Here is a 56,782-nt window from a genome sequence, read left to right as displayed (position 1 = left end):
CGAGCAGACCCTGCCCTCCCGGCGCATCCAGCAGTGCGAGTCTGGCCTGATGCGCGCCGGCAATTTCATGGACGATGGCAAGCCCCAGCCCGCTGCCCGTGCCGACCGTTCCCGGCAACCGCACAAAGCGCTCCAGCGCCGCGGCACGCAATGACGGCGGAATTCCCGGGCCATTGTCTTCGACCTCGATGAAAGCCTCCCCTGCCAGACACCCGCTGCGCAGGGTGACGTGTCCGCCCGCCTGCGTGTACTCGAGCGCGTTGTGGAGCAGATTCACCATCAGCTCCCGCAACAGCAGCGGCGAGCCCCTGACCGGAGCGGCCTCAAGCTCGAAGCCCAGATCGATGTTGCGCGCAATGGCTCGCGGCACCCACTCGTCGACGAGTTCGGTCGCCAGGCGCGCGAGATCGAGCTCGACACGCTCATCCGCCATGCTGGCACCGGGTTCGACGCGGGCCAGCGAAAGCAGTTGCACCGCCAGACGAGCCGCGCGTACCGCGGATTCATGAATGCCCCCCAGCCGCGCGCGCGCCTCCGGATCCGCCGTTTCGAGCTGTGCCAGTTCGATGCGGGACTGCAGCCCCGCCAGCGGCGTGCGCAGCTGATGGGCCGCCGTGGCGAGGAACTTCTGCTGGGCAGCCCCGGATTCGGCCAGCTGTTCCATGAGCCGGTTCACCGCCTCGACCAGCGGCTGGACTTCGCCCGGCACATCATCGACGCGCACCGGCGAGAGCTCGCGCGGCGAGCGGCGGCTCACCTCGTCCGACAGTCTGACCAGGGGCTTGAGGCCGGAGCCCAGCCCCGTCCAGACCAGCGCCATCGAAACGATGCCGGCCAGCACGACCGGAATCAGCGCGGAGAGCTGAACCGCTTCGACCAGCTCGGTCCGCTTGTTGAGTGTGCTGGCGTTGATGACCCCGCACTCGAGCACGCCACAGCGCGTCTTCACCGCCACCGCTCGCACCGGCACGCCATCGACGATCGTGTTGAAAAAGAAGGGCTCGCCGCGCGGAATATTCGCTGCCGGCCAGTGCAGATCGGGCTCGCCGGCGATCGGCTGGAACTGTTCGTTGAAGGCGGTAAACCAGTTGTCATCGAGCGCATCCGCGTCGAGCAGCTCGGCCGCTTCGTCAGACAGATTGAAGCTGACGTCTCCCGCCTCGCTCACGCCCATCCTGTCGGCCAGGGCGATCGCCACGTCGGCCAGCGAGCGGTCAAGCTGGCGCTCGAGCGGGCGGACCGCCAGCAAGTACTGCGCGGCCGCGGCGGCCAGCAGCAGCAGGATCATGCAGGGCGCCAGAATCAGCGCCAGGCGGGCGCGCAAACCGAGATCAGGCCGGATCGGCATCAGACTCCTCGAGCAGATAGCCGAATCCGCGCACGGTGCGGATGCGCAAGCCGGAGCCCGTCAGCTTGCCGCGCAGCCGGGAGACGTACACCTCCACGGCGTTTTCGCTGACGTCGCCCTCCCAGCCGGACAGCGAGCTGACCAGATGCTCCTTGCTGACCACCTTGCCCAGATGCCGCAGCAGATATTCGAGCAGCTGCCACTCGCGCGCGGGCAGTTCGATCTCCTGCCCGGCCACCCAGGCCCGGCGCGCCGAGGCATCCATCACCAGTCGGCCTACGGCCGTCCGGGTCCCGGCTGACTGACCCCGCGCACGGCGCACCAGCGCCTTGGCACGCGCCACCATCTCGGGCAGGGCAAAAGGCTTGACCATGTAATCGTCCGCCCCAAGTTCGAGACCATGAACCCGGTCATCGATCGCTTCGCGCCCGGTAAGTACCAGCACCGGCAGCCGCAAGCCGGCAGCGCGCACCCGGCGCAGCACCTCGAAACCATCGATGCCGGGCAGCCCGATGTCGAGCACCAGCAGGTCATAGTCATCACTCTGCAGGGAAACGGTGACCGGCTCGCCGCGAGCCGTCCAGTCGACCTGAGCGTCGACCTGGCTTTTCAACGCCCGGCTGATCGTGTCGGCCAGAGCGGGGTCATCTTCAACAAGCATCACGCGCATGTCTGCAATCCGGAATCAGGCGGTCTCATCTTGCCAGAAAACGGGCCGCCCCTCGTGCGGCCTCGGCGCAAGCAAGGCCCGCTTCAGATGTACAAACGCCCGCTCGGGGCGGGCGTCGGTGCGTGCCCCGGCAGGGCCGGAGCATGGATCGGCAACGATCAGTTTGCCGGGGCTGCGTCAGCCGGGGCGGCAGCCTTGGCCTTGGCCTTCTTGGCAGCCTTGTGAGCCACCGGCTTGACATGCTTCTTGTGCACCACGGCCTTGGCGGTCTTGGCCGGGGCGGCAGCCGGAGCAGCTTCGGGGGCGGCGGGCAGGTCAGCAGCAAAAACGGAACCCATGGCAACGGTAGCGATCAGGGCGGCAAGCATCTTGGTCATGTTCATTCTCCGGTAACTGGTTGGATCGGACGAGGTCTTGATTGCCTTGCCGATGGAGACAGTGTGCTGACCGAAGCTGACCGGAGTCTGAGTGGAAGCTGACGGCAATCTGACAGCGGCGCGTGCCGCAGCTCAACCCCGCTGGACCGAGATCACGCCCTGCACTTCCGCGACCTGCTGCACCACGCGCTGCACCGGCTCGGAGCCCGACACCTCGATGGTGAAACGCATGTGCGCCCGGCTCGATTTCGAGACCGTGTTTACGCCAATCACGTTGAGCCGCTCGCGCGTGAAAATGTCGGAGACATCCCGCAGGAGGCCGGAGCGGTCGTGTGCCTCGACAACGATATCGACCGGAAAAACCTCGTGCCGGGCCTTGGCCTGCATGGCATGCACGCCCCACTCGGCGGGCACGATGCGTTCCGGATGCTGCTGGGCGATGTTCTGGAAACTGCTGCAGTCGGAGCGGTGAATCGATACACCGCGGCCGCGCGTCACGAAGCCCTGGATCTCGTCCGGCGGTACCGGCTTGCAGCAGCGCGCGAGCTGGGTGAGCAGACGCCCCACCCCGACGACGAGCACGCGGTCGTCGCCTGAGTGCTTCTTCTCTTCATGAATGATCAGCTCGGGCTCGGGTACGGCAGGCGCCTCGGGCAAGACCGCATGATGGATCTGGCGGGCGCTGATATCTCCCCGCCCCACGGCCAGATACAGGCTCTGCGTGTCACGAAACCCCAGCTTCACAGCCAGCGCTTCCTGGTTCGCTTGCGTCATGCCGCCGCGCTGCAGCTCCCGGGAGACGATGGCCTTGCCATGCGCGGCCGTCTCTTCCTCCTCCTGCTGCACGAACCAGCGCCGCACCTTGGCACGCGCATTCGAGGTAACGAGGTAGTTGAGCTGCGGATTGAGCCAGTCACGCGAAGGGCCGCCCTGCTTGGCCGCCACGATCTCGACCTTCTGCCCGCTCTTGAGCTGCGTGTCGAGCGGCACCATCTGGCCGTCCACCTTGGCGCCGCGGCAGCGATGCCCGAGATCGGTATGCAGGCGGTAGGCGAAGTCGATCGGCGTGGCGCCGGCCGCGAGATCGATCACCCGGCCCTGCGGCGTGACCACATATACGGTGTCGTCCAGCGCAGCGGCCTTGGTGTGTTCTTCCCACACCGCGCCGTCCGTGACCTCGTCTCGCCAGGAGAGCAGGTTGCGCAGCAGCGCGATCTTTTCGTCATACACCGAGCCGCCCGGCTCGGTCGCGCCTTCCTTGTAGCGCCAGTGCGCGGCCACGCCGAGCTCGGCATGCCGGTGCATGTCGTAGGTACGGATCTGCACTTCCATCGAGCGGCCATCCGCCGCACGCACGGCCGTGTGAAGCGACTGGTAGTTGTTGCCCTTGGGCTTGAGAATGTAATCGTCGAACTCCCGCGGGATCGGCTCCCAGAGTTCGTGGACCAGGCTCAATACCGCGTAGCAGTCACGCACTTCCTCGACCAGCACGCGCAAGGCGCGTACGTCATAGACCTGGTCGAAGCCGACGTTCTTGTTCCGCATCTTGTTCCAGATGCTGTAGATGTGCTTGGGCCGGCCATAGACTTCGGCCTTCACGCCGATCACGCCCAGATCGTGCTTGAGCCGCGCAATCGACTCGGCAATGAAGGCTTCGCGCTCTACACGGCGCTCGTCGAGCTGCTTCGCGATCGTCTTGTAGGTATCCGGCTCGAGAAAGCGGAACGAGAGATCCTCGAGCTCCCACTTGAGCTGCCACACACCCAGCCGGTTGGCGAGCGGCGCATAGAGGTCCATGCTCTCGCGGGCGATGTCGAGATTCGTGCACTCCTTGTTCGCGGCGAAATGGCGCAGCGTCTGCACGCGGGAGGACAGGCGCAGGAGCACGACGCGAATGTCTTCTGCGAGCGCCAGCACCATCTTGCGCAGGATCTCCGTCTGCGCGCGCAGATCCGCCGGAGTGCCGCCGTCGGTGCGCGAGGTGATACGCAAGCGATTGAGCCGGCGCAGACCTTCGACCAGTTTGGCAGTCAGGGGGCCGAAACGCTCCTCGATGCCCTCACTCGCCTTGTCGTCGAATTCATGCACGGCGAACAGGAGCGCCGCCACGCGGGCGTCCAGATCCAGACGCAGGGACACTGCGATCAGCGCCATGCCCAGCGCGTGTTCGAAAGTCCCCTCGCCGCTGGTCAGGCGGCGATCGCCATAACAATCCTGGGCCCACTCGATCGCCTGGGCGAGCACCGGACGCGCGTCGGCCGGCAGGCCATCAGCCAGGACTTCTTCGTAGGGAGTGACGCCGTCGGTATTGGCGACTGAGTGCTGAACGGAAACCATGCGGCGATTATCCCACAGGCGCCCTCCACATCCGGCTACCCTCCCGGGGGAAAGCATCAAGCCGACACCGAAATGTTCAGATTCCTGCAAAAAATCTTCAGGACCGGGCCCGACCCGGCACGCATTGCCGCGCCGCTCTGGCAAGCGGTGGAGGCCTGTCAGCCCTGGCTGGAGCGCCTCGCCCCGGCCGACCGCACGGCCCTGCGCTCGCTGGCACTCGAATTCCTGGAAACCAAGGTCTTCTCCGGTGCGCAAGACTTCGAGCCGGACAACTTCGTGCGCCTGTCGATCGCCCTTCAGGCCTGCCTGCCGGTACTGCGGCTCGGGCTTGCCGCCTATTCCGGCTGGCAGGGCGTCATCGTCTATCCGGACGATTTCGTAATCCCCCGACGGATCGTAGACGCCGACGGGGTGCTGCATGAATACGAGGAGGACGCACTGGGCGAGGCCTGGGACGGCGGGCCGGTGATCCTCGCCTGGTCAGCCAGTCGCGAGATGCAGGAGGGAATCAACGTCGTGATCCATGAATTCGCGCACAAGCTCGACATGCTGGGCGGAGAAGCCGATGGCGAGCCGCCCCTGCACGCCGGCATGAGCGTGGAGGCCTGGCAGCATGCACTGGACGACGCCTTCGACGATTTCCGCGACCGCGTCGACCAGGGCGAAGCCACAACGCTCGACCCTTACGCGGCTGAGCACCCGGCCGAGTTCTTTGCGGTGTGCTCGGAAACCTTCTTCACCGAGCCCGAAATCCTGATGACGAGCTATCCGGAGTTTTACCGACAGCTCAGCCTTTTCTATCGCATCGACCTTCTGGAACCGCCTGGCACAAGGGAAACAGGCGCCCATTCCAAAATTTGATTGGCACAGCGCCAAGCCGGCTTCCTAGTCTGACTGACCGGCCCCGGCAGCCTGCCGGCCGGATTTATCCCTCACGCCGCGTATCAAGGAGTCTCCGATGTCGATGACCTGGATTGTTGTTGCCAATGCCCGTCACGCCCGCATCTTTTCGCACAGCGGGCCCAACAAATCACTGGAACTGATCCAGGAAAGCGCACTGAACGAAAGTGACATGAACGTGGCGGAATCCAGCGGCCGGGCCTCTCCGAAATGCAAGGCACCCGACAAACTCAATGCCCAGGGCTTCGCCCATCGGCTTGCCAATGATCTCTACAAGGCGCGAAGTCGGGGCGCCTTCCAGCGAGCCATCCTGGTGGCGCCGCCCGCCTTCATGGGCCTGCTCAACGCCGAACTCGACGCGCCGACCGCATCGCTGGTCAGCAGCCGGCTCGACAAGGACTACACCCGCTCCGAATCCGGGGCCCTGAGCGCACACCTCGGGCACTGCCTCTGCGTCTGAACCGCCCGCCCCGGCACCGCCATGCGGAGCATGAATCACCGGTAGAATCGAGCTTTACGCTTACGCTACCTGCCCATGCTCCGCTGGCTGCCCGCTCCCCTGAAGGCCGTTTTTTCGGGCCTCTGCATTGCGATCAACACCCTGCTGATCTGCATTTTCTTCATCCCCTTCTCGCTGTTGAAGCTCTGCATCCCGCTCAAGCCGGTGCGTACCTTTGCGGACCTGTGCCTCAACGCACTGGCCGATACCTGGATCCGTGGCAACAACTTCTGGATGCTCGCCATTGAAGCGCGGCGCTGGCAGGTCTCCGGCGTAGAGGGACTCAATCCCCGTGGCTGGTACCTGGTCAGCAGCAATCACCAGAGCTGGGCCGACATCGTCATCCTGCAGAAGGTTTTCCAGGGCAAGATCCCCTTCCTCAAGTTCTTTCTCAAGAAAGAGCTGATCTATGTCCCGGTGATCGGGCTCGCCTGGTGGGCGCTGGACTTCCCGTTCATGCGGCGGGGTGGCCGCAATCTGGCCTCCGCTGCGGCAGACATGGCCACGGCGAGAAAGTCCTGCGAGAAATTCCGGAACATCCCCACCTCGGTCATCAACTTCCTTGAAGGCACGCGTTTCACGCCCGCCAAGCACGCTCAGCAGAAGTCTCCCTATCAGAACCTGCTCAAGCCCAAGAGCGGCGGCGCCTCGATCGCGCTGGGCACGATGGGCGAGCTCTATGAGTGCATGCTGGATGTCACCATCGTCTATCCCGATGGCGTACCCAACTTCATCAACGTCATGTGCGGCCGCATGGGGCGGGTCGTGGTCGAGTGCCGCAAGCTGCAGATCCCTTCCGAATTCATCGGTGAGGCGGCCAGCAGCGAGCCGCACTACCGTGCCCACATCCAGACCTGGCTCAACGGCGTCTGGCAGGAAAAGGATCAAAGGATCGGCGAACTCCTGGCGGAGCATCGCGGCTGAGTCATTGCACGGCGGGCCAGCGCTCCAGGATGGTGTAGCGCCCGGCCAGCCGCTCGCCTGCCGGCAGGGAGGCCGCCAGGCAGAACGAATCCAGCGGCCAGAGCGGCAGTCCGGCCACTTCACGGGCACTGAAGGTGCCGTCACCTGAGGGTCGAGCCGCCTGCTTCAGCAAGGTCAGATGCGGCACGAAGGGCCGCTTCTCCAGTGAAAAGCCAGCAGCCATCAGGCTCCTGAGCAACTCCGAATGAAACCGGGCCAAGGGCTCCGGCCACGCTTTCAGGCCGGCCCAGAGAATCCTGTTGTGTGGCCACCAAGCCAGGCGATCAGGCTGCAAGTCGAGCGCAGGCAGGACGAGCCTGGCGGCGATCCGTGAAACGGCATCGCGACCCGCATCATCAAGATCCCCAAGGTAAGCCAGCGTGAGGTGAAGATCCTGAGCCGGCACCGGCCTGCCGGCGAGACCGGCACAACGCTCGAGCAAGGTGCTCGCCAGTGCGGCCGGCGGCCACAACGCAAGAAACGCGCGCCGTACCTCAGCCTCCATGCCTTGCGATCAAGGCAATGGCCTGGGTCGCAATACCTTCACCGCGACCGAGATGGCCCAGCTTCTCGTTGGTTTTGCCCTTGACGTTCACGCACCCCGTCTCCACCTGCAGGTCCGCCGCAATATTGGCAACCATCGCGGCCGCATGCGGTGCGATCCTGGGCGCCTGGGCAATGATCGTGGCGTCCACATTGACCACGCGCCAGCCCGCCTCGTGAACTTTGCGGACCGCCTCGCGCAGCAGGACGCGACTATCCGCCCCCTCATTCGCGGGATCGGTGTCGGGAAACAGCCGCCCGATATCCCCCAGCCCGGCCGCCCCGAGCACGGCATCAGTGATGGCATGCAGAAGCGCATCGGCATCCGAATGCCCCAGCAAACCCCGCTCATGGGGAATCTCGACGCCGCCGAGAATCAGCTTCCGCCCTTCGACCAGACGGTGCACATCGAGCCCCTGACCGATCCTGAATGCAAATGTCATCAAAAACTCCTGGAATGAAGGATCAGTTCCGCCAGCGCGAGGTCCTGCGGATAAGTCACCTTGAAATTCGTGGCATCCGCCGGCACGAGCTTAGGCGCGAGGCCACAGGCTTCGACCGCGCCCGCCTCATCCGTCACGCCGGGTTTCTCGTCCAGAGCCCGGATGAGCAAGCCGGCACGAAACATCTGCGGTGTCTGGGCCTGCCACATCGACTCGCGCGAGACCGTCTGCTGCACGCGTCCCGTCTCGTCGCTGCGCTTGAGCGTATCCGCCACCGGCTGGGCAAGCAGCCCACCGACCGGATCGTCGGCGAGCGTCTCCAGCAGCACTTCGACATGATGCCGTGCAAGACAGGCGCGCGCAGCATCGTGCACCAGCACCCAGTCTTCCGGCGCCAGATCATCGCCCAACTCCCGCAAGGCATTCCTGACCGTTTCGGCACGCGTCGCCCCACCCGCCCGCAGGACCTGCAGACGTCCGTCAAAACAGGACCAGTCGTGGGCGACCCACCATTCATCCTCCGCCGAGATCACGACAACAACCCGTTCGACTTCAGGCACCGCGCACAGGGTCGCCAGCGCATGCCAGATCAAGGGACGTCCTGCCAGGGGCAGATACTGCTTCGGGCGCTCGGCCCCCATTCTGCTGCCGCTGCCTGCGGCCGGTACTATCGCAAAATATCGGTTCATGCCGGGATTTTACGCGAAGCGCCCCCGCCAGCCCGTCCGAGGCAGGCGTAAAAAAACCGGGCCTGAAGCCCGGTTTTCATTGCGTCAGACCTGCAACTCAGTCTGCCTGCTTGCGCAGAAAGGCCGGGATGTCGTATGTGCCGAAGCCGTTGTCGCTCATGGCCTGCGCCGTGCTGCGCGTGCCACGACGGATCACCGCCGGCATCGCCAGGTCGTCGTAATTCACTTCCATGGCGACGTTGTCGGTACCGGTCTTGACCATCTGGATCACCGGCTGGCGCACGGCTGCGCGGCTCGAGCCCAGACCGGTAGCCAGCACGGTCACCCGCATGCGGTCTTCCATCGAGTCATCAAACACGGTGCCGTAGAACACGGTGGCATCTGCGGTGGCAAACGCGCGCACCGTCTGCACCGCCTCGCGCACTTCCGACATCTTCAGCGAGCGGCTGGCAGTGATATTGATCAGCACGCCACGTGCGCCGGAGAGCTCCACGCCTTCAAGCAGCGGACTGGCCGCAGCCTGCTCGGCAGCAATGCGCGCACGGTCCATGCCGGCTGCTTCAGCCGAACCCATCATGGCCCGCCCCATCTCGGCCATCAGTGTGCGGACGTCCTGGAAGTCGACGTTGACCAGGCCAGGCACATTGATGATTTCGGCGATGCCACCGACGGCCTTGCGGAGCACGTCGTCAGCATTGCGGAAGCACTCTTCCATGCTGGCATCATCACCATAGACTTCCATCAGCTTGTCGTTGAGCACCACGATCAGCGAATCGACATGCTTGGAAAGCTCTTCCACGCCGCTGTCCGCCACGCGGAAGCGGTTCTCGAAATCGAAGGGTTTGGTGACCACGGCCACGGTCAGGATGCCGAGTTCCTTGGCCACCTCTGCCACGACGGGTGCTGCACCAGTACCGGTACCGCCACCCATGCCGGCGGTAATGAAGGCCATGTGCGCCCCTTGCAGCGCCGCCATGATGGCTTCGCGCGCCTCGAGCGCTTCGGCACGGCCGGCTTCGGGCTTGGCACCCGCGCCGAGTCCGGAGTCCCCGAGCTGGATCTTGCGCGTGGCCAGCGAGCGCTTGAGGGCCTGGGCATCGGTATTGGCGCAGATGAATTCAACGCCCTGCACGCCTTCCCGAATCATGTGATCCACTGCATTGCCACCGGCACCGCCGACACCAATTACCTTGATGACGGTACCACTCGGTTCCTTGTCGACAACTTCGATCAGATCCATGTTTTCCCCTTTGAAACTGGCTTAATGGTGTTTTGCGTTGAATCAAAACAGCCTAAATATAGTAGATCGATGCGGAGTTTACTACTAAATAACCGCACCGCACACAAGCAATTCCCCTTAGACCATGAACGCTTGCAAGTTCATGACTAATCAGAAGTTTTTCTCGAACCAGGCTTTTATCCTGTCAAATGAATGACGCAGGTTCCGTGTTTCCCGCGCCTGCAATCCGCGTCGGCGTTGTGCGGCACCTTCCAGCACCAGCCCCATTACGTTCGCGTATTGCGGCTGGCATACCACGTCAGCAAGCGATCCCTGATAGGCCGGAATACCGATCCGCACCGGTAGATGAAACACTTCGTCCCCCAGATCGCAGATACCGCCAAGCTGCGCGGTACCGCCGGAAAGGACGAGCCCGGAGGACAGCAGTTCCTCGTAACCGCTGCGTCGCAACTCTGCCTGCACCAGTTCAAACAGTTCCTGCACGCGCGGCTGGATCACCGCAGCGAGGCTCTCGCGCGAGAGGCGGCGCGAAGCGCGCTCGCCAACGCTCGGCACCTCGATCGTTTCCTCGGGATCCACCAGACTCTGCATGGCCACTCCGAAATCGATCTTGATGCCTTCAGCCTCGGCAGTGGGCGTGCGCAGCGCCATGGCGATGTCGTTGGTGATCTGGTCGCCCGCAATCGGAATCACCGCGGTATGACGGATGGCTCCCTGTGTGAACACGGCAAGGTCGGTCGTGCCGCCGCCAACGTCAACCAGGCATACGCCCAGTTCCTTTTCGTCCTCGGAGAGTGTCGCGAAGCTCGAGGCCAGCGGCTGCAGGACGAGGTCCACGACTTCGAGACCGCAGCGCCGCACGCACTTGATCAGGTTCTGCGCGGCAGACACGGCGCCAGTCACGATGTGCACCTTCACCTCAAGCCGTGCACCACTCATGCCGATGGGTTCGCGCACGCCATCCTGGCCGTCGACGATGAACTCCTGGGTCAGGATGTGCAGGATCTGCTGATCCGCGGGAATGGGCATGGCTCGCGCCACTTCAATCACCCGTTCGACGTCAAGCGGCGTGACTTCCTTGTCCTTGATCGCCACCATTCCGTTCGAGTTGAAACTGCGGATGTGGCTGCCGGCGATGCCGGTGTAGACGTCGCGGATCTTGCAGTCCGCCATCACCTCGACTTCCTGCACCACGCGCGAGATGGCGTCCACCGTTGCCTCGATGTTCACCACGACGCCCTTCTTGAGGCCGGAACAGGGCTGGGTCGCCACGCCGACGACCTCCAGCCGGCCATCCGGCCTGAGTTCGGCAACCATGGCGGTGACCTTGGAAGTGCCAAGATCGAGTCCGACGATGAGATCCTTGCTGTCCTTGCTCATTGCTTGCCTTTTCTCTGTTCGCTGCCTGCCATCCGGATCGCGAAGCCCGTCGTGTAGCGCAGGTCGGCAACCTGCACCGGACGGGGAAGCGATGCCGACAGCTGGGGCCACAACTTCACAAAACGCTTGAGCCGCTCATTGAGCGGCGCTCTGCCCTGATCCTTGCCGAGTTCGACGACCATGCCGTTGTCAAGTTTCACCTGCCATGCCTGACGCCCTGACAGCGACAGCGTGACCACCTTGCGATCCATGGGCTTGAACATCTCGTTGAGGACGTGCAACTGTCCGAGGATGGCAGCACTGGCGTCCGGCGGTCCGCTGAACACCGGAAGGTTTCCGTTGCTGGCGCCGTCGAACAGCTCACCGAAGGTATTCACGAGACGCGTGTCCCCCGAATCGATGCTTCGCCAGTAAGCGGCAGCCACATGCTCCTCGAGCTGCACGACAATCTCTCCGGGCCAGACCCGGCGCAAGGTTGCACTACGCACCCAGGGCAGGTTCTCGAAGGCCTTGCGACCGCCTTCGAGATCGACGGTGAAAAAATTTCCATTCAATGCTGACGAGGCGACGTACTCCAACTGTGCCCGGGTGACGTGTGACAGCGGCGAAACCACGGTGACCTGCCGCAAGCCGAATAACGGCAGATTGGCGGCAAACTTCACGACGGCCACGCCAAAAAGAACGGATGCAAACAGCATCAGGACATCGGAAACGAGTCCCATCCAGTCCGGCCTGTGCCAGAAGCCGCGTGCCACGGCACGCGCACCGGTTTCCGGCTTTGCGGCCGGACCGGTTTTTCCGAAGGCGGGCTGCTGTGCTCCCATGTTCAGTCGAGGCTGGCCTGCTCGAGAATGTCCAGACACAGTTGCTCGAAACCAAGACCAGCCGTGCGGGCGGCCATCGGGACCAGCGAGTGTCCGGTCATGCCCGGTGCGGTGTTCATCTCGAGGAAACTGTAGCTGCCGTCCTCGCGCAGGATCAGGTCTGCCCTGCCCCAGCCACGACATCCGAGCACCTGGAAAGCCTTCAGGGCATCGGACTGGATCGCTTCCTCGATTTCGGGTGCGATGCCGGCGGGGCAGTGATAGCGCACATCGTCGGTGAAGTACTTGTTCTGGTAATCGTACTCACCCTTGAGCGGCTCGATGCGCACGAGCGGCAGCGCCTTGTCGCCCAGCACGGCCGCCGTCATTTCCTGGCCGCTGACGAACTGCTCCGCGATCACGAGCGGGTCCAGGCGATGGGCTGCCTCGAATGCCGCGGCAAACTCTGCTGCGTTGCGAACCTTGGTCACGCCAAGAGAAGAGCCCTCACGTGCCGGTTTGATGATGAGCGGCAGGCCCAGCTCATCAATGACAGATGCGTAATCGCAACCTGGCACGAGCATGCGGTAAGCCGGTGTCGGTACGCCTGCAGCAAGCCACACGAGCTTGGTGCGCCACTTGTCCATCGCGATCGCGGAAGCCATCACCCCGCTGCCGGTGAAGGGGATCTTCATGACCTGAAGCGCGCCCTGCACCGTGCCGTCTTCGCCGAAGCGGCCATGCAGCGTGATGAATGCGCGATTGAAGCCTTCTTCTGCCAGCGCCCAGACCGGGCGCTCGGCGGGGTCGAAGGCATGCGCATCCACACCCTGCGAGCGCAACGCGGCCAGCACCGCATTGCCGGACAGCAGCGAGATCTCGCGCTCCGCTGACGGGCCGCCCATGAGCACTGCCACCTTGCCGAAATTCCGGGTTGCCTCTGTCACTGCACGTTCTCCACTCATCATTCCGCCGCCACGAGCCGGGCCGGCACGCCACCGATCGAACCCGCGCCCATGGTCATCACCACATCACCATCACGCGCTGTTTCCATGATTGCAGCAGGCATGTCAGCCACCTGCTCGACGAATACCGGCTCGATCCTGCCTGCGACACGCAGCGCGCGCGCGAGGGAGCGCCCATCTGCTGCCACGATGGGCGCTTCGCCCGCGGCATAGACCTCGCCGAGCACGAGGGAATCAACCGAGCCCAGCACCTTCACGAAATCCTCGAAGCAGTCGCGTGTACGGGTGTAGCGGTGAGGCTGGAAGGCCAGCAGCAGACGCTGGCCGGGGAAGGCGCCCCGGGCCGCGGCAATCGTGGCCGCCATTTCGACCGGATGGTGGCCGTAATCGTCAATCAGCGTGAAGCTGCCGCCGGAAGGCAGCGCGACCTGGCCATAGCGCTGGAAGCGACGTCCGACCCCCTGGAAGTTTTCGAGGCCGCGCGCGATGTCCTCATCTGACACGCCGACTTCGCTGGCCACCGCAACCGTCGCCAGCGCGTTGAGCACGTTGTGCATGCCGGGCAGGTTCAGCCTCACGGGGAAGCGCACGCTGCTGCCATTGCTGCGGATCACGTCGAAATGCATCTGGCCACCGACGGCCCGCACGTTTTCGGCGCGCACCTGCGCATCCGGCGAGAAACCGTAGCGGATCACCTGCTTGGACACGAAAGGCAGGATCTCCCTGACGTTCGGGTCATCGGCACACACCACCGCCACGCCATAGAAGGCCAGGCGGTTGAGGAAGTCGATGAAGGCATGCTTGAGCCGGCCGAAATCGTGGCCATAGGTCTCCATGTGATCGGCGTCGATATTGGTGACGACCGAAATGACCGGGCTCAGCATGAGGAAGGAAGCATCGGACTCGTCGGCCTCTGCCACCAGGAAGTCACCACTGCCCACTCGCGAGTTGGCACCTGCTGCATTGAGCCGTCCGCCGATCACGAAGGTCGGGTCAAGCCCGGCTTCCGCGAGCACGCTGGAGACAAGACTCGTGGTGGTGGTCTTGCCGTGCGTGCCGGCAATCGCGATCCCCTGCTTGAGCCGCATGAGCTCGGCCAGCATCTGTGCGCGCGGCACCACCGGAATCTGCCGCGCCCGTGCCGCGAGCACTTCCGGATTGTCGTGACGCACGGCGGTCGAGGTGACGATCGCGTCCGCGTCGGAAACGTTCTCTGCGGCGTGCCCCTGGATCACCCGGATGCCGAGCGAAGCCAGGCGACGCGTCGTGGCATTGTCCGCGAGGTCGGACCCGCTCACGGCATAGCCCTGGCTGGCGAGGACCTCGGCGATGGCACTCATGCCCGCGCCGCCGATCCCTACGAAATGGATGTTCCTGATCTTGTGTTTCATGCCTGCACTCCCGTGCCGGCACTGCTTTTCCGGGTCATTTGAAAACCTGTTGCGATGAATGGGACCGGTGCCGGGCAAACGCCCCGGCACAATCGCGGAAGTGTCGCAAATTTCAGGCGCCAAGGCACGCTTCCGGAGGCCTTCAAGCCCGCTTTGATGGATCGCGTGTGCACCGCGCGCGTCACTGGCACAACTCCTCGCAGACACGGGCCACGTCTTCGGCCGCATGAGGCCTGGCGAGCGTGCGCGCGGCCTCGGCCATTGCGAGCAATCGGGCGCGGTCCAGCCCGGCCAGGCAGTCGGCGAGGCGGTCGGCATCAAGCTCACGCTGCTGGATCAGCACGGCAGCCCCACGCTCCGACAGAAAACCGGCGTTACCGGTCTGGTGGTCATCCACTGCGTGCGGGAAAGGCACCAGCACGCTGGCCACGCCCGCGGCAGCCAGCTCGGCCACGGTCAGCGCCCCCGAGCGGCAGATCACCAGATCCGCCTCCGCATAGCGCTGCGCCATGTTGTCGATGAAAGGCAGCAACTCGCCCTTCACGCCAGCCGCGGCATACGCGGCCTCAAGCGCCTCGAGCTGGTTGGCGCCGGACTGATGCGTCACCTTCGGTCGCTGCGCTTCCGGCAGGCGCGCAAGGGCGGCCGGTACGACATCGTTGAGCGCCCGCGCGCCCAGTGAGCCCCCGACCACGAGCAACTTCAGCGGCCCGGAGCGGCCTGCAAAGCGTTCGCCCGGAGACGGCAGCGAAGCGATGTCGGCACGAACCGGATTGCCGAGCCATGCGCCACCAGCGATCACATCGGGGAAGCCGCAGACCACACGCCGGGCAAGACGTGCGAGCACGCGATTGGCCAGCCCCGCCACCGAGTTCTGCTCATGCACGATGACCGGCTTGCCGAGCAAACGCGCCATCGCGCCGCCCGGAAAACTGACATAGCCCCCCATGCCGATCACGACGTCGGGCTTCACGCGCCGGATCGCCTGCGCTGCCTGCCAGAATCCGCGCAGCAGATTGACCGGCAGCATCAGCTTGGCGAGCAATCCCTTGCCGCGCAGGGCGCCGAAACGGATCCAGGCCAGCTCGTAACCGTAAGCCGGTACGATGCGCCCCTCCATGCGGTCTTCGTTTCCCATCCAGGCAATCTGCCAGCCGCGCGCGCGGAGCGCTTCGGCGACGGCGACGCCGGGATAGATGTGTCCGCCGGTGCCGCCGGCCATCACGAGCAGTTTTTTCTGGCGCGAACTCATACCGGATCTCCTCCACGGCGCACCGCAGCCGGCCGCGCTACGGCAGCCGCACCGTAGCCGGAGCCCGCCGTACTGCGCGGCAGCTGCCGGTTTTCCCAGTCAATCCGGAGCAGCACGGCCAGCGCGAGGCAGTTCGCCAGAATGCCGGAGCCACCGAAGCTCATCAACGGCAGCGTGAGGCCCTTGGTCGGCAGCACGCCCATGTTCACGCCCATGTTGATGAGCGATTGCGCGCCGATCCAGAGGCCGATCCCCTGGGCGACCAGTCCGGAAAAGTGGCGCTCCAGATGATGCGAGCGGCGCGCAATGGCAAAGGCCCGCTGCACGATGATCGCGAACAGGACGATCACGACCAGCACGCCGGTGAAGCCGAGTTCTTCCGCAATCACGGCGAGCAGAAAGTCGGTATGAGCTTCCGGCAGATAGAAGAGCTTCTCGATGCTGCCGCCCAGACCGACGCCGAACCACTCGCCGCGGCCGAACGCGATCAGTGCGTGCGAGAGCTGGTAACCGCTGCCCAGCGCATCCTTCCACGGGTCGGAGAAGCCGAACAGACGCTCGCGCCGGTACGGAGAAGTCAGCACCAGGATCGCGATCATGATGACCGCGAATACGCTCAGCGCCGCGAAGATGCGCACGTTCATGCCGCCGAGGAACAGGATGCCGAACGCGATGCAGGCAATCACGATCAGCGCGCCGAAGTCGGGCTCGCGCAACAGCAGGAAGCCGATCACCGCCACCATCGCGGCCATTGGCACGAAAGCCTTCATGAAGCTCTTCATCACCGGCAGCTTGCGGGCGGTGTAGTCCGCCGCGTAAAGCGCCATGGCCAGCTTCATGAACTCGGAAGGCTGGATGTTGATCGGGCCGAGCGGAATCCAGCGACGTGCACCGTTGACCTCGCGCCCGACATGCGGAATCAGCACCAGCAGCAAGGCCAGAATGCCTGCCGCGGCCAACCAGGGCGCGAGCTTCTGAAGGTTGCGCACCGGCACCTGGAAGGCGATCAGCCCCGATACCGCACCGAGCGCCAGAAAGATCGCATGACGGGTGAGAAAGAAGGTCGAGTTGTGACTCGAGAGGCGGCTGCCTTCGGCAAAGGCTATCGACGAGGAATAGACCATCACCAGGCCGAACAGCAGCAGCAGGGCCGACGACCAGAACAGCCAGCCATCCAGCTCGCCCGCCCTGGCCTGACCGCTGAAGCGGCTGTCATCGGAGCGGAACAGCGCGCGCACGCGCGAGAGCAGCTCGCCGCCGATCATTGACTGCACCCCGGCAGGCGCCGCACGGCCGCCACGAAAACCTCCGCACGGTGAGCATAGTTGCGGAACATGTCCATGCTCGCACAGGCGGGTGAAAGCAGCACGGCCTCGCCCGGTGAAGCCAGCCTGTCGGCAGCCAGTACGGCCTCGTCCATGCTCTCCGCGAAGACGAATTCGACACCGCTGTCGCGTGTCTGCGCTTCGATGATCCGGGCGTCGCGACCGATCAGGACCACCGCGCGCGCATGATCGCGAAACGCGTCACGGAGCGGCGTGAAGTCCTGCCCCTTGCCATCGCCGCCGGCGATCAGCACCACGCGACGACCGAGCCCCTGCAGGGCGGCGAGCGTAGCACCGACATTGGTTCCCTTGGAGTCGTCGTAGAACACGACGCCGTCATGCCGCTCGGCGACCTTCTCGACCCGGTGAGGCAGACCGGCGAAGCCGCGAATGGCCTCCAGCATCGGGCGCATCGGCAGATCGATCGCGCGGCAAAGCGCCAGCGCGGCCAGCACGTTGGCAAGATTGTGATCCCCCGCCAGCGGCACTTCGGCAGCCGGCATGAGCAGCGCGCTGCCCTCGGCCAGCCAGCGCTCGCCGGCATGGCGAACGAGGCCGAAATCCCCTGCAGCAGCCGGTGCGTCAAGGCCGAAGCTGTGCTGCGCCAATCCGGCCCTGCGCATTGCAATGGAAAAAACGTCCTGCCGATTGAGAACCTGAGCCGGCGCGCCAGCAAAGACTGCAGCCTTGGCGGCTGCGTAGCCCTGCATGCTGCCGTGGCGATCCAGATGATCGTCAGTGACATTGAGCACGGCCGCCGCATCGGCATTAAGCGCGCGCGTGGTCTCAAGCTGAAAGCTGGAGAGCTCCAGCACCCAGACCTCAGGCAGACGTCCCTGATCCAGACGCTGCATGAGTGCGTCCAGTGCCGCGGGCGAAATATTGCCGGCGACCATCGCATCCCTGCCCGCCGCGCCAGCCAGCACGCCGGCCAGCGTAGTGGTGGTGGTCTTGCCGTTCGTGCCGGTAATGGCCAGCAGACGACACCGCTGGCGCTCGCCCAGATCCTCGAGCGCCTCGACGAAGAGTTCGATCTCGCCGGTCACGTCGATGCCGCGCGCACGCGCCTGCACCACCAGCGGCGCATCGACCGACAGCCCGGGGCTCAGCGCGACACGCGTCACGCCATCCAGCAATCCTTCGCCGAACGGACCGCATATGACTTCAGCATCGGGACACTGCGCGCGCAGCACATCCAGCCCCGGAGGATTCGGCCGCGAGTCAGCCACCCGCAGTGCGACACCCTTGCGGGTAAGCCATCGCGCCATGGCCAGGCCCGACTCACCCAGACCGAGAACCAGATAGTGTGCGGCCCGTTTCATTTCAGCGAAGCTTGAGCGTGGAGAGACCGAAGAGCACGAGCATCAGGGTGATGATCCAGAAGCGGACCACCACCTGCGTTTCCTTCCAGCCACTGAGTTCGTAATGGTGGTGAAGCGGTGCCATGCGGAAAATCCGCTTGCCACCCGACCACTTGAAGTAGGAGACCTGCAGCATCACCGACAGGGTTTCGGCCACGAACAGACCGCCCATGATGAAGAGCACGATTTCCTGACGCACGATCACCGCGACCGTGCCCAGCGCGGCGCCCAGCGCCAGTGCGCCCACGTCACCCATGAACACATCCGCGGGATACGCGTTGAACCACAGGAAGCCCAGCCCCGCGCCGGCCATCGCGCCGCAGAACACCGCCAGCTCGCCAGCCCCCGGAATGTAGGGCACGCCGAGGTAGGCAGAAAAACCCTTGTGCCCGGCCACATAGGCAAAGATCGCCAGTGCGGCCGCCACCATCACGGTCGGCATGATGGCCAGACCATCGAGGCCATCGGTCAGATTCACCGCATGGCTGGTGCCATTGATCACGAAATAGGTCATCGCGATGAAACCGAAAATGCCAAGCGGATAGGCAACCGACTTGAAGAACGGCACGATCAGTTCGGTGTGGGCCGGCGTTCCGGCATTGAAGGCGAGGAAGATCGCTGCGGCGAGTGCAATGGCCGAGGTCCAGAAATACTTCCAGCGGCTGGCCAGCCCCTTGGGGTCGCGATGAACGACCTTGCGCCAGTCATCCACCCAGCCCACCGCACCGAAGCCCAGCGTGACAAGCAGCACGACCCAGATGTAGTGATTCGAGAGATCCCCCCACAGCAGCGTTGTGATACCGATCGCGATGAGGATCAGCGCGCCTCCCATGGTTGGCGTGCCAGCCTTGGTCAGGTGTGACTTCGGACCATCGTCACGCACGGCCTGACCGATCTTCTTGGCGGCCAGCCAGCGGATCAGCGGCGGCCCGAAAATGAAGGAGATGACCAGCGCGGTCAGGGCGGCGAGCATGGTGCGCAGCGTGATGTAGCCGAACACGTTGAACGTGCGCACATCCTGCCCGAGCCAGAGAAAAAGTTTGAGTAGCATTTGGATCAGTCCTTGTCCGGGTGCGGGCTCAGAGCCTCCACCACGCGTTCCATGCGCATGAAGCGCGATCCCTTTACGAGCACGACTGCATCGGCGTCCAGCAGGGGCAGCACCGCAGCCGCCAGCGCCTCTGCCGACTCGAAGTGCAGGCCCCCGGAGCCGAAGTTCCGCGCAGCCAGCCGGCTGTGCTCCCCCAGCGCGAAGAGGCGGTCGATGCCTGCGCTGCGAGCATAGCCACCGATTTCGTCGTGGCACTGCGCGCTCATCTCGCCGATCTCGCCCATGTCACCGAGCACCAGGAACTTCTTGCCCGGCGTGGCAGCCAGCACATCGATCGCGGCACGAACCGAATCAGGGTTGGCGTTGTAGCTGTCATCGATCAGGATCGCCCCGCCTGCTGCAAGCTTGCGCTGCAGTCGCCCCTTCGCGCCCTGGAATGTGCAGAGGCCGCGCACCACGGCATCCAGCGGCGCACCGGCTGCCATGCAGGCTGCGGCAGCCCCCAGAGCATTGCGTGCGTTGTGCAGCCCCGGCGCGCTCAGTTCGACAATCGCGTTGCCGGACGGCGTGCGCAGGCTGAGGCGGGAGCCCAGGCGCGCAGGCTCCACCGTGGCCGACACGTCAGCCGCATCCGAAAAACCGAAGCACAGGCTGCTGCAGCCGGGCAGACGCTCCAGCCAGAAAGAGGCATGCTCGTCATCGGCATTGATGATGGCCGTGCCATCGACGGCGAGGGCCGAGAAGATCGCACCCTTTTCCTCCGCCACGGCGAGCAGGCCGCCCATGCCTTCGAGGTGTGCGCGCTGAGCGTTGTTGACGATCGCGACACCGGGCGCGGCAAGACCGGCCAGATAGGCGATCTCGCCGGGATGATTCATGCCCATCTCGATCACGGCCGCACGATGCCCGGCGTGAAGCCTCAGCAGCATCAAGGGCACGCCAATGTCATTATTCAGGTTGCCTTGGGTGGCCAGCACGGCGTCGTCACCCAGCCAGGCCCGCAGGATGCTCGCGCACATTTCCTTGACCGTCGTCTTGCCATTGCTTCCGGTAACGCCGATCAGGGGAATGCGGAACTGCGCACGCCAGAAAGCTGCCAGCTGGCCCAGCGCCAGGCGCGTGTCCGGCACACGGATCAGCGGCAGCCCGGCCGGCGCCGACAATCCTTCACGTTCGTCGACAAGCGCTGCCACCGCGCCCTGCGCCGCCACATCGGCCAGAAAATCATGGGCATCAAAACGATCGCCCTTGAGTGCAATGAAAAGCCGGCCGGCCAGATCCTGGCGCGAATCGGTGCTGACACCGGAAAAGGAAGCGTTGTCCCCTTCAAGTCGGCCCTGCGTGGCTCGCGCTGCCGTCAACAGATCCATCATGCCCGGCCTCCCTGCCCGCCGCGCACAGCCAGTGCGGAAGTGGCGTGCTCAGCATCGCTGAAGTGGTGCTTGCGGCCATTGATATCCTGATAGTCCTCGTGTCCCTTGCCCGCCAGCAGAATGACGTCATCATCTGCCGCATCACAGATCACGCTCCGGATGGCTTCGGCCCGGTCGATGATGCGGCGGGCCTCGGGTGCGCCCTCGGCAATCTGTTCGATGATCCGATCGGGTGCTTCGGTACGCGGGTTGTCACTGGTGATCACGACCTTGTCGGCCAGGCGGGCCGCCACCTCGCCCATGAGCGGACGCTTGCCCGGGTCACGGTCGCCACCGCAGCCGAAGATGCAGACAAGCTTGCCCTGGCGAGAGCTGCGCGTGCGCGCCAGGGCTTGCAGAGCCTGTTCCAGCGCGTCGGGCGTATGCGCGTAATCAACAATCACCAGCGGCTCGCCCACGCCTCCGACGATCTGCATGCGACCCGCCGGTGGCGTGAGCTCGCCAGCGACCCTGACCGCATCCTCGACACTGAATCCGGACTCGAGCAGCACGCCCATCACGGCCAGCAGATTCGAAACATTGAACTGCCCGACGAGCCCCACCGACATGTCGAAGCGCTGTCCGTCCACACTCACGACGAACTGCATGCCGGTTTCACTGGTACGGAGGTTCTCGACCAGCAGCAGGCGCGCGGCCGGAGCGGCCGTCGCGTTATCGGGCACGAGACTGTAGCCGACGACCCGCACGTTGCCCGCTGCGAGCCGACGCGCAAGCACGACGCCCATCAGGTCGTCGAAGTTGAGAACCGCCGACTTCAGCCCGGCCATGTCGAAGAGCTTCGACTTGGCCGCGGCGTAGGCTTCCATGCTGTGGTGATAATCGAGATGGTCGCGGGTGAGGTTCGTGAACACCGCCACATCCATCCTGCAGCCGCTGACGCGTCCCTGATCGAGGCCGATCGACGACACCTCCATCGAAACCGCGTCTGCACCCGCCTCGCGGAAGCGAGCCAGATCCTCTTGCAGGACAATGGCATCCGGCGTGGTATTGCCGGTCTGCTCCAGACGGCCCGGAAAACCGGAGCCCAGCGTGCCGACGACCGCACACTTGCGCCCCAGCGCATTGAAGGCACGCGCAACCCACTGCGAGATGGAGGTCTTGCCGTTGGTGCCGGTGATGCCGACCATCCACAGCACAGCGGACGGCCGACCGAACACCTCGTCGGCAATGTCGCTGGCTAGCCAGCGCAGGCCGTCCACCGGCAGGTTCGGCACAGCAAACCCGGCGTCCCAGTCAAAGCCCTCGCGCTCCCAGAGCACCGCTACCGCGCCACGCGCCACGGCATCCGAAATGTAGCGACGACCGTCGCTGGCGTGCCCCGGATACGCCAGGAATACGTCACCCGGCCGGACCTTGCGCGAATCGGCACACACGCGTCGCAGCTCGCCTCCCGAGGCCCGCAGCAACGCAACGATGGCTTCAGCCAGCGGCGTGGTCACATGGCCTCCCGGGTCGCCGGATACTGCTGCTGGGCAAGCTGCTGCGGCACGATGGGCGCATCCGGACGCACGCCCATCGAGCGCAGCGAACTGGCCGCGATCTGCGAGAACACCGGGCCGGCCACATCACCGCCGTAGTGCTTGCCGGCACTGGGCTCATCGATGGCGACGGCAATGATCAGCCTGGGGTCGGAGACCGGCACCAGACCCACGAACGCCGCCACGTATTTCTTCGTGTAACGCCCGTTCTCAAGCTTCATGGCCGTGCCGGTCTTGCCGGCAGCACGGTAGCCTGGTACGGCAGCCTGCGGTGCGGTGCCGCCAGGCTGCAGGACGGACTCCATCATGTGCAGCACTTCACGCGACACGTCCTGGCTGAAAATGCGCTTGCCATGCACCGGCGGTGCATCGAGCTTGGTCAGTGACACTGGAATCAGCTCGCCGCCCCGTCCGAAAACGGTGTAGGCGTGCGCCATCTGCATGAGCGTGACCGACACACCGTGACCGTAGGCCATGGTGGCCTGCTCGATGGGGCGCCAGCTCTGCCAGGGGCGCAGGCGACCGCCAACCTCGCCGGGAAAGCCCAGCTTGAGCGGCTTGCCGAATCCGAGATCGTCATACAGATCCCACATGTGCTGCGGCGGAAAGCTCAGGGCCATTTTGGCCGCGCCCACGTTGGAGGACTTCTGGATGATCTGGGCGACGGTCATGATGCCGCCACCACCGTGTGCATCGCCGATATTGGCGCCATCGATGATGAGGCGGCCATTGCCGAGATTGACCTGGGTGTTCGGACGGTACTTGCCGGACTCCAGCGCCATTGCAGCCACGATCGGCTTCATCACCGAGCCCGGCTCGAAGCTGTCGGTCATGACCCGATTGCGCAGCTGCTCACCGGTGAGCTTGATGCGGTTGTTCGGGTTGTAGGTCGGGTTGTTGACCAATGCCAGCACTTCACCCGTGCGTGCGTCGAGCACCACCGCCGAGCCGGACTTGGCCTTGTTGGCCTGTACCGCCTGCTTCAGTGTGGAGTAGGCGAGGTACTGGATCTTCGCATCGATGGCGAGCTGGACGTTTTCGCCGTCTTGCGGATGCCGGATGTATTCCACGTCTTCCACGATGTGACCGCGACGATCCTTGATCACGCGACGTGCGCCGGTGCGGCCGACCAGGCTCTTGTTGAACGCGAGCTCGATGCCTTCCTGCCCCTGGTCATCCACGTTGGTAAAGCCGACCAGATGCGCCGCCATTTCGCCTGCCGGATAGAAACGACGATATTCCTCCTGCGCCTGGATGCCGGGCAGCTTCAGGGCCTGCACACGATCCGACACATCGGGTGCCACGGCACGCGCCAGGAAGACGAAATCCTTGCCGCTGGCAAGCTTGCGGTTGACCTCCGAAACGGGAATCTCCAGCGTCTTGGCCAGCAAGGCGATATCGCCCGGGCTCAGCTGGGCAAGATCGGGCAATACGGCGATGGACTTCACCGGCGTGCTGGTCGCCAGCGTATCGCCATGCCGGTCCACCACCTTGCCGCGATTGGCGGGCAATTCCAGGACACGTGCATAGCGGGACTCACCCTTGCGCTGCAGGAATTCCTTGTTGACGCCCTGCAGATACATCGCGCGGCCAACGAGCACGAAAGAGCCGAGCATCAGGCAGCCCAGAACGCAACGAGCCCGCCACTCGGGCAGGCTGCGGGACAACAAGGGATTGCGGTTGAACGTATAGGCTTTTGTCATCTTCACCCTCCTTTGGCAGGGTTCAGTGTCAGCTGGTCGCCCTTCGCCGGCGCCGCCATGTGAAGTGTGCCTCTCGCGAAGCGTTCGACCGTGGGCAAGGCGGCCACGGCCTGTTGTTCGATGTCGAGCTGATTCCACTCGACTTCCAGATTCCGGGTATGTACCTGTTCGCGCTCGATGGCAGTCACGAGCTTGCGGGCGTTGTGCTGGCTGGCGACAACACCCAGCGCACAGCACACGGTCAGGATCGCCAGCAGCGCGGTAAGGCGTGTCATGCCGGCGCTCCCGCAAACGGCGCCGTCGTGCGCTCCGCAATACGCAGCACGGCGCTGCGCGAACGCGGATTGGCGCGCACCTCTTCTGCCGACGGCTTGATGGCGTCACCGATCAGACCCAGTGCCGGCCGTGGTCGCTCGGACTCCCGCACCGGCAGGCCCTTGGGCAGGGCTGGCGCGCGCGCGTTGTCACGCATGAAACGCTTGACGATGCGGTCTTCGAGCGAATGAAAGGCGATCACAGCCAGGCGCCCCCCCGGGCGAAGTCGGGACACTGCCTGCGGCAGGATCAGCGAAAGCTCCTCAAGCTCGCGGTTGACGCAAATCCGTAGAGCCTGGAAGGTACGCGTCGCCGGATGCTGCCCCGGCTCGCGTGTGCGGACGGTCGCCGCAACGATCTCGGCAAGCTGTCCTGTGGTAGCAACATTGCCCCCTTGCCTAGCAGCGTCAATCGCCTTTGCAATCGCGTAAGCAAACCGCTCATCCCCGTACTCCCTCAGCACATTGGATATTTCGGCCACGCTCGCGCGGGCCAGCCATTCCGCGGCGGTTTCACCCCGCGTCGGATCCATGCGCATGTCCAGCGGCGCATCAAACCTGAAACTCATTCCCCGGCTGGCGTCGTCGAGCTGCGGAGACGACACGCCAAGGTCCATCAGCACGCCATCGACCTGCGTCACGCCCAGTGCATCAAGCTCGCCGGCAAAAGCCGAAAAGGGTTCGTGCACCAGCGTCAGGCGGGGGTCCGCGAGCGCCCTGCCCGCTTCGATGGCCCGCGGATCGCGGTCGAAAGCCACCAGCCGCCCATGTTCGCCGAGCGCCGCGAGAATCCGCCGGCTGTGCCCACCGCGGCCGAAGGTCGCGTCTACATAGGTGCCGTCCGGCCGGATCGCCAGCGCGTCGACTGCTTCATCCAGCAGCACCGTGATGTGGCTGAACTCGCCGCTCACAGCGCAATGTCTTCAAAACCAGGTGGCAGCTCGCCACTCTGGAAGCGGGCAGCAGCCTCAGCCTGCTGTTGCTGCCAGACGTCTTCAGACCAGAGTTCGAAATGGGTACCCAGCCCCATCAGCCGCACCTGCTTGTCCAGCTTCGCGTACTCGCGCAGGGCGGGAGCGACCAGCACCCGGCCGTTGCCATCCATTTCCTCGTCCAGCGCGTTCCCGACCAGCAGCCGGCGCATGTCGGCCGCACTGCGGTTGTTCAAGGTAGGGATCGCCAGGATCTTGTCGCGCATCGGTTCCCACACCGGAAGGGGGAAAACCGCCACGCATCCATGGGGGTGAGTCGTCATGACCAGGTTGCCTGCGCACTGCGCCATCAGCGCGTCACGATGCCGCGAAGGAATCGACAAGCGACCCTTCGCATCGAGACTGAGCACTGAAGCGCCCTGGAATGCCATGAAACCTCCTGAACCGGAGAAGAGGCGGAATCAGGGGCACGCAAGGCCACCCGCACTTTTTCCCACTTTTACCCTCTTTCTCCCACTTCAACCCACTTTAGTTGGAAAAAAAAGGGTGGTCAAGCGCACAGGACGGATAGACAGGCGGGAACGCACGGACGGCGGCCTGCGATGCAACGCGTCGCAACAGGGGGATAGAAGGCGTTGAAACAAAAGGGGAACTCACGCAGCCAGGCGAAGAAACGTTTTTTAACGTTCTGCGGGCGTCAGGACCTGCAGGAAAGCGCGACACGGCATCGCACCGGCCTCAGGCGACAAGGCGCCGCGGAGGATTCGCTGGATCGGGAAGTGGGAAGTCCGCCGATAAGCCGGGTTCTGTCGCGCCGGCTTTCGCCGGCGGGGCAGTCATTCCTCTGGGCCTTGTGTTGCCACAAGGCTCTAGCAGCCTACCCGGGGGCTCTGCGGGCCACATCAACGCCCCCCTATTTGGCCTTGCCCCGGATGGGGTTTACCAAGCCAGCCCTGTTACCAGGGACTGCGGTGGGCTCTTACCCCGCATCGCTTGCGCAATGCGCCAAGCTTCGCTCGCGCTCGGCCCGACACCATTTCAACCTTGCCTGATCGGTCTGATCAGGAAACCTGACCAGATAGATATCTCATCAGGAGACCTGATCAGATAAAGACTTTGCGGCCTTGCGGCCGCGAAGTCCCGCCATCGGCGGTATGTTTTCTGTTGCACTTTCCGTCGCCTCACGGCGCCCGGCCGTTAGCCGGCATCCTGCCCTGCGGGGCCCGGACTTTCCTCCATGTGCGCAAGCGCACACAGCGACTGCCTGGCGAACTTCCCGGCGCGATTATACGGCCCGCCGTCTTCACAAACTCCGCAAACGGGGTTCATTTTTTCCTCGTTGCTGCCGTAGACGCGGAAGTGGGCAAGAAACAGCACCGGAAAACATGATCAAGAAAATCGACTCCTCCGAATTGCGCGTCGGCATGTACATCCATGAGCTCGATTGCGACTGGCTCAGCCACCCGTTCCTGAAGAACCAGTTCAAGATCGGCACGGAAGCCCAGATCGAGAAGATCGTCGAGTCCGGCATCCACTACGTCTACATCGACACCGACAAGGGCGTCGACCTGCCGGATGCGCCCACCGAGGAAGAGGTGCGGGAAACGCTGCAACAGGAAATGATCGAACTGGTCACCGCCGAGCAGCCCGCGATCATTCATGCCACCCGCGAAGAGGAAGTCCGCCGCGCCTATGCGATCAAGGGACGCGCCCAGGCGCTGGTGCGCAATGTGATGGCCGACGCCCGCCTCGGTCGCGCAGTGGAGATGGAGAAGGTCGACCATGTGGTCGAGAACATCACCGAGTCCATTCTGCGCAACAGCGGCGCCCTCATCGGACTGATGACCATCAAGAGCAAGGATGACTACACCTTTCTCCACAGCGTGAGCGTGTGCGCCCTGCTCGTCGCCTTTTGCCGCACCGTCGGGCTGGACGCCGAAACCACCCGCCAGGCCGGACTCGGCGGCCTGCTGCACGACACCGGCAAGGCCTTCGTGCCGGACGCGGTGCTCAACAAGCCGGGCAAGCTGACCGACGAGGAGTTCGAACTCATCAAGCGCCACCCGCGCGATGGCTACGAAGTGCTGCTCAAGACGCCTGAAATCGGACCGATCCCGCTCGACATCACGCTCCACCACCATGAGCGCATGGATGGCAGCGGCTACCCGGACCGCTATCGCCCCGAGCAGATCACCCAGCTCGTCCGGATGTCCTCGATTGTCGACGTGTATGACGCGATCACGGCTGATCGCTGCTACCACCGCGGCATACCGGCCACCGACGCGCTGCGCAAGCTGCATGAATGGAGCAGCTTCCATTTCGACCCCAAGCTCGTGCAGGCCTTCATTCGTTGCGTCGGCATCTACCCGGTCGGCGCGCTGGTCAAGCTGGAGTCGGGCCGGCTGGGCGTCGTGCTGGAACAGAACGACAGCAACCTGCTGCAGCCACGGCTGAAGGTGATCTTCAGCACCCGCTCGAACTCGCGTGTCGAGCCTTACGACCTCGACCTCTCACGCCCGATGGGCTCGGGCGGTGCGGATCGCATCGTGGGTCATGAAGATCCGGCGCAGTGGCAGATCGACACCACCCAGTTCATTACGGTCTGAGCGCATCTGCCGCAGGCTGTAGCCGCGCGTCGCGCCACAAGCGGAAGATCGTGACGACCGACACCACCGTGATCATCGATTCCATGATCGTCCCGCCAATCGATCCGGTATGGATGTTGTTGAGCAACCAGAGCAGCGTCGCCACCAGCATGCCGCAGCGCAGCCGCAAGCCGTTCAGGCGGAACATCGAAAGCGTGGCGACTGCGGTCGCCAGCAAGGGCAGCACATTCCACAGCGAGTGCACGAATACGAAGCCCAGCGCCACGTTCAGGCTCAGCAGCAGAATAGCGACCCAGAGCGCGCGGGTTTTCATCGACAGCACGTTGCGGGTGGCTGAAAGCAGCGCGCCCGCCATGGCTGCCGGATTGCCCATCAGATAGAAGTGGGTCGCGTAGAGCAGGTTCTGCGCAGTCAGCCACTGCTTGAAGTGCGCATCACTCTTGCGCGAAAAGCTCACCATTCCGAGCAGGAAGGTCGCGTGGCCGAACATCTGGGCCACGGAAAAGAAATCTGGACTCATGAGGAATTCCCGGAAACCGGGCGACTCGGTGCATCACACCGGAGCACGGTGCGCATCGGGACGCTGACGACGGAATTCAGTGTGAGCCGAAAGTTGTCAGGCAGCAATGCGTGGAATTACGGGGCCGGAACAAAATGCAATTCGGAGCCCTGCTTCTCGAAGCTCCCTACCAGACGCCCCGGCGGTGCTTCGGGACGATCCTCCGCCTTGAAGGTCTGTACCTGGCAGGCTTCGGTTCCCAGCGCATACCAGTTTTTGCCCTGCTGCGCGGCATACAGCATGGGCGCCACCTCATAGAGCGAGACTTTCGCCATCTCGACCGGACTGTCTTCCACCGTGAATCGCCGCTGGCAGACCGGCGCGCGGGACACGACAAAACGCTGCGATACCGGGCCGAACACCAGACTCTGCTCGCGCACGAAGCTGATCGAATGATCCTTGTTGCCATCGATCTGATAGGAAGCCGCGTTGTTCTCGCAGCCCGCCAGGAGCAGAGTCAGCACGAGCATCGCGGGAACAGGCAGCTTCTTCATATGAGGCAATCCTCAAACCAGTTTCCAGGCCACCGTCTCGCCCGCACGCAGCGGCACGACCGGGTCGCCCGGCAGATAATCAATCGTAGCGGGCACCGTCCACGCCTCCTTTGCCAGCGTGATCGTGTCCGCATTTCGCGGCAGGCCATACCAGTCAGGCCCGTTGAAGCTGGCAAAGGCTTCCAGCCTATCCAGCGCACCGGCCTGCTCGAAAGCCTCGGCGTACAACTCGATACCGGCGTGCTCCGTATAACAGCCGGCGCAGCCACAGGCGGCCTCCTTGGTGCTCTTGGCGTGCGGCGCCGAATCGGTGCCCAGGAAGAAGCGCGGGTTGCCGGAAATTGCAGCCTCGACCAGCGCCTGACGGTGCACCTCACGCTTGAGCACGGGCAAGCAATAATGGTGCGGACGGATGCCACCCGCAAAAATCGCGTTGCGGTTCATCAGCAGGTGATGGGCCGTGATCGTGGCCGCCACATGCTCACCGGCACCACTCACATACTGCGCCGCCTCGCGGGTCGTGATGTGCTCGAAGACCGTACGCAGACGCGGGAAGCGTCGCGCAAGCGGCGCCAGTACGCGATCGATAAAGACAGACTCGCGATCAAAAATATCAACGTCACCATGGGTCACCTCGCCATGCACGCACAGGGCCAGACCGAGCTCTTCCATGCGTGCCAGCACGGCATGAACCTTCTCGATCGACGTCACCCCGGCATCCGAATTGGTGGTCGCGCCGGCGGGATAGAGCTTCACCGCATGAATGAAGCCCGAATCCTTCGCCCGTGTGATCTCGTCCGGCGAGGTGTTGTCTGTCAGGTACAACGTCATCAGCGGGTCGAACTTGAGCCCCCCCGGCACCGCCGCCAGGATGCGCTCGCGGTAGGCCGCCGCCTGCTGCACGGTAGTCACCGGCGGGCGCAGGTTCGGCATGATGATCGCGCGCCCGAAGCGGCGCGCGGCATCGGCCACAGTCATCGGCAGGGCTGCGCCATCGCGCAGGTGAAGGTGCCAGTCATCGGGGCGGGTGATCGTCAGGGTCTGCATGGGTGTCTTTCAGGCGGGAAAATCGTCCGCCCGCATTCTAGCTGCGTGCCGCCAAGCCCCAAAGAAAAACGGCCGGGTTGCCCCGGCCGCGACTGTCAGGATGAAACCCGCCAGCTTACGGCGTCGGCGTCCAGCCCGTACTGCTGTTCCACTGGGCAAACACTTCCTTGCGAGTGTCCAGCCCGGTGAGATCAACGGAGCTGCTGGAGTAGGTCGCCAGACGGCTGCTCAGGTCCACCGCGCCCCCGGTCAGCGTCGTCGTACCGCTCTCGCGATAGCCAGTGGTGGCGGTCGGCAGCATCGGCAGGGTGCTCTGCGAGTACCAGCCCGCCGCAGCGATGTGACCATCCATCTTTGTATTGATGTAAGCCACGTTGTTGCAGCCGTAGTTGGCGTTCGCAAGAGATCCGGTCGTGGTGGCTGTCGTGCAATAGCCGGTGAAGTTGCTGGCCTGACGCGAGAGGTAGGTCGCGCCATCCGGCACGCCCGAATCCCGTGTCAAAGAGCTGTTGAGCACCACGATGCCGGGGAAGCCATAGGCCATCCGGGATTCCGTGACATAGCCGCCAGAAGTCGGAGCGGTGGTATCGACGATGGTCCGCAGCTCGCTTTCCTCAAGCAGGATCGCGTAGGCAGCGCCCCAGATGAAGTCCACATCTCCCTTGACCAGCGACTGGTAGATCCACGCCCAGCCCTTGGTCTGAATCGTGTCCTGGGTGCTGTAGAAGTTCATGTAGGTAGCGATCAGACGACCGCCGGACAAGGAGCCGCTGTTGAAATAGATCGTCTCGGCCTGGTTGCTCATGCTGGCCGTCGTACCCTCCCAAACGTTCTTCACGTGAGTATTCTGCAGCGTGAAATTCGTCAGCTTGAGCAAGTCGGCATTCTCGACCAGCAGCACGGCGCGACCACCATTGAGGCGCGTTCTCGTCGTGGCGCCCGTCGCACCCGTTACGCTTCCAGCCAGGGTGGAGTAGACCGCCGCGGTGGTGCTGCCTCCTGTTCCGGGGTTGTACTGGTCGAAGTTCTCGGAGCGCACCAGCACCCCGGCGCGGCTTTCGCCCTGGATGATGAGGTTGTTGATGTTGCGGACAAACATCTCACCGTCATACGTTCCGTTTTTCAGCGTGATGGTCTTCGGGACGCTGATATCGGTACAGCTGGAGTCGGACCCGGCCGTCCCGCATTTGCTCGTCACCCAGTTGATGGCGCCCTGCACGGTGCGGAAGTCCGCCGTGTCACCGTCATCATCCACCGTCACGCTGGCCGACACCGTCGGCAAGGAACGCGTCGTGAACGCCCAGCTTGTCTTGTCAGTGATTCCGCCAAAGGCAGAGCCCTTATAGGTGCCAGACAGTGTGCCGTTGTCGATCTGGACGTAGTACGCCGTGTTGGGGCTCAGCACGCCGTCATGCAAACGGATGGTGGCCGTGTTGCCGGAAATGCTCACCGGCTTGTAGAAGATCCAGCGCCACTGAGTCAAGGCCGAGCCCGCACCATTGCCGAGCTTGTCGATCTCGGTATTGGCCGTCGACACCGCTGTCTGCGTGTTGTATTGCGCCAGCACCGCTGCCGTGTATTGCGATGCGATCGTGCTGCCCGTGCTGAACACGTTCAGGCTGATCGTATCGACCAGAGAATCATCGCTGGCCTTGTAGACCTTGATCGTGCCGCTCGAACCGAGCGTGGGCACGGAGTCGAAGGTAATCTGGAGACGGGTATCGGTATAGGCCGCGGTGGCACCATTCGCGGGGACCAGTGCCCCTGAAGCCGTGCTCGAACTGGATGATGAAGCCGCGCTGGAAGACGAGGCAGTGCTCGAAGCCGTCGAGGACGAAGCCGCGCTCGATGCTGCAGAAGATGTCACGCTCGAGGCCGCGGAGGACGACGCCTTGCTCGAAGACGAACTCGACGCCGCGCTCGACGACGAAGTTCCGTCAGAACCGCCCCCTCCACCGCCACATGCGGCCAGGATGGATGCGAACAGGACTGCCGGCACGAGGCCAGCCTTGACGGGTGATGCCATGTTTGAGTCTCCTTCACTGCTTCTTGTATTGGTGCGCTACAGCCAGACGGATCGGATCCGACCGGATATCAGCCGTCTTTGTGACCGATAACAAGCATTGTTACCGATACCAAAACATCAAAACAATGAAGAAAAAACGCCAGCACAATCAAAAAGCACAAATTTGTGACGCAAAAATTACACTGGTAGAAACCCCTACGAACAAGCTTTATCCTCAGGACGCAGAGACAGCGAAAAGCGCGTAAAGCCCCTTTGGAAGCGGCTTTCGACGTCTGCGCGCAGACGGACAAGGGGGTTGATTCCTACGCAGCCCCTACCGGATCGCTGACAATCTCCGCAGCATCGGAATAGCGCCGGGAGTGACGGAATAACGCTTCAACCCTTCGCGATTTTGATAGATTTGTCATATTTACTTGCAAGCATCCCCGCAGGCACCTCACCTCATGAATCGCTTGAACTCCTTTCTCATTCCCGCGCTGTGCAGCGTGCTGGCCCTTGTGCTGACCGCCCTGGGCTGCTTCCAGCTCAACGCGGCCTATGAACGACATCAAATAGAGCGTTTCAATGCTGCGGCCGGCGAGGTCGTGCGCGCCCTGAAGCGTCAGCTCGATGAAGACAATGGCGTACTGGATGCGGTGTCGGCCTATCGGCGGAGCAGCCCGCAAGGCAATCTCGCCGGCTTCCTCGAAGCGCGCCTGCGCCAGCACGCCCCTGCCGGTCTTCATGCCATCAGCCTGGCCCCGCTGATCCTGCCCGAGCAGCGGGAGACCTTTGTCGCCAGTCAGGTCCAGCGGGGGCTCGCCGATTTCGCCATCCGCCCCGCTGGCGAACGCCCGCTCTATGCGCCGGTTGCGCTTTCACAAGGGCCTGGCAACCAGCCCGGACTTCCCGCCGGGCTCGACCTGCTGGCAGACCCCGGTCATCAGGAAGTGCTGACCGAATCCCGCGACACCGCCGAGGCCCGGATTTCCGGCCAGGTCCGCCTGCACACCAGCGCGGGCGGAGAGATTCCCGGCTTCGTGATGGTGGCGCCGGTCTTTTCCTCCGGACAGGTCGCGGAGAACGCAAACGAGCGGCGCACCAGCATCGAAGCCTGGGTTGTCGCCAGCTTTTCTCTGGAAACCTGGGTGGCACAGGCACTCAAGGGACTGCCGCCCGACCTCGCGCTGAGCCTCGTCCGCAGCAGCGCCAACGGGGAGACGAACGCGATCTACCCGGTCGCTGAATCCACTCCTGCGGCAGGCCAATCCTTGCTGGTATCCGAGCAGCCCCTGAGCTTCGGCACTCAGACCTGGACGGCGCGCGTTACTGCCCTGCCCGGCTTCCTCGCCCGTGACGGCGGCAACCCGGCCAAGTATTTCGGGCTGCTGGGGCTGGTGCTGGCCACCCTGCTGTTTTTCATCACCATGACGCTGACCACCAGCCGCCGCCGCGCCCAGCTCGAGACGGAGCGCCTGAACGAAGCGCTGAGCGAGTCGGAAGAACGTTGGCGCTTCGCACTCGAAGGCTCGGGCGACGGGGTGTGGGACTGGGACGTGCGCACCGGCAAGGTCAGCTTCTCGCCGCGTTGCGACGGGATTCTCGGCATGTCGGACGGCAAGGCGGCCGAAGCCCGCATCCATCCGGAAGACGAAGCCGGCGAGCGCAGCGCGATGCAGGCCTGCCTCGAAGGCCGCAGCACGCAATACGCCAGCGAGCACCGCATGCAGGGCGAAGACGGTCAGTGGCGGTGGATTGCGGCACGCGGCATGGTGACGCAGCGCACGATCGCGGGTGCGGCGGCGCGCATGATCGGCACGATGAGCGACGTGACCGAACGCAAGACGGTGCACGACAAGCTGCAGGACATGCCGCAGATCGACGCGCTGACCGGCCTGCCCAACCGCACGCTGTTCTTCGACCGCTTGCAGCAGAGCCTGCGCCTGGTCAAGCGCCAGCGCGAAACCCTGGCCCTGATCCACACGAACATCGATAACTACAAGGGCCTCATCGACAACTTCGGCCAGACGGTCAGCAACAAGCTGATCCAGGAAGTGGCTTACCGCATTTCGGAATCCATCCGGGATTCGGACACGGTCGCCCATCTGGGTCGGGACGAGTTCATGATCCTGCTGCCCCATCTGAGCGACGAGCAGGATGTGCACATCGTGCTTGAAAAAATCCGCAGCGCACTGAGCACGGATTTCGTCATCCATAACCGTCACATCGGCATCAGCCTCAGTTACGGTGTCTCGCTCTTCCCGCAGCACGCTCGCACCGCCGAAACGCTGTTCAACGCGGCTCAGCGCGCCACACAACAGGCCCGCAAGGCGGGTGGAAACGGCGTTGCATTCAGCCTGGCGCAGTAACTGCCAGGGCTTGAAAGGGGTCAGGCCCCGACACGCTCAAGCCGCGACCGGAGCGTGCGTCGGCGTCATCAGAAGTCGTCCAATCCGGAAGCACAAGCGCTGAGACAAAAAGCCGGGATGCTTCGGACTCGGCACCCGAAGCATCCCGGCCTTCAGCGGAAGCTCAATAGATTTTCTCGCCCAGGATCTGCAACAGATACTGACCGTAGCCGCTCTTGCCAAGCCGCTTCGCGTGCGCTTCAAGCGCTGCGTCGCTGATCCAGCCATTACGCCAGCAGATCTCTTCCGGGCAGCAGATCTTCAGCCCCTGGCGCTTCTCCAGAGTCTGGATGAACTGGCTCGCTTCGAGCAGGCTGTCATGCGTGCCAGTGTCCAGCCAGGCATCCCCCCGGCCGAGCAGCTGCACGTCCAGCTCGCCACGCTCCAGATAAATCCGGTTCAGGTCGGTGATCTCCAGCTCGCCGCGCGCGGAGGGCTTGAGGTTCTTCGCGAACTCGACGACCTGGGTGTCGTAGAAGTAGAGGCCGGTCACCGCATAGCGGCTGCGCGGCTGCTTCGGCTTTTCTTCCAGGCTCACCGCCTGGCCCTTGGCGTCAAACTCCACCACGCCATAGCGCTCGGGATCGGTCACCGGATAGGCAAACACGCTGGCGCCGCTGCTGCGGGCATCGGCCGCCTTCAGGCGGCCGGCGAGGTCGTGGCCGTAGAAAATGTTGTCGCCCAGCACCAGGGCCGAGGGCGAATCGCCGACGAACTGCTCACCAATGATGAAAGCCTGGGCGAGTCCGTCCGGGCTCGGCTGCACGGCGTATTCGAGCGACACGCCCCACTGGCTGCCATCGCCCAGCAGTTGCTGGAAGCGCGGCGTGTCCTGCGGCGTGGAAATGATCAGGATCTCGCGGATGCCTGCCAAGAGCAGCACCGACAGCGGGTAGTAGATCATCGGTTTGTCATACACCGGGATCAGCTGCTTGGAGAGCGCCAGCGTGGCCGGATGCAGGCGGGTGCCGGAGCCGCCGGCCAGGACGATGCCCTTGCGGGACTTGTTCGAGGGCAGAGTCATGTTCGTGGGCTTTCTCAGAGGATTTCGGTGAGCATGCGGGCGACGCCACGCTGCCAATGCGGCAGGGTGAGGCCAAAGGCTTGCTGGAGTTTGGCTGTCGACAGGCGCGAATTCAGCGGGCGCGTAGCGGGCGTCGGGTAGGCGCTGGTCGGGATCGGGCTGACTTCCTGCACCTTGAGTTCGCGCCCGGCCTTGCGGGCTTGCGCAAACACGAACTGCGCGTAGTCGTACCAGCTGGTCTCGCCACCGGCCACGCAGTGATAAAGGCCGTAGGGAAAATCAGTGCTGGGTGCTGAGTTCTGAGTGCTGCCAGCTTCGGCGGAGTGCTGGGTGCTGTGTGCTGAGCGCTGAGTGTTCAGGTATTGCTTCACGGCGTGCGCGGTCACGTCGGCCAGAAAATCGGCACCGGTCGGGGCGCCAATCTGGTCACTGATGATCTTGAGCGTGTCGCGCTCGCTCGCCAGCTTGAGCATGGTCTTGGCAAAGTTGCCGCCGCGTGCGGCATAGACCCAGCTGGTGCGAAAGATCAGGTGGCGGCAGCCACTTTGCTGGATCAGCTGTTCGCCTTCGAGCTTGGTCTGACCATAAACACTGAGCGGGCCGGTCGAGGCGGTTTCATCGCGCGCGGCGTCCCCACTGCCGTCGAAGACGTAATCGGTGGAGTAATGCACCAGCAGCGCGCCGATCTCTTTGGCAATCCGTGCCGCCGCACCCGGCGTCGTGGCGTTGAGCAGGCGCGCAAAGTCGGCTTCGCTTTCGGCCTTGTCGACGGCGGTGTGGGCGGCCGAATTGACGATGACGTCAGGCTTGAGCGTGCGTACGGTTTGCGCCACGGCTTCCGGCTGGCTGAAGTCGCCGCAGTAGTCGGTGCTGTCAAAGTCGAGTGCGATGACTTCGCCGAGGGGGGCGAGTGCGCGTTGCAGCTCCCAGCCGACCTGACCGCCGCAACCGAGGATGAGGATTCGAGAGGCCATGGAATCAGCGCGCCTCGTAGTTCTTGGCAAGCCACTCGCGGTAGCTGCCATTGAGTACGTTGGCCACCCAGTCCTGATTGGCGAGATACCACTCGACAGTCTTGCGGATGCCGGTCTGGAAGGTTTCGGCCGGACGCCAGCCGAGTTCGCGCTCGATCTTGCGCGCGTCGATCGCATAACGGCGGTCGTGGCCGGGGCGATCGGTGACGTAGGTAATTTGCTCGGCGTAGGACTTGCCGTCGGCACGCGGCGAGAGTTCGTCCAGCAACTTGATGAGGGTCTGGACGATTTCGATGTTGGGCATCTCGTTCCAGCCGCCCACGTTGTAGACCTCGCCGACCTTGCCCTTGGCGAGGATGGCGCGGATCGCGCTGCAGTGGTCCGTGACGTAGAGCCAGTCGCGGATCTGCTGGCCGTCGCCGTAGATGGGCAGGGCCTTGCCGGCGAGCGCATTGGCGATCATCAGCGGGATCAGCTTCTCGGGGAAGTGGTAGGGGCCGTAGTTGTTCGAGCAGTTGCTGGTGGTCACCGGCAGGCCGTAGGTGTGATGCCAGGCGCGGACCAAGTGGTCACTTGCGGCCTTGCTCGCCGAATACGGGCTGTTGGGCTCGTAAGGATTGGTTTCGGTGAAGGGCGGGTCGGTCGGCTTGAGCGAGCCGTAGACTTCGTCCGTGCTCACATGGTGGAAGCGGAAGGCGGTCTTTGGGTCGCCCTCCAGCGCACTCCAGTAGGCGCGCGCGGCTTCGAGCAGGGTGAAGGTGCCATCGATATTGGTACGCAGGAATTCGCCCGGGCCGTGGATGCTGCGATCCACGTGAGATTCAGCCGCGAAATGGACGATCGCGCGCGGCTGGTGCTCAGCGAGCAACCGGTCGATCAGGGCGCGGTCGCAGATGTCGCCCTGAACAAAGGTGTGGCGCGCGTCGCCTGTGAGCGAGGCGAAGTTCTCCGGGTTGCCGGCGTAGGTGAGTTTGTCCAGATTGATGACCGGCTCATCCGACTGCTTCAGCCAATCGAGTACGAAATTGCTGCCGATGAAGCCGGCACCGCCGGTCACGAGAATCGTCATGGATCAAATCCCAGCCAGTAAGCAAAACGGGATTATACGGCGACTGCTTCAGCCCTCCTGAATCCGGACGCCATAACGCTTGGCCAGCCGATCAATGTCGGCTTTTTCGTCAGATGTTCCATCGCGATGACGCTGCAGCAGCCAGGCATGCAGATCGGCAGGCGCTTCGGCCCACATTGCGAGCACGAGTTCTTCCGCCATCTGCTTGACCGGCACCTCATAGGGTCCGTATCGCAGCGCCTGGCGCAAGGCTCCAAAAGCCGCCGGGTGATCTTCCAGTGCGAAATGGCCCAGCGCCAGACTCGCCCAGGCGGCACCGTTTTCCGGTCGCAAGGCGAGCGATATTTTCTGGAAGCGCAGGGCGTCGCTGAAATATGCCTTGCGCAGCTCGGGCGCCTCCCAGGCGCGGCGGCCGCGCAGCGCGTTGAGCTGCGCAAGATAGTCGAAGGTCAGCGGATTGTCGGGCGCAATGCGTGAGGCTTCGAGCAGATCGTCGCGCGCTTCGATCCATGCCGGCACCGTCCATTGCGACTTGCCTGCGGCCCAGCCGTCAATGCGATAGCGCGCCTGCATGGCGGTGAAATCCGCCCGCATCACCCGCTGTGCCTGCCAGATGCCCCAGGCTGCCAGCAGGCAGACCAGCGCCACCAGAGACAGATTCAGGATCTGCTTGCGCGAACGTGGCTCAGCCATGCTGACTCCTCATGCCGCACAGACGGGCCGGGCCGCTCACGCAGAGTTCGCTGGCCAGCGCTTCGCCGAAACGCCCGCTCAGGATGCGGTGCGCCTCGCTCATGCGCGGCGGCCGGCCGGAGAGATTGTGCGCATCGCTCGCCACCACGGTGACGAGTCGCTCCTCCAGCAGGTAATCGGTCGTCTCCAGCACGCGCGGGCCGAACTGCCCCGTCACCGACGCTGCCGTCACCTGCAGGTAGCAGCCGGCATCCACGAAAGGCAGCACGCGCTCCGGCATGTCCATGATGGCCTTGTTGCGCTCCGGGTGCACCAGCACCGGCCGCACGCCTTCGCTGAGCAGGTGCCGAACCAGGTTCAGCGCGCCGAGCGGAATCTGCGCGTCGGGCAGCTCCAGCAGCATGATGCGGAACCCCTCGCATTCGCCGAGAAAGGGAATCTGGTCCTGCGCGAGCAGATCGATGACTTCGGCACCAAGCCGCACTTCCCCGGCAAACGAGAGCGCGAGCGGAATGCGGTGCAGGTCCAGCAGCTCGCGAAAAACCTCTGCCGCGCGCGCGATGCCGCTGCGGCGGTTGTCATAGCGCCCGGCAAACACATGCGGTGTTGCCACCGTGTGGCGAATGCCATCGGCCACACAGGCTCGCGCAAGGTCCAGCGCTTCATCAACGCTTTTCGGACCATCGTCGATGCCAGGCAGGATGTGACAGTGAATATCGATCATTGCTCTACAACCCAATTCGGCGGATCTTCCAGAACGACGCCACGCGCCCTTCCCGCCCGGTAAAACACAATGCCCGCTCTCGCGGGCATTGTCATCCTTTCACCGCTGCCGCTCACACACTGAAGCAGACAGCGCACCGCCCGCCCCACCAGCCTGCGCCGCGCTGCGGCGAGGCCCGGGGGCTCAGGCCGCGTTCTTCTTCTGGCCGTAGCCGTAGCCCTCGTAGCCCGATTTGCCGTAGCCGGAGTATTCCCCGTAATAGCGCTGCGACTTGCTGAAGTCGAGGTGATTGAGCACCACGCCCAGCACATTCGCCCCGGCGCGCTGCAGGCGCACCAGGCTCTTGCGAACCAGCGGCGACGCCGTTTCCATCGCGCGCACCACGAAGATGGTGCTGGTCGCCAGCGGCGAGATCACCAGTGCGTCGCTGACCAGCTCCACCGGCGGCGAGTCGATGATGATCACTTCGTAGTGACGCGCCAGCGCATCCAGGGTTTCGCGGAAGCGTTGCGAGAGCAGCAGCTCCACCGGGTTCGGCGGCACTTCGCCGGCCGGCATCACCGCCAGCGGTGAGCCCTTCACCGTGAAGATGCACTCCTCGACACGCGCCGTGCCGGCCACCAGCGCCGAGAGGCCCTTCACCGTGGGCGGCAGCGAGAGGCGACGCGCCACCTGCGGGCGGCGCATGTCGGCGTCGATCAGCAGGGTGCGCTTGGTCTGCGCATGCGCCAGCGCCAGGTTGGACGACACCGTCGTCTTGCCTTCGCCCGGCACGCTGGAAGTCACCACCAGAATGCGGCAGGGCACGTCCAGGTTGGAGAGCAGCACGCCGGTCCGCGCGGTCCGCACCGCTTCAGCCAGATGCGACTCGGGCTTGTCGATGAACATCGTCATGGCCGACTTGCCTTCGGCGGCGCCCAGCTCAGGCAGAGCGGAGAGCACCGGCACCTGGAAGCGGCGCTCGGCATCCTCGATGCCCTTCACCGTGTTGTCGAGCTTGTCGAGCAGCAGCGCGATCAGCACGCCGGCAAAGAGCCCCAGCACCAGCGCGATTGCGATCACCTGGCTCTTCTTGGGCTTGACCGGCAGACGCGGCGTCACGGCCGGGTCGACCACGCGGGCCACCGCACTCTGCAGATCGCTGCTTTCGTGCGTTTCCTTCGCGCGGTTCATGAACATGTCATAGAGCTGCTTGTTCGACTCGACTTCGCGCTCCAGCACGCTGAGCTGGAATTCCTGACGGTTCACGTTCTGCACCGTGCCCTTGGCGGACGACAGCGCACCTTCCAGCGCGCGCTCGGTGGCGCGAGCCGATTCGTATTCCCGCGTCAGGCTGGCAGCCACGGTCTGCATCTGGCGCAGGGTGTTTTCCTTCGCCGCCTTGAGTTCGGACTGCGCCTGCACCATGCGCGGGTGCTCCGAGCCATAGCGTTGCTGCAGCTCGGCCACCTTCAGCGCGGCGGTCGACTCCTGGCGCTTGGCTTCGCCCACCGCGGTGCTGCGCACCACGGCCGGCACCGACGAGTAGTCGCCATCACGCACCGACTTCATCTGCTCATAGGCACTCTCGGCTTCGGCGCGACGGGCCTTGGCTTCCACCAGGCGCTGCGTCACTTCGCCGATCTGCTGGCCGATCACCGTCTGTGCCGAGCCGGAAAGGCTCACGATGCCCTGCTTCTCGCGATAGGCCTGCAGCGCCTTTTCAGAGGTTGCCAGCTTGTCGCGCAGCGCCTGGGTGCGCTGCTGCAGCCAGTCATTGGCCTGCTGCGTCATGCTGAACTTGGCTTCGCGGTCGGCGCCGATGTAGGCGTCGGCCACTGCGTTCGCCACCAGTGCGGCGAGCTGGCGGTCTTCGGCTTCGAAGCTCAGCTTCACCAGTTGCGAGAGGCGCACCGGCTCCACCGACAGGCTCTTCGAGAAGGTTTCCACGGTCGCCGCCACCAGGCGGTCTTCATTCCAGGCGACCTCTTCAGCCTTGATGCCCAGCGCTTCCTTGGCCTTGCCGATCAGGCTGGTGTCCGGCTTGCGCGGATCGAATTCCGGGTACTCCCACAGGCGCAGACCGCGCACCGTGCGGTTGGCCACTTCGCGAGACTTGATGATCTCGACCTGCGTCTGGTAGTACTCCTTCTCCTGCGACATGCCGCCGTACACATCCTCGATCGAGAGCACCTTGCGCTTGCCCTGCTCGATCAGCACGGTTGAGGTGGCGCGATAGACCGGCGTGAGCGAATACACCACAGCCGCGGCCAAGAGCGCCACCAGCAGCCCGAGCCCGAGAATGGCCCACTTCCGCTTGGTGATGCTGCGCCAGTACTCGAGCAGCTCGAGCTTGCTTTCTTCAGACAAGCCGCCGCCCAGGGAAACGAAGGGCTGGTCAGCGTCCGGGACAGTCCGGGAGTTTTGATTCATGTTCATGGAAGCCGTGTTGAATTCGATGTTGCAAAGCCGTCAGCAAACGCGCCGGCACTCTCAGAAGAAGCTCTCTTCCACCGTCACGATGTCGCCGGGGAACACCGGCGTATTGAGATCTGCCTTGAACTGGCGCTGCTGCGGGTCATCGCCGCGAATCACGAAAAGCTTGCTCAGCGAAGCGCGCTCCTTGAAACCACCGGCGAGTGACGCCGCCTTGCGCAGCGTGAGGCCCGGCTGGAAGGGGTAGCCACCCGGCTTGTCGACCATGCCGTTGATGAAGAAGGGGCGGTATTCATCGACCGACACCGACACCTTCGGATTCACCAGGATGCGGCCCGAAAGCCCGTCCACCACCATCTTCTCGACTTCGCCCAGCGTCTTGCCGCGCACCACCATTTCGCCCAGCCCCGGCATGAAGATCGAGCCCGAGTCGGTCAGGCGGATCTTCTCGCGGCTGAGATCGTCTTCACCGAACACCCGGATCGACACCACGTCTCCCGCCCCGAGGCGATAGCCAGACAGGAATTGCGAGGCAATCGCCGCAGGCTCGGCACTCCCTGCAGTCTGGGCCAGCCCGAGCGAACTCCAGAGCACCAGCATCACAAGACTCATTGCGCGGAAAAACATCAGCATCAATCCTCCAGAAAAAAACCTGCATGAACCACAAGCAGCGCTTGCCGGTCCAGGCCTGCCCCGGCGGGGGATGTCACCAGACCCCGAGCAAGAACCGCGCTCGCGGGTCCGGCATCCGACCGCCGGTGCGAAAACCACCTGCCCTGCACCAGAACACGCCCTGCGCGCGCCAGCCACGGCTCATTTTGCACACGCCCGGGCAGAAATGCGCCACACCGGCCGTCGCTTGCACCCGATCAGGGCGGCCCGGCTTGCGCCGCGCCCTGCCCGGTTTTCCCGGCAAGCCGGGTCTGCCTGAGCGACCGGAACACCCTGCTCCGCCCGCCCATGCAGCCTGTCAGGCATCAGAACGATGCTTCAACCTTCACCATGCTCATGCGGCGCATGTAGTCGTAGGTATCCAGCGTGGAATCACGACGTGCCCATGAGTACTCGAAACCGATGCCCAGCCAGCGGCGCATGTCGTACATCACGCCGGCGGTGGCCACGTCTTCCACATCCTTGCGGCCGTCACCGTTGTAATTGGTGCGCATGCGGCCCGCCGAGAGCTTGCTGTGCACGAAGCTCGACCAGTCATGGTTCCAGGCCAGGCTCAGGTTCTTGGCAATCGGCACACCTGCGTTCGAGCCGCTCGGGTCGTTCGCGGAGCGGCCGGTCACCAGATCAAACGAGCTGTAGGTCAGCGGCTTCCAGCGCAGCGAAGCCTCCCACGACAGACCGGAATAATCCTTGTGGAGTGTTTCGTTCTTGTAATCCTTGACCTGCTCACCGACCTTCACCGTGCCGGTCACGGCCGAGCTGGCATCCCAGCTGGCACCCGCGTAGTAGCGCGAATCCACGTTCTCGAGCTGGTTCAGGTCATTCACGTAGTTGTAATTCGTGCGGCGCACTTCGGCGAGCAGACGCGTCTTGGGCGCCACGCGGTAGTAGAAGCGGGCACCCAGATTTACGTTGTCGACGTCTGCCGACTCGGTGGTGGCGCGGTTGTTCTGATAGCGCTTGGAACCGGCGCCCAGATCAAACTCCAGGCGGCCCTTGGCTTCTTCGGCACCGTAGCGGTAGGTCGCGTTGGCGGCCAGCGCATGGTAGTGGTCGGCCTTCGAGTTGCCCACGCTGCGGTCGGTGGAGCCTACCGGATCATAGTGATCGCCCGCCGAAGCCCCCCAGGCCAGCGCGTTGCGCGCGGTGAACACATTCTGCGCAGCGAAGATCAGATCGTTCTGCATCAGCGTGTTCGGGCTGTAGTTCGGGTAATTCACGTAATCACCCTTGTACGACAGGTTGTAGGTGTCCGCACGGTACTTGGACTGCGCGGTCAGCGTCGGGCGGATCCGGAAGAAGGAAGACGACACTTCCGAACCGCGGCGAGCCTGGGTCACGTTGTCGTCATAACCGACGGCCGTGCCCACATCGGCAAACAGGTTGATGCCATCGGTCAGGCGGATCGGATTGATCGCGCGCTTGGTCGAAACGGGAATGCCGCTGGATTCGAACACATTGCCCGACACCACGCTGGCCGAGTTCGGCACTGCGCTCGAGCTGGGCGCCACCGCGTCAGCCGACGAAGCCTGCGCAAACGCCACGCCCGCGCTCAGCGCGAGCGCGCCTGATACTGCCAGATGAACCCGAGTCCGTTTCATGCCTACTCCCTTCATTTAAAGTTTGAACATCGCCTGCCCTCAAGCGGGATCAGGACTGACCTGCGTGGCGGCCGATGATCGCCCACTCCCCCGGGGCGGTCGTGGAACTAATGCCCACATGACGGCTAAAAGCACACAAAACACCAGCGCATTGGCCGGCATCTGAAGATTGAAATCCACCCAGCTGTGAATCAGCAGCGCACAGATCGCCATCGCCGACCCGAAGGCCAGCCCGCGATGAAAGCGGGATTCATGCGCGCGCCACAGCAGCATGATCCGGCCGATTGTCATCAGCACCACGCCCGCAAGCAAGCCCAGGCCGACCAGCCCGGTCTCTGCCGCGATCTGCACATAGTCGTTGTGCGCGTAATCCCAGTAGGCCTCCTTGTCCGCGCTCTTGAAGCGCGGAAACACCGTATAGAAGCTGCCCGCACCAAAGCCCGCGACCGGCCGTTCCCTGACCATGCCGAGCGCCAGATAAGGCGTTTGCGCCCGTTGCTCCAGCGACTCTTCGCCGCGCGCATGCTCGGTCCGCACGGAGGTGTTCTGCAGGCGCTCCACCACATGATCGATGCCCACCCACTGGCCCACGATGATCACATCCACCACGATCAGGCTGAGCACCAGCCAGAAAGCGCCCTTGCGCAGCCGCGGATTGCTCAGCATCGCCAGCCCGCCCACGATCATCAGTGACGAGAAAAACGCCGCATTGCCCATGCGCGAGCGCGTCAGCACCAGCGTGATCACCATGATGACAAGCATCAGGCGTACCAGCATTTTTCCCGACATCATGAACTTCAGGGCTGCCACCAGCTTCTGCCGGCGATTGCTGCGCCGCTGCTCGCCGCTGCCCATGTGCGCCAGCATCAGGCCCACACCGGCCGCGATGCAGAGCTCCATGAAGCCCGCCAGATGGTCGAAGTTCGCAAAGGTGCCCATCGCCCGGGTGCCCTGCTGGTAATGCATGAAGAGGTAGATGTGCTCCGCCTGCGAAGCAAACAGCAGGATCGCGATCAGCGCCTGCACCAATCCCACCACCAGAATCGTGCCCAGCAGCCAGCGCAGCCGCCGCTCGCTGCGCGCCAGCAGCAGCACCAGCGCAAAAGCCGCGCTCAGCATCAGTGTGCCCAGCAGATATTGCAGGGAATTGAAGCGATCCGCCGTCGCGATCCCCGGCAGCACGCCCGCATATTGCAGCCCGATCCAGCCGGCATAGGCAAACAGCAGTGCCAGCGGCCAGCGGCCCACCCCCAGGCGATCCAGCAAGGCCTCGCCGCGCCGGGCAGAAGCCACGCACACCGCCGCCAGCAAGGCCAGCATCGCGGCAGAGAGCAGCCCCAGCGCCCAGGTGCGGTTACTCGCCAGCGGCAGCGGCGCCCAGGCCAGCAGGCCCATCAGGCACCAGAAGGCCCAGCCGTCATGCTCAATCTTCTGCTGTCGCCGCCTCACGCCAGACTGCCTCAAACTCGCCACCTTCCATATCCAATCCGGATAAACCGGATCAGCAAACAAAAATGGCAGCCGAAGCTGCCATTTCAGGCCTTAAACCCTGCTCAGCTACGGCTTGCGCCGCCACCGCTACCACCGAAAGACGGTGCAGTGATGGCCGGAGCCGTCGACGGCGCACCGCCCACACCGGCGTTGTCACCCGTCGCTTGCTGGCCGGAATTCGGACCTGCCGCGGTGGAGGGCAGCGCAGCGGTCGGGTCACCACCTGCAGCGATCAGCGCGCTGTTGGCCTGGGTTGCCGGCACACCTGCGGCGCTCAGCGCAGCCACAGCCTGGGAGGAAGTGAGACCGGCCTCCAGCAGCGCCGCAGCGATCTGCGCCGGGGACACGCCCTCAGCCGCCAGATCCTTGGCCACCTGGCCTGCGCTCTTGCCAGCCTTCAGCTCGGCTTTCACCTTCGCCTCGACAGCCGCCGGAGCCTTGACGACCACGGGAGCCGGAGCAGCAGCGGATTGCGCCATGGCAACACCGGTCACAGCGCAGCTCAGCGCCAGAACCAGCACGGAAACACTCTTCACAACGGCCATAAAGCCTCCTCAAAAATCCAGCAAGAAATCTACGCGAAGTCTAGCACCCGCGATTTCTCGCCCTTGTTCGATTCCGCTACGAAAGCGGAACTAATTCACACCAACCGCACAACGCGCCAGGCAAGCCGTCGGTCGAAAGCCCACACAAGGCGCCCAAATACCTCGGAGGTCGCCCAACTGCCACGTAGGGCGCCCTGAGCAAAGCGAAGCGCGCCGCCCCCCACCGCCCGCACACCCCAAACTCAAGCCGCCCACCCAAACCACCCGGCACAACAAAGCAAGCGCCCGGGCCACACCCGCTGCGGCGCAGTTCGCTACCGCTCAGTGCGCCCTACGCCAAACGCCGAAACACCCGCAGGGCGCCCGACTCCTCCGTAGGGCGCCCTGAGCAACGCGAAGCGCGCCGAAGCAGCCCCACAACAAGCCCGACCACTGCGGAGCCCTGCAACTCAGCCCTTAGTCCTCGGCACTGCAGCAGGTGACCCAGGCAGCCACCCCCCGGCCAGAACTTCATCCTGAATAACCCAAGGGCATTCCTCGGGAAAACAATCCAGCCCGGTTTCGCTCACCGCTTGAGCAATCGCACGCGCCCACACCATATCCAGCCAACGAGGCTCTTGCAATTTAGGCGCCAAGCTCGGCGACTCATCCAGCGCATAGCTGATTTCCTTGCGTTGAGCCGTTATCGTCTTTTCCCAACTAGCGCCTCTGCGCTCAGGCTGATACGCCCACTTGAGCAAGTGCGCCAGCAAAACAACCATACGGCTGGCCAACTCACGCTGTTCGCTTTTGCCCACGTCTTCAATCTCCCCGGCAATATGCTCGATGTCCAGCAAGTCAAACCGCCCGGCACGCAACAAGCGCGCTTGCTCAATTGCCCAAGCATTGATGTCATGTTCGTAGGTTTGCATGGCAAAACTCCTTCCAACCGTATCCCGCTAAATGCTAGCACGCCCATAACTGCGAACCCGGGCTTCACCGGGATGGCATCGCAAGGCGTGCGGCCTGACCCGCGCAAGCGAGAAAGGCGCCTGGAGGAGCCGGAAAGGCATTTCACGGCGCCCGTTAAAGGCCTGCGGCGCGCTTCCCCCGTGGGGCGCCCCGAACAAGCTCGTAGGGCGCCCTGAGCAAAGCGAAGCGCGCCGAAGCCCACCGCCCGCACACCCCAAGCTCAAGCCGCCCACCCAAACCACCCGGCACAACAAAGCAAGCGCCCGAGCCACACCCGCTACGGCGCAGTTCGCTACCGCTCAGTGCGCCCTACGCCGAACGCAAGGCCGCGCCTTCGGCGCTGATTGTGGTGGATGGTGTTTGTCGCAGCCGAAAAAAGCGGCTTCATCGTTTTCAAATGCAGGCGCTTGTGAAGATGCTGATATTGATGCATATTTACATCAACCTCAGCACAAGGAGAACCCAGTGAGAACGACCGTGACGATTGAGGATGCCCTGTACCAGCAAGCGCTTGACGTGGCAGATCCGACGATGGACAAGGCCGACCTGTTCCGCGAAGCAATCAAGACCTTCATTCGGGTTCGCGCGGCCAAGCGCCTCGCCGCCCTGGGCGCCACTGAGCCAGACATGCAGAACGTGCCGCGCAGGCAAGCGGCGCCTGCGCAATGAAGGATGTACTCGTAGACACCTCGGTTTGGGTCGAGCATTTTCGTGAGCGCAACGACGCGCTGATTGATCTGCTCACCTCTGACCGCACCCTGATGCACCCCTTGGTTCTGGGGGAGCTTGCTTGCGGAACGCCGCCTGCGCGCACCCAGACGCTCGGGGATTTAGCGCTGCTCCGCCCGTCCCAACAAGCCACCCTGCCTGAAGCAATGGCGTTCATCGAGCGAGAAGCACTTTTCGGGCTGGGCTGCGGGCTGGTGGATGTGCTGTTACTGGCATCAACGCTGATGACGCCCGATGCTCAATTGTGGACGCTGGACAAGCGCCTGGCCGACCTGGCTGTCCGCTTTGGGGTACTGCACCGACCTGCGCTGCATTGATGGCCCCAAGCGCATGAGCCGGCGCAGCCAACTGCTCAAGTCAGGCCACCGAGGCGGTCAAGTTCGCTGGATTGCACACCAAAGGCTGAAAAAGTGAAATGACCCGCGCAAAAGTGAAACGCCCCCTCCAAGGTCGCCACAACAAGGCGAGGCTCGCGGGCACTGCGTGCGGGAACGAGACTTCCGGGAGCTCGCCCCAAGCCTGCGGCGCCCTTTCCCGTAGGGCGCCCTGAGCAACGCGAAGCGCGCCGAAGCCTCCCCCACAACAAGCCCGACCACTGCGGCGCGCTTCGCTGCGCTCAGGGCGCCCTACTCCGAGCGAAGCGCATCGAAGCAGCCCCACAACAATCCCGGCCACCGGGCTCGGGCGCCCGGGGCGTCATGCCAGTCAGTCAAGGAAAAATCGCCGTTCGCCCTGAACCTGTCGAAGGGCAAAACGGCGATTTTTCCAGGGGGAGCAAGCCATTCATGGTTCGACAGGCTCACCACGACTCGCTTGACTGACGGGCATTACACCAAGACCCGAAAAAGTGAAACGCCCCCCCCCTCCAAGGTCGCCACAACAAGGCGAGGCTCGCGGGCACTGCGTGCGGGAACGAGACTTCCGGGAGCTCGCCCCAAGCCTGCGGCGCCCTTTCCCGTAGGGCGCCCTGAGCAACGCGAAGCGCGCCGAAGCCTCCCCCACAACAAGCCCGACCACTGCGGCGCGCTTCGCTGCGCTCAGGGCGCCCTACTCCGAGCGAAGCGCATCGAAGCAGCCCCACAACAATCCCGGCCACCGGGCTCGGGCGCCCGGGGCGTCATGCCAGTCAGTCAAGGAAAAATCGCCGTTCGCCCTGAACCTGTCGAAGGGCAAAACGGCGATTTTTCCACGGGGAGCAAGCCATTCATGGTTCGACAGGCTCACCACGAACGGCTTACAAGCCCTACCTCTACGGCGCAGTTCGCTACCGCTCAGTGCGCCCTACTCCGAGCTAAGCACGCCGGCCGCAGGCCGGCCCGCCACTTCCCGTAACCCCAGTACTCAGCCGAAGGCGCCCCCAGCACTCAGCCCCCTGCCGAAGGCACGCCACATACTTTGCCAGCACCGCATCCCGATCCAGGTTCTGTTCCGCCCAGGCCCGGCCGGCGGTGCCGAGGCGCTGGCGCAGGCAGGGGTCGGCCGCGAGTTGCAGCACCACATCGGCCATGGCTTGCGGCTGCTCGGGCGTGACCGTCAAGGCCGCACCCTCGCCAACCCCAATAGCTCTTTCTCCTTCCAAACCCTCTTGAAATCGGTTTGCAAAGAAAAAACGTTGTTGCATTGCACAAACACAGCTTGCCTGAGCATCCCAACGCGCCGGATGAATTTGTCACACTCCTCACTCTTTCGTCTTTTTATCGAACGAAAGAAGACTAAAATCCCGCCCTCCGCGTCAGGCAGCACCATGCAGCACAAGCATCACATCGACAGTTTTCGTGCACTCTCAATCCTCTTCGTCATGGCAGGCCACTTGAATACGCCGTCAATGGCGGAGGGTGGCTCAAAGTGGTTCTACTTTCTGGTATCCAATGCCACGGCTTGGTTCGTATTCATATCGGGCTACCTTTTTTGCGCACTCGAATCCCTACGCTTCAACTATCGGCGCTACCTCGCCCGGAAGCTGAAGAACGTCGTTTCGCCCTACGTGATATTGATCTGCCTCGCGAGCACGATCTCTATCGTGCGCGGACGGCATGAATACCTCGACCTGAGCGCTCCGGCTTATTTCATCTGGTCAATCATCGTCGGCGGAGATTTCATAGGTCCGCTCTGGTTCATGCCGATGATCTTCGTTTTCTTTCTGCTCTCACCGGCATTCCTTGCCACAGCTCAAGCCAAATGGCTTCACCTGGCGACCATTGCAGGGCTCATGATTTCTGTATTTACCTGCAGGCCGATCTACAACCTGAATCCGGTCCTGAGCTTCTTACACTTCGCCGGCTTCTACCTCGCTGGAATTTCAGCTTGTCGTCTTGAAGAAATCGGACACATACAGAAGCACTGGATCATCTGGACACTCATCGGCTTGCTTGTTTTCGGATCATCAATAATCGTAAATTCTGAAAACACACATACACCACCGGGCTTCATGGCAAACATCGGGCGACTGGATGTCGCGCAAGTCTCGAAACTGGGGCTGCTCATGATACTGATGCCATTACTCATGAAGTTCATGAACCGGGAGGTTCGTGCATTAAGATTTCTGGCTTCCATCAGTTTCGGTCTCTTTTTTCTGCATGGCTTTGTAAGCTTTGCATTCAGCTTCACATTGCCGATGCTCCCCGAAATGAGCTGGATGTCGTTATTTATCATGGAAACGCTCGTGGTTTTCGGCGCGTCGATCTTTATCGTACGGACAATTCAAAAAACTCTAAGAGAGAGAAGTCGTCATGTCATTGGTTGCTAAGTCTCTGTTCATATCGGCCGGGATACTCATCTGCTCCAACGCTATTGCCGCGGAATCCACAGATCGGCATTTGCGCATTCTCGTCGCCGGCCAATCAATTTCTTCCAACTGCAATCAGCATCGATTCGGTCCCGAAGCGGGGGTCTTCCAGGTATCAAAAGATGGTTTAGAAATCGAAGCACGCGACCCTCTGCAATGGGCAGACTGCGACGGCGGCTCAATCTGGCTGCCACTGGGAAAGCGGATCATTGAATCCGGTATGGCGCAGAAAGTGACTTTCATGTCCATCGGCGTCGGAGGCACGAGCGTGCATGACTGGCGCCCCGGCGGTCGTGCCTACGCCAAACTCCAATCAGCGTTCAAACTGATCGAAGACAAAAAAATACGCTTTGATTACGGATTCTGGCTCCAAGGGTCGAGCGACATTGGAAGCGACCCCATTCGATATGAAAATGCGCTGAAAGACCTTGTCCGGGAGCTCAGACAAACAAGCGGTGCACGAGACTGGCTGATCGCAATCCATTCAAGCTGCTTCGGGCAGTCTGACAATCGAATTGCACAAGCGCAGGAGCGACTCGCCCGCAACGCCCTGCACGGCTACTTCAAGGGCCCGGACATCAACAGTATTGAGAAAGGGCTCCGCACAGACAGCTGTCACCTGAACAAGGCTGGGCAGGAGGTCGCCGCTGGACTGTGGTTTAAGGCGTTGCAAGACGCCCAGAGAACAGACCATGTCACCGAAGAGGAAACGCTCTTGCGATTCTTCCGATGAGCTCGCCAGTCAGGCTGCCATAGCCGCCTGACTCAAACCAAGAGGCCGCCACGGAAAGCCAAGGCGATTCACAGGCAGCCTCATTACGGCTCACTTAGAAAAGATCAACTGCCTCGCAGCGCCCATGATAAACAGCGTGTTCGTCACGAAATAACGCTTCCACAAGCGGCGTGGCTCGGAGCACAAACGATGCAGCCACTCCAGGCCATTGCGCTGCATCCACAGCGGTGCCCGGATAATCGTTCCGGCGTGGTAATCAAAGGCCGCGCCCACACCGATCATCACGGCATTGATCCGGCCGCGATGCCCAGCCATCCATTTCTCCTGCTTCGGGCAGCCCAAGCTCACCCACACCGTGCCCGCACCGGACGAATTGATCCGCTCAACGATCTCGGCATCCTCCTCGGGCGTCGCTGCGCGAAAAGGCGGCGAATAGGCGCCAGCAATCTTCACTCCGGGAATCTTCTCGCCCAGCACCCGCTGCAAGGTATCCAGCGTTTCGGGCGTACCGCCAAACAGATAGATCGACTCTTCCGACCCAGCGATGGCCTCGCAGTACTTCCACATCAGATCCGGGCCATTGATCCGCTCTTGTGAGGCATGTCCGAGCTTGCGCAGCATCCAGGCAACGGGCGCACCGTCAGGCGTCGACATGTCAGCGCCGTCAAGCACCGCACCGAAAGACGCGTCCTGCGCAGCGGTCACCACAGAATGCGCATTCACGATGCAGACATAACGGCTCTCACATGCACGTCCCCATGCCTGAATCCGGCGTATGGCTCCATCCCAGTCGATGACATCGATGGGGGCCGTCAGCACAATTTGCGTCTTGCGAACCAGATCATTCATTTCCTAATTTCCTTCGCCTTGGCTTCGATCGCTTCTGCGTAAATCGCCATCAACTGCTGATAATTCGTTGCCGCCGTGTACTTGGCCTCGTACTCGGCACGCGCATTCCGCCCCATTCGCGCCATCTCATCGGGGTTCGCCTCAGCCCAGGCCAGCTTCTGGGCCAGATCGGCCGCATTGCCCGGCTCGAACAGCAAACCTGTGCGCCCCTCCTCCACGATCTCGGCTAATGCCCCCAGGCGGCTGGCAATCACCGGCAAGCCCGAAGCGAAAGCTTCAACAATCGTGCGAGGAAAACTTTCGTAACAAATGCTAGGCACTACCAAATAAACCGCATTACGCATGGCTTCGAGAATGAAGGGCAGATCCCGGAAACCGAGATAGCGCTCGCCAAATGCCTTCTCTGCAATCCCGGCCAACTCGCCGCCACCGATCACCGAAACCCTGGCAGCACACTGCTCAGCCGCCCCCGCCAGCACAGCTATGCCCTTTTCCGCAGAGAGTCGGCCAACGAAAAGTCCGCCGCTGCGCGCGCCTTCAAGATCCGCCGGGCCGGCATCGATGAAATTCGGCTTGATCACGATGCGCTCAGCAGGCAAGCCACCTTCAATCAACTTATCGCGACAGAAATGATTCAGCGCGATATAGCGGGTCACCTTCTTGTCGTAAGTACCCATGGCCCGGTGAACGCTCACCATCCCGGCCAGCACGGCAGACTGTGCATAGGAGTTCCGGTAGCACTTGCGAACCACGCCACGCCAAGGCAGATTGCCCTTACAGTCTTCACAAACCTCTCCGCCACGCAAAAACATGGCCTGGGGGCAATGCAGGCGGAAATTGTGGATAGTCTGGACGACGGGAATACCCAAATGATCCGCAGCCCAGTAAATGGAAGGAGAAATCAGCGGAAAGGTGTTGTGCACATGAATCAGGTCGGGCCGGAACGCCTTCGCCCTCTCCTGGAGCAACGCCTTGTTGCCCGGGTTCCAGAACGTCGCCCTGATCAACTGCGGCCTGGACATTCCGTCGATGGCATCGTTGGAGGCGAAACAAGTTTGAACGCTTGAGCCGTGCGAAGAGAGAAGCTGTTGTTCGGCGTCGACAACAGAATCCTCCCCACCGCGATTTTTATAGGCATTATGAACTAGCAGAATTTTCATCTTTTGTGCAGATCACGACACCAGAAACGAACGCAACTCACTCGCCACGCGAGTCGTTTCAAAATAATTCAAAAACCTCTCTCGCGCTGCACTTCCAGCAGACTGCAACATATCTTCGTCAGAAAAAATCGCAATCAACACTCTGGCTGCAGCTTGAACATCCCCAAGAGGAATCCCCCAGCCAGTCACCCCGTCTTCAAAAGCCTCCCCCATACCACCTGCCTTGGGGGCAAACACGGGCACACCACAAGCCTGCGCTTCAATCAATACAATTCCAAAACTCTCCATCCGGGCTACATGGATATAGGCTCTGTGCCCGGAAATTAAACTAGCCGCATTAGGCACGAATCCCTTAAAAAAGATTTGAGACTCAACATCCAAATGTTTCGCACGTTGCTTCATCCGGCTCAAGTCAGGCCCGTCACCTACAACAGTCAGGGTCAGAACGCGTCCCATACTTTTCGCCGCAGCAAGAATCTCGACGAGATAAAGCTGGTTCTTCCTCGGCTCGACAGTCCCGATCGTAATCAAATCCGCCACAGGGGAGGCAACTGAGACGTCACGTGGGTCTGATACAAAATTCGGCAATACCACGGAGCGCACAGCCTTAACGGAGGGGATCCGGCTTTCTACATGCTCTTGCATGAAGCGCGACACATAAACAATTCCATCCAACTGCGGCAACACCCTAGCCTCAAATGCAAGAATGCTCCGGTAAAGCCACCCATCTTTATCGATCAAGCCCATGCCGACCCACTCGTCGGCTTGAGAGATATTGAAATGAGCCACCAGCACAACGCGCTGCCCTGGACGCCTGACACGCAATGCAGCGGCTGCGGACAATGGGCACTGTGCATACACGACGCAACCCTCCGCATCACGCAAACTGCGCCGCAGGGCTATTTTCAATACCCATGCGTGAACCTCGCGGTACCACCATACACTCCAGCTGGTACTGAAAAAATGAATCAGGCGGCGCAGCGCGAAAAGCGGATACACCAGCAGCTTGCTGACGGAGTAAGGCGTCACAAGACACGTTTCAATCGCCCGAGATTGCAGATACCCCATGAACTGCTGAAAGTGAGTTTGAACCCCCGTCACACCCCGAGGCCTCATTATGGTCGAAACAACTATCCTCACACGCTTCTCCGAACATCAACACAACCCAAACATCCAAACAAAATACCTAAAAAGCCAAAAAAAACACAAAACCAAAAACTCAAAACAAAATTTTATAAACAAACCTACTAACCGGAGGTGGAATTATTGCAAATAATGTATTCCTCACTCTTACTTTCTTCTGCCACAACGCCGCAAGAAAACCCTTTAAAAAATTTACCCCCAACTGTTTGAACGTAAACCGATAAGGACTCTCCAGAGAATTATTTACTCTGCAGACATTGTACAAACTATCGACAATTACATTATTAAACGAACGCACCCCAGACACACTATTTCTACTCAAGAACAGCAACAACCCATCAATATATTCTGGCTTTTGATTCTGGCACGCACTAGAAGAGTGCTGCCGATAGGCATACAGAGCCTCATTCACCCTCGCAACACTTTTAGCACTCCTGTAAACATCAACCAAAAAAACCATATCTTCGCAATAACGGATACTCTCATCAAACTTATGAAGAGGTAGAATCGACCGCTTAACTACACGACACCACGCATACCAAGCTCCTGCTACACATGCAGATTCAAAAGCGCTCAACCCATCATCTGGACTACAAACAAACTCGATCGGCGCTCTATTATTATCGACCCCTTCCCCAAAGCGTCGAAACCCTATTTCGATTAGGTCGGGCGAAACAGAATCGATCAAGTCAAATATTTTTTTATAGTAATCTGAAAAAAAATAATCATCAGCATCCAAAAACGCAACATAGTCTCCAGACGCCAAATTTAAAGCCGCATTCCTAGCAGCGCTAACACCCGAGTTGCGCTGACATATCAACTTCAAAGACCCATCTTCAATATTTTTCCCAAAACTCTCGCGAAGAACGCCAACAGTGTTATCCACACTACCGTCATCAACAACAATAACCTCCCCCACTCCAGACGGCAGCAGCGCGCTACCCACGCATTCAACTATATGCTCTTCAGCATTAAAAGCTGGAATGATTACAGAAACTATCATAGCGGCACGCTCTTCAAAGTAGAAACTATGTTTCTTAATGCAAAAACCGGACTCACAAACAAATCCAGATATCCACAAAAAACGCCAACAACAAGAACCCTAGTTTCCCTAAACAAAAAATAGGAAAGAAAATCCGCCACAAAATAAGACAACACTGAAGCAACCGCCGCGCCATGTATCCCAAACAAAGGAACAAAGAGTAAATTCGCCGCGACGCACACGCTCGCAGTAATCAACGATTTATATAACTCTATTTTTGAATTTCTTGTGATAATCAAAAGACGACTAAAGAGGGCCCCCGGTATAGAAAACAACAGAGTAAGACACAATATCCGAAGAACCCCGGAGGAATCTGAAAACCCACTTCCAAACAAAAACAGAATCAAAACATCCGAAAGCAAAAAAACAGAAAATACAGTTAAAATTGCTATAAAAAAATACACCTGACCAAGAGCTTTGCAGTACCTTGAAAACTCTTCCGGAAAATCAACTCTCGAAGTCAGGTGCTTATAAAAAGTCAATGAAACAATCTGACCAATCAAAAACAGCTGGATAACAATTTTTGAAGCAGGGGCATAGATAGCAATCTTTTCACCAGCACCAAAGAATGACAGGATTAAATTATCCGCATACATGTAAACTGGGTATATGACCGACGCCGCCAGAACAGGAAAAGCCTCTCTTATCAGCCTAAAAGTCTCGCCAACTCCAACGCCATCACCTATCAATTCTCGCGCGTGATAAACATTTATGAAAAAAAACAAGGCCGACTGCACCGGCAGATAAAGAAGGCACAGCGAATAATCAGCCCCACTCACAACGAGAAATAACAAAAAAAACAGCCCTACAAGCCTAGAAAAAATAGCCGCCTGAGCACACTTTTCCGCGAGATTGTGCGCCTGTAAATATATTTTCGCCGGATTGCTTATGGAAAAAGCAAAGCCGCAAGCCACCACCAAGACGTTGAACAGTGAAATTTTTTCGCCAAACTGCAGGACGAAGTAAACAAGCCCTACATAAGGAAAAAAGAGAATTGATTGAATAATAAGCACACCAAGCAAGCACCCTTTCCCCTTGCCTTTTGAGAACTCTCTAGCCAAAAACTGATCCAGCCCGAGAGTTATTAAAAATGCTAACAACGCGCAAGCTGACTGAGTAGTCGCAAGATGGGCCACCTCAACTTTAGAAAAATATCTTGCCAGGATAACAAGCGTACCAATACCAAACAGCACGGCACTAAAAACATCAACCGAATACAAAAATGATTTTCTTAGATTAAAGGACAACATAGAAACCCGTCGCAATCATTTCTTTGGCATGAATAAATTAAAAATTGGCAGCCATGGTTTTTTTACTAAAATAAATCGGAGCCAACCAAACAAGCCAAAAAACAAGCGCCCCATGGGGGGACTCTAACGCCACCTCAAAGAAGCAATAAACAATGGCCAACGTAGCCGTCGCTACGGAGAAGGCAATACCTTGGTCTGTTACAGGTTTTCTCCTCATGGAGAACACAAAAGCCAAGAGCAACCCCAGACCTATCAATCCGTACCGGTAGAACATTCCCATGAACGAGTTATGAGGCTCAAGCAGATCCTCGTCAACAAACCCCTCGTAGGGCTTTGTTTTCTCGAAAAACGACAAAAAATGACCGTTCCCGATCAACATGATCGAATCCGACGTTTTCGCGTTTTCAATGATTGAC

General features: G+C 62.1%; 52 protein-coding genes and 1 other RNA gene (2 of these 53 cut by a window edge). 9 read left to right on the top strand and 44 right to left on the bottom strand.

Annotated features, from left to right (window positions below):
* From ABDB87_RS14370 to ABDB87_RS14355, 4 genes are all read right to left on the bottom strand, one after another.
* Positions 1–1,348: the 5' portion of a sensor histidine kinase gene (locus tag ABDB87_RS14370; protein WP_345928232.1), read on the bottom strand. The gene continues 38 nt to the left of window position 1, outside the view; only the first 1,348 of its 1,386 coding nucleotides appear in the window; the start codon lies at positions 1,346–1,348; the stop codon falls past the left edge of the window.
* Positions 1,332–2,018 (bottom strand): response regulator, encoded by a 687-nt coding sequence (locus ABDB87_RS14365; protein ID WP_345928230.1) that lies wholly within the window; start codon positions 2,016–2,018, stop codon positions 1,332–1,334. The genes ABDB87_RS14370 and ABDB87_RS14365 overlap by 17 nt, the downstream gene beginning before the upstream one ends.
* A gap of 158 nt (positions 2,019–2,176) precedes the next feature.
* A complete protein-coding gene (locus tag ABDB87_RS14360) occupies positions 2,177–2,395 on the bottom strand; it encodes a hypothetical protein (RefSeq protein WP_345928228.1) in 219 nt (72 codons plus the stop codon).
* Between the two features lie 132 nt (positions 2,396–2,527).
* Positions 2,528–4,732 (bottom strand): RelA/SpoT family protein, encoded by a 2,205-nt coding sequence (locus ABDB87_RS14355; protein ID WP_345928226.1) that lies wholly within the window; start codon positions 4,730–4,732, stop codon positions 2,528–2,530.
* Between the two features lie 72 nt (positions 4,733–4,804).
* Between ABDB87_RS14355 and ABDB87_RS14350 the strand changes: the two genes are divergently transcribed.
* From ABDB87_RS14350 to ABDB87_RS14340, 3 genes are all read left to right on the top strand, one after another.
* On the top strand, positions 4,805–5,593 hold the full coding sequence (locus tag ABDB87_RS14350) for a M90 family metallopeptidase (RefSeq protein ID WP_345928220.1): 789 nt from the start codon (positions 4,805–4,807) through the stop codon (positions 5,591–5,593).
* Between the two features lie 97 nt (positions 5,594–5,690).
* Positions 5,691–6,092 carry a host attachment protein gene (locus ABDB87_RS14345; RefSeq protein ID WP_345928218.1) on the top strand — a complete coding sequence of 134 codons (402 nt, stop codon included), beginning with the start codon at positions 5,691–5,693 and terminating at the stop codon, positions 6,090–6,092.
* Between the two features lie 75 nt (positions 6,093–6,167).
* On the top strand, positions 6,168–7,055 hold the full coding sequence (locus ABDB87_RS14340; protein WP_345928216.1) for a 1-acylglycerol-3-phosphate O-acyltransferase, YihG family: 888 nt from the start codon (positions 6,168–6,170) through the stop codon (positions 7,053–7,055).
* 1 nt (position 7,056) lies between these two features.
* On the opposite strand, the gene thpR is transcribed toward ABDB87_RS14340, so the two are convergent.
* The 19 genes from thpR to rnpB form a co-directional block, all read right to left on the bottom strand.
* Positions 7,057–7,599 (bottom strand): RNA 2',3'-cyclic phosphodiesterase, encoded by a 543-nt coding sequence (thpR, locus tag ABDB87_RS14335; RefSeq protein ID WP_345928213.1) that lies wholly within the window; start codon positions 7,597–7,599, stop codon positions 7,057–7,059.
* A complete protein-coding gene (ispF, locus tag ABDB87_RS14330; RefSeq protein ID WP_345928210.1) occupies positions 7,589–8,080 on the bottom strand; it encodes a 2-C-methyl-D-erythritol 2,4-cyclodiphosphate synthase in 492 nt (163 codons plus the stop codon). The genes thpR and ispF overlap by 11 nt, the downstream gene beginning before the upstream one ends.
* Positions 8,080–8,769 carry a 2-C-methyl-D-erythritol 4-phosphate cytidylyltransferase gene (gene ispD / locus ABDB87_RS14325; RefSeq protein WP_345928208.1) on the bottom strand — a complete coding sequence of 230 codons (690 nt, stop codon included), beginning with the start codon at positions 8,767–8,769 and terminating at the stop codon, positions 8,080–8,082. Before ispD ends, ispF begins: the two co-directional genes overlap by 1 nt.
* A gap of 97 nt (positions 8,770–8,866) precedes the next feature.
* The gene (ftsZ, locus tag ABDB87_RS14320) at positions 8,867–10,003 is read right to left on the bottom strand and encodes a cell division protein FtsZ (RefSeq protein ID WP_345928292.1); all 1,137 of its coding nucleotides are present in this window, start codon (positions 10,001–10,003) and stop codon (positions 8,867–8,869) included.
* Positions 10,004–10,159: 156 nt separating this feature from the next.
* Entirely contained in the window at positions 10,160–11,389 is a 1,230-nt protein-coding gene (gene ftsA / locus ABDB87_RS14315; RefSeq protein WP_345928207.1) for a cell division protein FtsA, read from the bottom strand.
* Positions 11,386–12,213: a cell division protein FtsQ/DivIB gene (locus tag ABDB87_RS14310; RefSeq protein ID WP_345928205.1), complete on the bottom strand. Its 828-nt coding sequence runs from the start codon at positions 12,211–12,213 to the stop codon at positions 11,386–11,388. Before ABDB87_RS14310 ends, ftsA begins: the two co-directional genes overlap by 4 nt.
* A 2-nt stretch (positions 12,214–12,215) precedes the next feature.
* Positions 12,216–13,157: a D-alanine--D-alanine ligase gene (locus tag ABDB87_RS14305; RefSeq protein WP_345928290.1), complete on the bottom strand. Its 942-nt coding sequence runs from the start codon at positions 13,155–13,157 to the stop codon at positions 12,216–12,218.
* Positions 13,157–14,548 carry a UDP-N-acetylmuramate--L-alanine ligase gene (gene murC, locus ABDB87_RS14300; protein WP_345928203.1) on the bottom strand — a complete coding sequence of 464 codons (1,392 nt, stop codon included), beginning with the start codon at positions 14,546–14,548 and terminating at the stop codon, positions 13,157–13,159. The genes ABDB87_RS14305 and murC overlap by 1 nt, the downstream gene beginning before the upstream one ends.
* A gap of 181 nt (positions 14,549–14,729) precedes the next feature.
* Positions 14,730–15,800 carry an undecaprenyldiphospho-muramoylpentapeptide beta-N-acetylglucosaminyltransferase gene (gene murG, locus ABDB87_RS14295; protein WP_345928201.1) on the bottom strand — a complete coding sequence of 357 codons (1,071 nt, stop codon included), beginning with the start codon at positions 15,798–15,800 and terminating at the stop codon, positions 14,730–14,732.
* Complete coding sequence (ftsW, locus tag ABDB87_RS14290; RefSeq protein ID WP_345928199.1) at positions 15,797–17,065, bottom strand: putative lipid II flippase FtsW; 1,269 nt, start codon at positions 17,063–17,065, stop codon at positions 15,797–15,799. Before ftsW ends, murG begins: the two co-directional genes overlap by 4 nt.
* A complete protein-coding gene (gene murD / locus ABDB87_RS14285; RefSeq protein WP_345928196.1) occupies positions 17,062–18,447 on the bottom strand; it encodes a UDP-N-acetylmuramoyl-L-alanine--D-glutamate ligase in 1,386 nt (461 codons plus the stop codon). Before murD ends, ftsW begins: the two co-directional genes overlap by 4 nt.
* A 1-nt stretch (position 18,448) precedes the next feature.
* Positions 18,449–19,537 carry a phospho-N-acetylmuramoyl-pentapeptide-transferase gene (mraY, locus tag ABDB87_RS14280; RefSeq protein WP_345928194.1) on the bottom strand — a complete coding sequence of 363 codons (1,089 nt, stop codon included), beginning with the start codon at positions 19,535–19,537 and terminating at the stop codon, positions 18,449–18,451.
* Positions 19,538–19,542: 5 nt separating this feature from the next.
* On the bottom strand, positions 19,543–20,910 hold the full coding sequence (locus ABDB87_RS14275; RefSeq protein ID WP_385919178.1) for a UDP-N-acetylmuramoyl-tripeptide--D-alanyl-D-alanine ligase: 1,368 nt from the start codon (positions 20,908–20,910) through the stop codon (positions 19,543–19,545).
* Complete coding sequence (locus ABDB87_RS14270) at positions 20,907–22,409, bottom strand: UDP-N-acetylmuramoyl-L-alanyl-D-glutamate--2,6-diaminopimelate ligase (RefSeq protein WP_345928192.1); 1,503 nt, start codon at positions 22,407–22,409, stop codon at positions 20,907–20,909. The genes ABDB87_RS14275 and ABDB87_RS14270 overlap by 4 nt, the downstream gene beginning before the upstream one ends.
* A complete protein-coding gene (locus ABDB87_RS14265) occupies positions 22,406–24,151 on the bottom strand; it encodes a peptidoglycan D,D-transpeptidase FtsI family protein (RefSeq protein WP_345928190.1) in 1,746 nt (581 codons plus the stop codon). The genes ABDB87_RS14270 and ABDB87_RS14265 overlap by 4 nt, the downstream gene beginning before the upstream one ends.
* 2 nt (positions 24,152–24,153) lie before the next feature.
* Positions 24,154–24,426 (bottom strand): cell division protein FtsL, encoded by a 273-nt coding sequence (gene ftsL, locus ABDB87_RS14260; protein ID WP_345928188.1) that lies wholly within the window; start codon positions 24,424–24,426, stop codon positions 24,154–24,156.
* Positions 24,423–25,376 carry a 16S rRNA (cytosine(1402)-N(4))-methyltransferase RsmH gene (rsmH, locus tag ABDB87_RS14255; RefSeq protein WP_345928186.1) on the bottom strand — a complete coding sequence of 318 codons (954 nt, stop codon included), beginning with the start codon at positions 25,374–25,376 and terminating at the stop codon, positions 24,423–24,425. The genes ftsL and rsmH overlap by 4 nt, the downstream gene beginning before the upstream one ends.
* Positions 25,373–25,828 (bottom strand): division/cell wall cluster transcriptional repressor MraZ, encoded by a 456-nt coding sequence (gene mraZ / locus ABDB87_RS14250; protein ID WP_345928184.1) that lies wholly within the window; start codon positions 25,826–25,828, stop codon positions 25,373–25,375. The genes rsmH and mraZ overlap by 4 nt, the downstream gene beginning before the upstream one ends.
* 348 nt (positions 25,829–26,176) lie before the next feature.
* An RNA gene (gene rnpB, locus ABDB87_RS14245) (RNase P RNA component class A) lies at positions 26,177–26,673 on the bottom strand.
* Positions 26,674–26,782: 109 nt separating this feature from the next.
* On the opposite strand from rnpB, the gene ABDB87_RS14240 reads away from it, so the two are divergent.
* The gene (locus tag ABDB87_RS14240; protein WP_345928182.1) at positions 26,783–28,003 is read left to right on the top strand and encodes a cyclic di-GMP phosphodiesterase; all 1,221 of its coding nucleotides are present in this window, start codon (positions 26,783–26,785) and stop codon (positions 28,001–28,003) included.
* Here the strand turns inward: ABDB87_RS14240 and ABDB87_RS14235 are convergent.
* From ABDB87_RS14235 to ABDB87_RS14220, 4 genes are all read right to left on the bottom strand, one after another.
* Entirely contained in the window at positions 27,993–28,523 is a 531-nt protein-coding gene (locus tag ABDB87_RS14235; protein WP_345928180.1) for a YgjV family protein, read from the bottom strand. The two genes, ABDB87_RS14240 and ABDB87_RS14235, sit on opposite strands and share 11 nt — an antisense overlap.
* 116 nt (positions 28,524–28,639) lie before the next feature.
* Positions 28,640–29,056, bottom strand: coding sequence for a hypothetical protein (locus ABDB87_RS14230; protein WP_345928178.1), 417 nt, complete (start codon positions 29,054–29,056; stop codon positions 28,640–28,642).
* A 12-nt stretch (positions 29,057–29,068) separates the two neighbouring features.
* Positions 29,069–30,103 carry a dihydroorotase gene (pyrC, locus tag ABDB87_RS14225; protein WP_345928176.1) on the bottom strand — a complete coding sequence of 345 codons (1,035 nt, stop codon included), beginning with the start codon at positions 30,101–30,103 and terminating at the stop codon, positions 29,069–29,071.
* 115 nt (positions 30,104–30,218) lie between these two features.
* Positions 30,219–32,129 carry a pectinesterase gene (locus tag ABDB87_RS14220; RefSeq protein WP_345928174.1) on the bottom strand — a complete coding sequence of 637 codons (1,911 nt, stop codon included), beginning with the start codon at positions 32,127–32,129 and terminating at the stop codon, positions 30,219–30,221.
* Between the two features lie 443 nt (positions 32,130–32,572).
* On the opposite strand from ABDB87_RS14220, the gene ABDB87_RS14215 reads away from it, so the two are divergent.
* Positions 32,573–34,477: a diguanylate cyclase domain-containing protein gene (locus ABDB87_RS14215; RefSeq protein ID WP_345928172.1), complete on the top strand. Its 1,905-nt coding sequence runs from the start codon at positions 32,573–32,575 to the stop codon at positions 34,475–34,477.
* Positions 34,478–34,640: 163 nt separating this feature from the next.
* Here ABDB87_RS14215 and rfbA read toward each other — a convergent pair whose 3' ends face one another.
* From rfbA to ABDB87_RS14160, 11 genes are all read right to left on the bottom strand, one after another.
* Positions 34,641–35,540, bottom strand: coding sequence for a glucose-1-phosphate thymidylyltransferase RfbA (gene rfbA / locus ABDB87_RS14210; RefSeq protein WP_345928169.1), 900 nt, complete (start codon positions 35,538–35,540; stop codon positions 34,641–34,643).
* Positions 35,541–35,554: 14 nt separating this feature from the next.
* Entirely contained in the window at positions 35,555–36,514 is a 960-nt protein-coding gene (gene rfbD / locus ABDB87_RS14205; protein ID WP_345928165.1) for a dTDP-4-dehydrorhamnose reductase, read from the bottom strand.
* Between the two features lie 4 nt (positions 36,515–36,518).
* On the bottom strand, positions 36,519–37,583 hold the full coding sequence (gene rfbB / locus ABDB87_RS14200; RefSeq protein WP_345928162.1) for a dTDP-glucose 4,6-dehydratase: 1,065 nt from the start codon (positions 37,581–37,583) through the stop codon (positions 36,519–36,521).
* A gap of 48 nt (positions 37,584–37,631) precedes the next feature.
* Positions 37,632–38,276 carry a hypothetical protein gene (locus ABDB87_RS14195; protein WP_345928161.1) on the bottom strand — a complete coding sequence of 215 codons (645 nt, stop codon included), beginning with the start codon at positions 38,274–38,276 and terminating at the stop codon, positions 37,632–37,634.
* Positions 38,269–39,000 (bottom strand): tyrosine-protein phosphatase, encoded by a 732-nt coding sequence (locus ABDB87_RS14190; protein WP_345928158.1) that lies wholly within the window; start codon positions 38,998–39,000, stop codon positions 38,269–38,271. Before ABDB87_RS14190 ends, ABDB87_RS14195 begins: the two co-directional genes overlap by 8 nt.
* A gap of 183 nt (positions 39,001–39,183) precedes the next feature.
* On the bottom strand, positions 39,184–41,412 hold the full coding sequence (locus tag ABDB87_RS14185; protein ID WP_345928156.1) for a GumC family protein: 2,229 nt from the start codon (positions 41,410–41,412) through the stop codon (positions 39,184–39,186).
* A gap of 60 nt (positions 41,413–41,472) precedes the next feature.
* Entirely contained in the window at positions 41,473–42,048 is a 576-nt protein-coding gene (locus ABDB87_RS14180; protein WP_345928153.1) for a polysaccharide biosynthesis/export family protein, read from the bottom strand.
* Positions 42,049–42,392: 344 nt separating this feature from the next.
* Positions 42,393–43,688, bottom strand: coding sequence for an outer membrane beta-barrel protein (locus tag ABDB87_RS14175; RefSeq protein ID WP_345928151.1), 1,296 nt, complete (start codon positions 43,686–43,688; stop codon positions 42,393–42,395).
* A 39-nt stretch (positions 43,689–43,727) separates the two neighbouring features.
* Positions 43,728–45,137 carry an O-antigen ligase family protein gene (locus ABDB87_RS14170; protein WP_345928149.1) on the bottom strand — a complete coding sequence of 470 codons (1,410 nt, stop codon included), beginning with the start codon at positions 45,135–45,137 and terminating at the stop codon, positions 43,728–43,730.
* Positions 45,138–45,241: 104 nt separating this feature from the next.
* Positions 45,242–45,724 (bottom strand): hypothetical protein, encoded by a 483-nt coding sequence (locus tag ABDB87_RS14165; RefSeq protein ID WP_345928147.1) that lies wholly within the window; start codon positions 45,722–45,724, stop codon positions 45,242–45,244.
* A gap of 449 nt (positions 45,725–46,173) precedes the next feature.
* Positions 46,174–46,635 carry a DUF29 domain-containing protein gene (locus ABDB87_RS14160; RefSeq protein WP_345928145.1) on the bottom strand — a complete coding sequence of 154 codons (462 nt, stop codon included), beginning with the start codon at positions 46,633–46,635 and terminating at the stop codon, positions 46,174–46,176.
* 400 nt (positions 46,636–47,035) lie between these two features.
* Here ABDB87_RS14160 and ABDB87_RS14155 point away from each other — a divergent pair, with 400 nt between their 5' ends.
* The 4 genes from ABDB87_RS14155 (at position 47,036) to ABDB87_RS14140 (ending at position 50,922) form a co-directional block, all read left to right on the top strand.
* Entirely contained in the window at positions 47,036–47,344 is a 309-nt protein-coding gene (locus ABDB87_RS14155; RefSeq protein ID WP_345928143.1) for a hypothetical protein, read from the top strand.
* Complete coding sequence (locus ABDB87_RS14150) at positions 47,341–47,721, top strand: type II toxin-antitoxin system VapC family toxin (RefSeq protein WP_345928141.1); 381 nt, start codon at positions 47,341–47,343, stop codon at positions 47,719–47,721. The genes ABDB87_RS14155 and ABDB87_RS14150 overlap by 4 nt, the downstream gene beginning before the upstream one ends.
* 1,169 nt (positions 47,722–48,890) lie before the next feature.
* Positions 48,891–50,150, top strand: coding sequence for an acyltransferase family protein (locus ABDB87_RS14145; protein WP_345928139.1), 1,260 nt, complete (start codon positions 48,891–48,893; stop codon positions 50,148–50,150).
* Positions 50,134–50,922: a sialate O-acetylesterase gene (locus ABDB87_RS14140; RefSeq protein WP_345928137.1), complete on the top strand. Its 789-nt coding sequence runs from the start codon at positions 50,134–50,136 to the stop codon at positions 50,920–50,922. The genes ABDB87_RS14145 and ABDB87_RS14140 overlap by 17 nt, the downstream gene beginning before the upstream one ends.
* Before the next feature lie 90 nt (positions 50,923–51,012).
* Here ABDB87_RS14140 and ABDB87_RS14135 read toward each other — a convergent pair whose 3' ends face one another.
* The 6 genes from ABDB87_RS14135 to ABDB87_RS14110 all read right to left on the bottom strand — a co-directional run.
* On the bottom strand, positions 51,013–51,771 hold the full coding sequence (locus ABDB87_RS14135) for a WecB/TagA/CpsF family glycosyltransferase (RefSeq protein ID WP_345928135.1): 759 nt from the start codon (positions 51,769–51,771) through the stop codon (positions 51,013–51,015).
* Positions 51,768–52,931, bottom strand: coding sequence for a glycosyltransferase (locus ABDB87_RS14130; RefSeq protein ID WP_345928133.1), 1,164 nt, complete (start codon positions 52,929–52,931; stop codon positions 51,768–51,770). Before ABDB87_RS14130 ends, ABDB87_RS14135 begins: the two co-directional genes overlap by 4 nt.
* A gap of 12 nt (positions 52,932–52,943) precedes the next feature.
* On the bottom strand, positions 52,944–54,047 hold the full coding sequence (locus ABDB87_RS14125; RefSeq protein WP_345928286.1) for a glycosyltransferase family 4 protein: 1,104 nt from the start codon (positions 54,045–54,047) through the stop codon (positions 52,944–52,946).
* 103 nt (positions 54,048–54,150) lie between these two features.
* The gene (locus tag ABDB87_RS14120; protein WP_345928131.1) at positions 54,151–55,077 is read right to left on the bottom strand and encodes a glycosyltransferase family 2 protein; all 927 of its coding nucleotides are present in this window, start codon (positions 55,075–55,077) and stop codon (positions 54,151–54,153) included.
* Positions 55,074–56,366, bottom strand: a complete 1,293-nt coding sequence (locus tag ABDB87_RS14115; protein WP_345928129.1) for an oligosaccharide flippase family protein — start codon at positions 56,364–56,366, stop codon at positions 55,074–55,076. Before ABDB87_RS14115 ends, ABDB87_RS14120 begins: the two co-directional genes overlap by 4 nt.
* 37 nt (positions 56,367–56,403) lie before the next feature.
* On the bottom strand, positions 56,404–56,782 hold the 3' end of the coding sequence (locus tag ABDB87_RS14110) for an O-antigen ligase family protein (protein WP_345928127.1). It continues 863 nt past the right edge of the window; 379 of the gene's 1,242 nt are visible here — the last part of the coding sequence; its start codon lies beyond the right edge, outside the window; its stop codon occupies positions 56,404–56,406.

The organism is Uliginosibacterium paludis, assembly GCF_039631355.1.
GTDB lineage: Bacteria > Pseudomonadota > Gammaproteobacteria > Burkholderiales > Rhodocyclaceae > Uliginosibacterium > Uliginosibacterium paludis.
Note: the sequence above shows the minus strand (reverse complement) of the source record. Positions and strands in the feature narration are given on the sequence as shown.

What these genes read in the sequence shown, in the direction of transcription:
- ABDB87_RS14365 (WP_345928230.1), bottom strand. Translation starts at nt 2,018, where the DNA reads ATGCGCGTGATGCTTGTTGAAGATGACCCCGCTCTGGCCGACACGATC.
- ABDB87_RS14360 (WP_345928228.1), bottom strand. Translation starts at nt 2,395, where the DNA reads ATGACCAAGATGCTTGCCGCCCTGATCGCTACCGTTGCCATGGGTTCC.
- ABDB87_RS14355 (WP_345928226.1), bottom strand. Translation starts at nt 4,732, where the DNA reads ATGGTTTCCGTTCAGCACTCAGTCGCCAATACCGACGGCGTCACTCCC.
- ABDB87_RS14350 (WP_345928220.1), top strand. Translation starts at nt 4,805, where the DNA reads ATGTTCAGATTCCTGCAAAAAATCTTCAGGACCGGGCCCGACCCGGCA.
- ABDB87_RS14345 (WP_345928218.1), top strand. Translation starts at nt 5,691, where the DNA reads ATGTCGATGACCTGGATTGTTGTTGCCAATGCCCGTCACGCCCGCATC.
- ABDB87_RS14340 (WP_345928216.1), top strand. Translation starts at nt 6,168, where the DNA reads ATGCTCCGCTGGCTGCCCGCTCCCCTGAAGGCCGTTTTTTCGGGCCTC.
- thpR (WP_345928213.1), bottom strand. Translation starts at nt 7,599, where the DNA reads ATGGAGGCTGAGGTACGGCGCGCGTTTCTTGCGTTGTGGCCGCCGGCC.
- ispF (WP_345928210.1), bottom strand. Translation starts at nt 8,080, where the DNA reads ATGACATTTGCATTCAGGATCGGTCAGGGGCTCGATGTGCACCGTCTG.
- ispD (WP_345928208.1), bottom strand. Translation starts at nt 8,769, where the DNA reads ATGAACCGATATTTTGCGATAGTACCGGCCGCAGGCAGCGGCAGCAGA.
- ftsA (WP_345928207.1), bottom strand. Translation starts at nt 11,389, where the DNA reads ATGAGCAAGGACAGCAAGGATCTCATCGTCGGACTCGATCTTGGCACT.
- ABDB87_RS14310 (WP_345928205.1), bottom strand. Translation starts at nt 12,213, where the DNA reads ATGGGAGCACAGCAGCCCGCCTTCGGAAAAACCGGTCCGGCCGCAAAG.
- ABDB87_RS14305 (WP_345928290.1), bottom strand. Translation starts at nt 13,157, where the DNA reads ATGAGTGGAGAACGTGCAGTGACAGAGGCAACCCGGAATTTCGGCAAG.
- murC (WP_345928203.1), bottom strand. Translation starts at nt 14,548, where the DNA reads ATGAAACACAAGATCAGGAACATCCATTTCGTAGGGATCGGCGGCGCG.
- murG (WP_345928201.1), bottom strand. Translation starts at nt 15,800, where the DNA reads ATGAGTTCGCGCCAGAAAAAACTGCTCGTGATGGCCGGCGGCACCGGC.
- ftsW (WP_345928199.1), bottom strand. Translation starts at nt 17,065, where the DNA reads ATGATCGGCGGCGAGCTGCTCTCGCGCGTGCGCGCGCTGTTCCGCTCC.
- murD (WP_345928196.1), bottom strand. Translation starts at nt 18,447, where the DNA reads ATGAAACGGGCCGCACACTATCTGGTTCTCGGTCTGGGTGAGTCGGGC.
- mraY (WP_345928194.1), bottom strand. Translation starts at nt 19,537, where the DNA reads ATGCTACTCAAACTTTTTCTCTGGCTCGGGCAGGATGTGCGCACGTTC.
- ABDB87_RS14275 (WP_385919178.1), bottom strand. Translation starts at nt 20,910, where the DNA reads ATGATGGATCTGTTGACGGCAGCGCGAGCCACGCAGGGCCGACTTGAA.
- ABDB87_RS14265 (WP_345928190.1), bottom strand. Translation starts at nt 24,151, where the DNA reads ATGACAAAAGCCTATACGTTCAACCGCAATCCCTTGTTGTCCCGCAGC.
- ftsL (WP_345928188.1), bottom strand. Translation starts at nt 24,426, where the DNA reads ATGACACGCCTTACCGCGCTGCTGGCGATCCTGACCGTGTGCTGTGCG.
- mraZ (WP_345928184.1), bottom strand. Translation starts at nt 25,828, where the DNA reads ATGGCATTCCAGGGCGCTTCAGTGCTCAGTCTCGATGCGAAGGGTCGC.
- ABDB87_RS14240 (WP_345928182.1), top strand. Translation starts at nt 26,783, where the DNA reads ATGATCAAGAAAATCGACTCCTCCGAATTGCGCGTCGGCATGTACATC.
- ABDB87_RS14235 (WP_345928180.1), bottom strand. Translation starts at nt 28,523, where the DNA reads ATGAGTCCAGATTTCTTTTCCGTGGCCCAGATGTTCGGCCACGCGACC.
- ABDB87_RS14230 (WP_345928178.1), bottom strand. Translation starts at nt 29,056, where the DNA reads ATGAAGAAGCTGCCTGTTCCCGCGATGCTCGTGCTGACTCTGCTCCTG.
- pyrC (WP_345928176.1), bottom strand. Translation starts at nt 30,103, where the DNA reads ATGCAGACCCTGACGATCACCCGCCCCGATGACTGGCACCTTCACCTG.
- ABDB87_RS14220 (WP_345928174.1), bottom strand. Translation starts at nt 32,129, where the DNA reads ATGGCATCACCCGTCAAGGCTGGCCTCGTGCCGGCAGTCCTGTTCGCA.
- ABDB87_RS14215 (WP_345928172.1), top strand. Translation starts at nt 32,573, where the DNA reads ATGAATCGCTTGAACTCCTTTCTCATTCCCGCGCTGTGCAGCGTGCTG.
- rfbA (WP_345928169.1), bottom strand. Translation starts at nt 35,540, where the DNA reads ATGACTCTGCCCTCGAACAAGTCCCGCAAGGGCATCGTCCTGGCCGGC.
- rfbD (WP_345928165.1), bottom strand. Translation starts at nt 36,514, where the DNA reads ATGGCCTCTCGAATCCTCATCCTCGGTTGCGGCGGTCAGGTCGGCTGG.
- rfbB (WP_345928162.1), bottom strand. Translation starts at nt 37,583, where the DNA reads ATGACGATTCTCGTGACCGGCGGTGCCGGCTTCATCGGCAGCAATTTC.
- ABDB87_RS14195 (WP_345928161.1), bottom strand. Translation starts at nt 38,276, where the DNA reads ATGGCTGAGCCACGTTCGCGCAAGCAGATCCTGAATCTGTCTCTGGTG.
- ABDB87_RS14190 (WP_345928158.1), bottom strand. Translation starts at nt 39,000, where the DNA reads ATGATCGATATTCACTGTCACATCCTGCCTGGCATCGACGATGGTCCG.
- ABDB87_RS14185 (WP_345928156.1), bottom strand. Translation starts at nt 41,412, where the DNA reads ATGAATCAAAACTCCCGGACTGTCCCGGACGCTGACCAGCCCTTCGTT.
- ABDB87_RS14180 (WP_345928153.1), bottom strand. Translation starts at nt 42,048, where the DNA reads ATGCTGATGTTTTTCCGCGCAATGAGTCTTGTGATGCTGGTGCTCTGG.
- ABDB87_RS14175 (WP_345928151.1), bottom strand. Translation starts at nt 43,688, where the DNA reads ATGAAACGGACTCGGGTTCATCTGGCAGTATCAGGCGCGCTCGCGCTG.
- ABDB87_RS14165 (WP_345928147.1), bottom strand. Translation starts at nt 45,724, where the DNA reads ATGGCCGTTGTGAAGAGTGTTTCCGTGCTGGTTCTGGCGCTGAGCTGC.
- ABDB87_RS14160 (WP_345928145.1), bottom strand. Translation starts at nt 46,635, where the DNA reads ATGCAAACCTACGAACATGACATCAATGCTTGGGCAATTGAGCAAGCG.
- ABDB87_RS14150 (WP_345928141.1), top strand. Translation starts at nt 47,341, where the DNA reads ATGAAGGATGTACTCGTAGACACCTCGGTTTGGGTCGAGCATTTTCGT.
- ABDB87_RS14140 (WP_345928137.1), top strand. Translation starts at nt 50,134, where the DNA reads ATGTCATTGGTTGCTAAGTCTCTGTTCATATCGGCCGGGATACTCATC.
- ABDB87_RS14135 (WP_345928135.1), bottom strand. Translation starts at nt 51,771, where the DNA reads ATGAATGATCTGGTTCGCAAGACGCAAATTGTGCTGACGGCCCCCATC.
- ABDB87_RS14130 (WP_345928133.1), bottom strand. Translation starts at nt 52,931, where the DNA reads ATGAAAATTCTGCTAGTTCATAATGCCTATAAAAATCGCGGTGGGGAG.
- ABDB87_RS14125 (WP_345928286.1), bottom strand. Translation starts at nt 54,047, where the DNA reads ATGAGGCCTCGGGGTGTGACGGGGGTTCAAACTCACTTTCAGCAGTTC.
- ABDB87_RS14120 (WP_345928131.1), bottom strand. Translation starts at nt 55,077, where the DNA reads ATGATAGTTTCTGTAATCATTCCAGCTTTTAATGCTGAAGAGCATATA.
- ABDB87_RS14115 (WP_345928129.1), bottom strand. Translation starts at nt 56,366, where the DNA reads ATGTTGTCCTTTAATCTAAGAAAATCATTTTTGTATTCGGTTGATGTT.